This window comes from Mycobacterium sp. NGS11 (genome assembly GCF_059813315.1).
The window spans coordinates 54239-110430 of the sequence record NZ_JCALEJ010000009.1; the positions used below are offsets into that span (position 1 = coordinate 54239).

Below are 56192 nucleotides of genomic sequence, written 5' to 3' on the forward strand. Positions count from 1 at the left end.
ACCTCGACGTCCGGGCAGTCGTCGGCGGAGGCTTTCGGCGCTGCGGCGGGCGTCGCGACCAGGCCGGCAGCGATAACCAGGGCAGAAACGCCCAGGCCGATCAGAGGGCCCGCTGACCGCGCGGTAACCGCCCGACGGGTACGTACACGGTGAGTTTGCACCGGGCAATTTTATCCGACTCGTGATGCGCCCGAACCCGAATGACCTGTGGATAACCGCTCTGGCACCCCGAAGCGGCGGCCTACCGTGGCGGTCAGCGCAACCATCGAGTCAGGAGATCACGTGCCGCGTCAGCCGGCCATGTGGCTGCAGGTCAGCGCGTACCGGTATTTGCTGCGGCGCACCGAAAGCGCGCTGCTGGGGCAGCATGCCGGGTTTCGCTCGCGCCCGCGGCCGGTGGCGTTTGGGTGCGTGATCACCGCTGTTGCCGTAGCCGGCTGCGCGCTGCTGGCCGTGCTGCGGCCTCATGTGGCGCTGGATCGCGCGCAGATCGTGGTGAGCCCGGCGTCGGGCGCTTTATTCGTACGAGTGGGCGACGTCTGGCATCCGGTGCTCAACCTGGCGTCCGCCCGGCTCATCGCCGCGACGGCCGCCAACCCGCAGGCGGTCACCGAGTCCGACCTCAACGCCACCAAACGCGGCCCGCTGCTGGGCATTCCGGGCGCACCGCAGTTTCTCGGCAGGTCGTTGCCGCCCGGGGAGGTGGATTGGTTGATATGCGCTAGCAGCGGCACTAGCACCACGACCGTCATCATCGGCCGCCGCTCCGAGGCACCAGCGGTGCACCGCGTTCTCACCGGGCAAGCGATCCTGGTGGGTACGGCTTCCGGCTCACCTGCCTACCTGCTCTACGACGGGCACCGGGCGCTGGTGGACCTCGGCGACGCTGCAGTGGTGCGCGCGCTGCGCCTCGAGGGCAGATCGCCGCTCCTCGTTTCGCAGGCATTGCTGAATGCGGTGCCGGAAGCGCCGCCGATCGCGCCGCCACGCATCCACGGTCGGGGTACCACGACGCCGCGATTGCCCGGATTCGCGGTCGGCAGTGTGCTTCGCGTCACACGCTCCGACGGCGACGACCACTACGTGGTGTTAGCCGCCGGGGTGCAGCGCATCGGGCAGGTGGCCGCCGACCTCCTGCGGTTCGACAACCCGCAGGAGACGACCCACCCGGTGACCGTCGCGCCCGACGCGATCCGGGCCGCGCCCGTCGTCGCCGAGCTGCCGGTTGGCCTCTTTCCCGACCGGGCGCCAACGCTGACCGAGCCGGCCGGCGCGTTGTGCGCCGGCTGGGAGCGGGTGGGATCCGGCCACAGCGACGTCGTGTTCCTGGCCGAGAGCCGGCTACCGATCCCGTCGGGCCGGGCGCCAGTGGCCTTGGCGCAAGCCGACGGCCCCGGCCCCGCGCTGGACGCCGTATACGTGCCGCCCGGCGCAAGCGCGTACGTGCGGGCGGGTGACAACGCCGGTACGCGTTACCTGATCACCGACACCGGCGTCCGGTTCGCCATTCACGACGACGACGCCGCGCACGCCCTCGGGGTCGACGAAGCGGGCCCGGCACCGTGGCCGCTTCTCACGCTGTTGCCCGCCGGACCCGAGTTGAGCCGACAGAACGCATCAATCGCACGCGATGTGGTCCCGGGCTCGCCGTAGGCGACCCCTGATCGCCCCGGTGGCCAGGGCGAGGGTCAGCGCAACCACGCAGATCGCGGCCCCGCGCAGCGCGGTGTCCCGCGCGCGAGAATCGCGCGGTTGCGCCCGCGGCGGCGCGGTGAGCGGCACGGCTGCCTTCGAAGGGACGGGACCGTCGCCGGGAGGGCCCGTGCCCGTGCTGACCGCCGCGAGCGGGTCGATGGTGCCGTTGCCGACGAGGGGATCCCATCCGGCGGGTGGATGATGCGCCGTCGTCTCGATGCGCTGCATCACCTGGCGGGCGGTCAAAGCCGGGAACCGGGCCCGGATCAGCGCGGCCAGTCCGCTGACCAGCGGGGCGGCATAGCTCGTGCCGGACACCGGCTCCGGCGCGAGTGACGTCACCGCCTCACCCGGCGCCGCGACGTCCACCCAGGGGCCGGCAAGGGTGAACGCCGACGGCGCCCCGCCGCCATTCACCGAGCCGACGGTCAGCACATAGTCGTCGTACCACGCCGGACTCACGGCCACCGTGATGGTCTGCCAGGTTGCATCGGCACGCTGAGCGGGACATTGCCCCGCGCCGGCATTGCCCGCCGCGGCCACGACGACGGCGTTCTTGACGTCCACGGCGTAGGCCAGTGCCGCGCCGAGCGCGCGGTCGTCGAGCGCCGAAGCCACCGGTGCGCACGCAACCGACGAAATGTTGATCACCGAGGCGCCCAGATCGGCCGCCGTCCGAACGGCTTTCGCCAGTGTGTCGACGTCACCGACTCCGGTGCGGGACCGGTCGCCGGTCGGGGCGAATTTCGCGCTGGACTGACGGATGCTGATCAATGTGGCTTCCGGTGCCATCCCGCTGAAGCCGTCGGCCTTGGAATCGGCTGCGGCCGCGATGATTCCAGCCACCAGCGTGCCGTGCGCGTCGCAATCCTGGGTGCCGTCGCCGGTGGACACGTAGTCGCCGCCCGGCACCACATCGGGCAGCCGGAGGTGTCGCGAAACCCCGGTGTCGATGACCGCGACCCGCTGTCCGGCCCCGCGGCCGAATTGCCAGACCGCCGCCAGGTCCCCCAGGCCCGTCGGCGGATTGCGGCCCGGTCCCGCCTCGACCGTCATCGTCGCGCAAATCTCGCGTTGCACGGTCGGCCACGGGGGGGCCGGCAAGGCGGGCTTCGGCAGCCGGCTCTCATCGATGTCCGGCGGCGAAACCGCTTGCGCCATTGGCATTTCCAATGTGGCTGCCAGCGTCAGCGCCGACACCGCCAGCAGGCGGCCGGTAGCGCGCGGACCCATCACGTGACGTTCAATCCCCGGGCGGCGCCGTACAGGCCACCGATCCAGCAAGTCAACGGAACCATCGCGACAAGCGCCACCAGCTCCAGTAGCCCGAGGCTCCGGCGCAGGACGGCCGAGGCCGGCCGTGCCGCGAAGCCCAAGTACACCGCCATCGCGACCGCCAGTATCGTCGCCGTCACGATCCATGGAGCGGGCACCGGGGCGCGCGATGCCGCAACGCCGAAGGTTGTTGCGGTAACGATGATCCCGCAGATCGCGAACACCAGCATCTTTCCCGTGTCGGTGGACCGCGAGCGCAGCAGCAGTAGCGCACCGGTGAGGGTGCCGAAGGCGGTGCAGGCCAAATTTGGCGCGCCGGCAAGCACGGTAACCACCGCGCCCAGGGTCGCCGATAACGACAAGCCGGCAAGCAGGCTTGTCAACCACATGTCGGCGCGGACCGCTTGAGAACGCAGCGTCGCGTCGCTCGGTTGACTCTCCGGTACCCCCAGCCGGGGCGACAACCCGGCCACAGCGATCGATGCGCGCGCCGCCACGGAGAGCAGGCCGACGGACACCAGCGCAGCCGCAGAAGCGACGATGCGCAGTGGCGCCGCGCTGACCACGCCCACCAGCCCCGCCATCGCCATGACCACGGCACAGGTCGCCACGGCGGTCGAAGTGACCACACCGCAGCCCGATACGCGCATCGCGACAACCGCGGTGACACCGGCGGCCGCCGCGGCCAGCAGCGCATTGGGCATGCCTGGCGCGCCGGGCACCGCCACAAAGCCGGCGGCCGCGGCGAACACCGTAGCGACAAGGCCCAACGTCAATCCGGCGGTCGGGTCCTGATAGCCGCGGTGCGCGACGGCGGCCAGCACGACGGCGAGGCCGCCGGCCGCCACCAACGCGGCGACCGTCGTGGCCACATCTCGGTTATCGTTGAGGCGCAACGCGTTACGCACAATCGTCAGGCCACCTGCGGCGGACCAGACGATCGCAGCCGCCGCCCCGACGAGTCGGACAGCGCGCGCGTGTGAAGCGCCGCCGCGCGGCTCGGTCCCCGCGTCGAGGGTGGCCGACACGACCTCCGCCACGTCGAGGTAGCGGACGTCGGGCAACGGCGCGGTGCTCCGGCTCAGCACCAGGGTTGCGCCGTCCTCGATGCCGTGCTGCGCCAGCGTCATCGACGGATCCAACCCGGATGCGCCGGGCAGCGACAAGCGGTAGCGCCAGGCCTCGTTGCCGTGATGGGCAGCCCCGAGGATGTCGACGACCGAGGGAATCAGCACGGCGATAGAGATTTTCGCGGGCAGCGTGACATCGGCGACCGCAGCGTCCCAATACACCGAGACGCGCCGCAGTCCGGTATCGGATGCAGGCAACAGCGAACCCTTCCGTCGGATTGCGAAGAAACATAGCCAGGCCGGTACGACCCGGTATCCGGTTGTGCACAGGTGACTTGCCGCCGGCGTCGGCGCTACTTAGCGTCGTCGCACGGGAAGGGGATGAGGTGACCGAGGCTGCCGCGGACATCATTGTCGAGGCGCCCCCGGACCTGCCGTCACCTACAGCGCCGGGCACACTCGCGCGGTTGCTGCCGGTTGCGCTGTCTCTGGTGGGACTGGGCGCCATGGCCGCGATGTTCACCGCTGGGACTGGTGCGGCCCGTAGCCCCGTGTTTCTGGCATTCCCGGCCACCATGCTGGTTTCGACCGTGGTGACGGGGCTGGCCGGTCGTGCCCGCAGGCAGGGCGGTAGCGTCGATGCCGACCGCGATCGATATTTGAGCTACCTCAGCGAGCTGGACCGGTCCGTGTCCGAAATCGCTGTGGCACAATACCGTTCATCGATCGGTCGGCATCCGGATCCCGACACGCTGTGGACGCTGATCGGCGGCTCGCGGATGTGGGAGCGGCGGCCAACCGACACGGACTTCGGCCTCGTGCGTGTGGGCATGGGGACACAGCCGCTCGCCCGCCGCTTGGTGGCGCCGCGGCTTCCGTCGGAAGAACTCCGCGACCCGGTCACCGCCACCGCGCTCGAACGTTTCCTGCATGTGCGCTCGACGGTCCGCGCTCCCGTCGCGATCGGCCTGCATGCGGGGACACGCGTGACGATCGACGGCGATCGGGACGAGGTGCGCGGGCTGCTCCGCGCGATTCTCTGCCAAATCGCCGTGCTGCACGCGCCCGACCAGATGCTGATCGTCGCGGTTGTCGACGACGAGAATCGCGGTCACTGGGATTGGCTGAAATGGCTTCCGCACAATCAACACCCGGTCGACATTGATGAGGCGGGCCCGGTGCGGATGATCTACCCGAGCACGACGGAAGCTCAGCGCGCGCTCGCCGCGATCCGAGGACCCGAAGCGGTGGTGGTCACGGACCTGGCCCCGGGCATCGACCCGATCGCCGACGTCACCACGATCGGGATAGGCACCAGCTGCGACGGCGCCCCGCTGACGATCCGGACGCCCGCCGGTCCGGCACCTGGATGGTGTCCGGACCGGATGGCGCCCTTGGATGCGCTGATATGTGCGCGCCGGCTGGCCCGGCATCACCCGCGCCCGGGCGGCGCTGAGCCGAATTGGCTGCAGTTGATGGGGCTTTCCGACTTGGACCGACTCGACCCGGTCGCGTGGTGGCGCCGCCGACGAGGCCGCGACCGACTTCGCGTACCGATCGGAACCACGGCCGGAGGCGCCCCGCTCGAGCTGGACATCAAGGAGCCGGCCGAAGACGGAATGGGCCCGCATGGGCTGTGCATCGGCGCGACCGGGTCCGGCAAGTCAGAGCTGTTGCGCACCATCGCGCTGGGCATGATGACGCACAACCCGCCGGACGCGCTCAACCTGCTGCTCATCGACTTCAAGGGCGGCGCAACCTTTCTCGACTACGCCCAGGCCCCACACGTCGCGGCGGTGATCACCAATCTGGCCGACGACGCGCCACTGGTGGCGCGGATGCGCGATGCCCTCTCCGGTGAGATGAACCGCCGCCAGCAGCTGCTGCGGACGGCGGGCTGCCCCAGCGTCGCGGCATACGAACGGGCACGCGGTGTCCGAAGGCTACCCCCACTGCCCACGCTGTTCGTCATCGTCGACGAGTTCTCCGAACTGCTCAGCCAGCATCCCGATTTCGCCGACACGTTCGCCGCGATCGGCCGCCTCGGCCGGTCGCTGGGCATGCATCTGCTGCTGGCGAGCCAGCGCCTCGACGAGGGCCGGCTGCGCGGATTGGAAGCCCACCTGTCGTATCGGATGTGCCTGAAGACACTGTCGGCCAACGAATCCCAGACCATATTGGATAGTCTCGACGCATACCGTCTGCCGAGCGCCCCCGGCGCCGGCTTCTTGCGCGTCGGCGGCGGCGAACCGATCCGCTTCCAGGCCGCGCTGGTTTCGGCGCCGCTGCCGACGAACAAGACGACCGGTGGGCACGCCGCGGCGGCGCGAACGGCGCGGGTGTTCGGCACCTGGGTGACCGGAGCGGTCAGCCGCGCCGCCGAGGTGAGCGAGGCGCCCGAACGAACCATCTCGAGTGCGGTCCTGGACCGCCTGACTGGCAAAGGACCGCCCGCGCATCGGGTTTGGCTGCCTCCGCTCGGGCCGGCGCCGGCGTTGCACGCCGTCCTGGCCGATACCACGTTCGCGCCGGGCGGCCTGGCCGTCCCCATCGGCATTGTCGACCGGCCCTTCGACCAATGCCGAACGCCGCTGGTGGTCGACATGTCCGGAGCCGCAGGAAATCTCGCGGTCATCGGTGCACCCCAATCCGGAAAATCGACGGCGCTACGCACGCTCATCACGGCCTTGGCGGCCACGCATAGCCCGCGCCAGGTGCAGTTTCACTGCCTGGATTTCGGCGGTGGGGCGCTGTCCGCGGTGCGCACGCTGCCGCATGTGGGGGCGGTCGCGGGCCGGGCGGAGCCGCGTCTGGTCGCCCGGATAGTCGCCGAGTGCGAGTCGGTCGTTCGTCGCCGTGAAGCCTTGTTCCGCGAGCATGGCATCGCGTCGATCGCCGAATACCGGCAGCGGCGTTCGGACATCGACGCGTCGCGTGATCCCTTCGGTGACGTGTTCCTCGTCATCGACGGCTGGGCGAGCGTGCGCCAGGACTTCGACACGCTGGAGGAGTCGGTCACCGCGCTGGCGGCTCAGGGGCTTTCGTACGGCGTGCACGTGGTGTTGTCCGCATCGCGGTGGTCGGAGCTGCGGCCGTCACTGAGGGATCAGATCGGCACGCGCATCGAGTTGCGGCTGGGTGATCCCGCCGACTCCGAAATCGACCGCAAGGCGGCCCAACATGTTCCGTATGCCAGCCCGGGGCGTGGTCTTTCTCGTGAGGGTCTGCACATGGTGATCGCCTTGCCCGTCGCCGAGGTGCCTGGCGGTGAATCGGTTGCTCCGGCGATACCGCTACTGCCGCAGCGCGTGGATCGCGAGGCGGTGGTGCGCCGGTGGGGTGCCGAGTTGCGGACGCGAATACTGCTCGGTCTGGGGGAGCGCGAACTGCAACCGGCCGCAGTCGATTTCGAACGCTGCTCGCATCTCCTCGTTCTCGGTGACAACGAGTGCGGGAAGACCGCGGCACTGCGGACCTTGTGCCGCGAGATCGTCCGGACGACGACGCCGGCCGAGGCCCAGCTGTTGATCGTCGACTTCCGGCGCACGCTGCTCGGTGTCGTCGAGTCGGAACATCTCGGCGGTTACGCCATGTCGCCCGCCGCCCTGGCGGTGTTGTTGCCCGGCCTGCTGGAGTCGCTGCAGGCGCGGATGCCGCCGGCTGACGCCACCCAGGCTCAGTTGCGCGGTGGCCGTTGGTGGTCTGGACCGGACCTCTACGTCGTCGTCGATGACTACGATCTGGTGGCCGGCCCGGCGGGCAATGGCCTGGCACCGATCGCCGAATTCCTGCCTTATGCAGCAGATCTGGGATTGCATCTGGTCCTCGCTCGGCGCAGCGGCGGACTCGAGCGCGCGATGTTCGAGCCGCTGTTGGCGAGTCTGCGTGACCTCGGTTGCGCGTCGCTGATGATGAGCGGATGTCCAGCGCGGGGTGCATCGTTGACTTCCACCGCGCCGATGCGATTGCCGCCGGGCCGCGGTGTACTCGCCGGTCGGGCCGGTGACGAGGAACTTGTCCAGGTCGCGTGGAGCCCACCGTGAGCGAGCACCCCGCGGTGGTCGAGGCCGGGCCCGGCACGATCCGGCGGTTATGCTGCGCCACAGGCGAAGTCGGCGACGAGGAGATGGCCGGCATTGTCCAAGCGGCACTGGATGCGATTGACGACGGGGTGGCGCTGGCAGGGGAGCGGCCGGCGGCCGTCGACGCACTGTGGGAAGCCGCGTTGCGATCGGCAAACCGCGGTCACCGCGACGGAATGGTCGTCGTGCATCCGTCGTGGTGGTGGGCGTCGCGCGTCGGTGTGGTGAGCGAGGCCGCCGCGGCCGTTTCAGGTCGGACGCGGACGCGAGCGTCGCTGCTGAGGCAGGCGTCGAGCGCCGCACCGGACGCGACCGTAGTGATCGAAATCGCCGAGCGGCTGGTGGCGATCACCGCGAGCCAGGTCGCAGCCGTACCGCGCACGGCCGAACCGCAGGCCGTCGCCCACAGCGTTGCGGGCATCGTCGCGGCGCTGGCGCCCGAAGCCGTGCTGATCGACACCCCGAGCACCGTCGCCGGTGCGCCGGTGCTGGCGGCGCTGATCGCCGACGCGGTACGCGATGGCGGACAAAACATTCCAGACATTCTGGAGATCAACGACTTTCGGTTGGCCCGGCTCGCGCGGTCGACGTACCCGGCAACACCCGAGCCGCCGGGGCCGGCCGCCACCGCGGGCGCCGCTCGCGCCCGCACGCGCAGCGGGCTCGTGGCGGCCGCGATCGTGGTCGCCACGGCGGCGCCGACCGCAATGACGATGGGCCGGCCCGATGTGGTGGCGCCGAGGCCGGTAGCGACCGCGCCGACAACGTTTCTGGTGGAAGGCCGGGTGGCGCTGTCGGTGCCGGCGACGTGGTCGGTCCAGCGCGTGGTGAGCGGACCCGGCTCGGCCCGGGTACAGGTCACCTCGCAGACAAATCCCGACGTGGCCTTGCACATCACCCAATCCCCGGTCGCCGGCGAGACGCTCAGTGGTACCGCCGAGCGGTTGAAGCACGCGATCGATGCCGAGACCCCGGGGGTGTTCGTCGACTTCAACCCTGCCGGAACCAGCGCCGGCCGCCCGGCGGTGACGTACCGCGAAGTGCGCCCCGGTCATCACGTGCGCTGGGCCGTGCTCCTGGACGGCCCGGTTCGGATCAGCATCGGTTGCCAGAGCCGGACCGGCGACGAAGACGCCGTCCGCGATGCCTGCGACCAGGCGGTGCGATCCGCTCACGCGATCGGCTGAAAATTTGTGGAACCGAAGGGCCGCGCCGGGGGTCGTATTTGGTATGGCTGCATCGAACACAGTGAGCACCGATCTCGACCTGATGCGGTCGGTGGCGGGCACCACCGACGCCCGCAATGAGGAGATCCGGGCGCTGCTGCAGGCGTTCGTCGGCCGCATGAACGGTGTGCCGCCGTCGGCATGGGGCGGGCCCGCGGCCGCTCGCTTCAAAGACGTGATGGATCGCTGGAACGCGGAGTCGGTGCGGCTCTATCACGCCCTGCACTCCATCGCCGACACCATTCGGCACAACGCGGCGGCCCTACAGGAGGCCGGCCAAAACCACGCACACCACATCGCCGCCGCCGGCGGGGATGTGTGACGAGAGAGGATTCCGGTGGACTCGGTCCTGTCCTATAACTTCGGCGAAATCGAACACACGGTGCGTCAGGAAATTCACTCCACGTCCGAACGCTTCAATGCGGCGCTGGAGGAGCTGCGATCGCAGATCGCACCGCTGCAGCAGCTCTGGACCAGCGAAGCGGCCGCCGCATACCAGGCTGAGCAGCTCAAATGGCACCAGTCGGCGACGGCCCTCAACGAAATTCTGACTGCCCTGGGACACGCCGTGCGCGACGGTGCGCAAGAGGTGGCCAACGCCGACCGCCGGGCCGCCGGCGTCTGGGCGCGGTAGCGACCGAATAGACCACTGCGCGGAGGTAGCCGCGCCGTGAGACTGTGTGGTCCTGGCGGGGGAGAGCCGCTGGGACCACACAGTCATTTTGACCTGCGGGGATGGCGGTCGGTAAGCTGCTCCGTTGGCGTGCGGTACGCCGGGCCTCGGGTCAATGTCGGTCGCCGAGACGAAGCCCTGCCGCGAACGCCTGACCGGCGCCCGGGTCACACCGGGATCCACCTCGAGCCAAGAGGCTCGCAAAAAGAAAGTGGTAAGCGCTGTGCCTACGTACACGCCAAAGGCGGGTGACACCACGAGGTCGTGGCACGTCATCGACGCCACGGACGTGGTGCTTGGCCGCCTTGCCGTCGCGGCGGCCACCCTGCTGCGCGGCAAGCACAAGCCGACGTTCACCCCCAATGTCGACGGCGGTGACTTCGTCATCGTCATCAACGCCGAGAAGGTGTCCTTCAGCGGCCAGAAGCTGGACAAGAAGCTGGCTTACCGCCACTCGGGGTATCCCGGCGGCCTGAGCAGCCGCACCATCCGCGAGCTGATGGAGAAGCACCCCGACCGCGTGGTAGAGGACGCGATCGTCGGCATGCTGCCCAAGAACAAGCTCGCCCGTCAGGTCGCGCGCAAGCTGCACGTCTACGCCGGTCCGACGCATCCCCACGCCGCACAACAGCCCGTTCCGTACGAGATCAAGCAGGTGGCCCAGTGACCGAAACGCCCGAGGCCGTGGAAAACCCCGAGAACCCTGAGAGCCCGGAAACCCCAGAAGCCGTCGAGGCCGTCGCCGAGGTGACCGAGGCGCCGGCAGAGGCCGCCGAAGGCCCCGCGGCCGCCGAAGCCGCCGCGCCCGCCGCGTCCTTCGTGTTCGACCGGCCCATCCAGACGGTCGGCCGCCGCAAGGAGGCCGTGGTGCGGGTGCGCCTGGTGCCCGGCACCGGCAAGTTCAACCTGAACGGCCGCACCCTGGAAGGCTACTTCCCCAACAAGGTGCACCAGCAGCTGATCAAGGCCCCGCTGGTCACCGTCGATCGGGTGGAGAGCTTCGACATCTACGCGCTGCTGCACGGCGGCGGCCCCTCGGGGCAGGCCGGCGCGCTGCGATTGGGCATCGCGCGGGCGCTGATCCTGGCCCAGCCCGAGGACCGGCCGCCGCTGAAGAAGGCCGGCTTCCTCACCCGTGACCCGCGTGCCACCGAGCGCAAGAAGTACGGCCTGAAGAAGGCCCGCAAGGCGCCTCAGTACAGCAAGCGCTGATCAGCAGTCGCTATCCGGCCACAACTTGGCATCGTGGTGCACAAGTTGTGGCCGGTTGCGGCGTGTCTGCGCCCCTGCGCGGCCGGTTTCGTCCACAAAGGAACGGGCACGTTAGGTGCTAGCCCGACAACTGTGAGAGGTTTGGTCGCATGGGTCGACTATTCGGCACCGACGGTGTCCGTGGGGTCGCCAATCGCGAGTTGACCGCCGAGCTGGCGCTCGCGCTGGGTGCCGCGGCGGCGCGGCACCTGGCGAGCGCGCGGGCACCGGGCCGGCGGGTTGCGGTGATCGGCCGCGATCCGCGGGCCAGCGGCGAAATGCTGGAGGCCGCGGTGATCGCCGGGCTGACCAGTCAGGGCGTCGACGCGCTGCGGGTCGGGGTCCTGCCCACGCCCGCGGTGGCCTACCTGACCGGCGCCTACGACGCCGACTTCGGGGTGATGATCTCCGCGTCGCACAACCCGATGCCCGACAACGGCATCAAGATCTTCGGCCCCGGCGGCCACAAGCTCGACGACGGCACCGAGGACCGCATCGAGGCCCTGCTCGAGGTCGATCCTGGGTTGCGCCCGGTCGGCGCCGGGATCGGCCGGGTCATCGATGCCGAGGACGCGGACGACCGCTACCTGCGCCACCTGAGCAAGGCGAGCACGCTGCGCCTCGACGGCTTGACCGTGGTGGTGGACTGCGCCCACGGCGCGGCCTCTGCGGTGGCCCCGCGCGCCTACCGCGCCGCCGGCGCCCGCGTGATCGCGATCAACGCCGACCCCAACGGGCTCAACATCAACGACGACTGCGGCTCCACGCACCTGGATTCGCTGCGGGCGGCCGTCGTCGCGCACCGCGCCGACCTGGGCCTGGCCCACGACGGGGACGCCGACCGTTGCCTGGCCATCGACGCCGACGGAAACCTAGTCGACGGCGACCACATCATGGTGGTGCTCGCGCTCGCGATGCACGAGGCCGACGAACTGGCGTCCAAGACACTGGTGACCACCGTGATGAGCAATCTGGGGTTGCACCTGGCTATGCGCTCGGCGGGAATCACGGTGCGCACCACCGGCGTTGGCGACCGCTACGTCGTGGAGGAGTTGCGGGCGGGCGACTACAGCCTGGGTGGCGAGCAGTCCGGGCACATCGTGATGCCCGCGCTGGGCTCGACCGGCGACGGCATCGTCACCGGCCTACGGCTGATGACCCGCATGGTGCAGACCGGCTCGTCGCTGGCCGAGCTGGCCTCGGCGATGAAGACGTTGCCGCAGGTGCTGATCAACGTGACGGTCGCCGACAAAGACAGCGCCGCCAGCGCGCCCGCGGTGCGAAGCGCCGTCGGAGAGGCCGAGGCCGAACTGGGCGACACCGGCCGAATCCTGTTGCGCCCCTCAGGAACCGAACCGATGATCCGGGTCATGGTGGAAGCGCCGGAGAAGGACCTAGCTCAGCGTGTCGCCACCCGGGTCGCCGAAGCGGTCAGCGACGCACGGTAGATCTCCCCGGAACCCCGCCGCGCCCGCAGGCGTCGGATAAGGCATGAAATCCGTTGGGGGAACACGTCCCGTACCCATCGCCCGAACGCAGCTCGACGTGTCGTCGGCGCGGCGGGTCGCTAACCGATTCGCGACCGCGGCCGAATTCATCGACCGCGCGGTATCCGACCATTTGTCCAGGCTCGCTTTCGGCGGCGCCGGCGCCGGCCGCACGCACACGACGCGTGGCGAGGCACTGCGCGCCGAATTGGAGCGGCTGGTGGCACAGGTATCGCAGTGGTCGCGCGCGTCGGCCGAGATCGCCGCGGCGCTGCGGTCGAGCGCCGAATGCTACGCCGATGCCGAACTGTATGCCGCGGCGCGGATCGCCTGACTCGTGGCCGACCGATTGGATGTGGCCGCGCGCCTCGCCGAGGGCCGGGCCGCCGTCGAGCACACCCAGACCTACGTGCAGGCCTGCCATGCGCTGGGCTACCAAAACCCCGACCTGACAACGCATCCCGCGCAGGTTCGCGAGCGGTATGCGGGCGAGGACGGCCTGGACCTGCACGCGCTGGACCGCGACTGCGCGGAGTTGCGGGCGGCGAGCGTGGTGGCGGCCGAAGCGCTGCGGATGCAGCGCGCCCAGGTGGCCGAGCTGGCCGCGGCGTGGATCGGTCCGGGCGGGGACGCCGCCGTGCAGCTGTTGCAACGGCATTGCGACACCGGCGACGCCGTCGTCACCGAACTGCGCGCGGCGGCCCAGCGATGTGAGTCGCTGCGCGACAACCTGTGGTATCTGGTCGATTCGGAGGTGTCGAACGTCATCGCCGTCGACGACCGGGTGCGCGCTCAGCGGCCGGCCTGGCTGGCCGCCGCCGCCGCGGTCCTGGCGGGCGACCGGGACGGTGCCGCCGACGTCGTGCGCCAGCAGGTGATGCCCTACGTGGACAACGACATTCGCAACGACTGGGTGAGGGCGATGCGGTCCGCCTCGGATGGCGTCGAGACGTCCTACGCCATGGTCATCGACAAGATGACCGCCGTCCCGACGGCGCGCTTCGAATTCCCCGGCGATCTCGGGGCGGGAATTGCGCCGGCGCAGTTCGCTCCGCCCGTGGACACCGGCCCCGTCCCGGCGGTGGGTCCCGCGCCGACGTTGACGTCCGCCGTGCCCGATCCCGTCAGTGCCGCACCGGCTTCGGCGGCCCCGGCACCGCCGCCGGTCGCTGCCGCGGGCATGCCGATGGGCGATCCGGGTGGGCTGGGCGATGGCGACCTCGGTGGCGGATTTGGCGGTGGCGGACTCGGCGGCGGGCTTGGCAGTGGTGGCGGCCTTCTCGGGCTGGCCGGCCGGATCGTCGATGCGGTGGGCGGGCTGATCGGATCGGCCGGTGACGGGTTGGGCGGCTCGGACGTAATGAGCGACGGCGAGGATCCGTTCGACGAAAGGCCTTTCGACGCAGACGATCCCGAGCGCACAGGGGACGCCGCCGACGACGTCACCGACGATCAGGCCGTTGCCGACAAGACCCCCGATCGTCCAGACGATCCCGCCGAAACCAACCAACCCGTCGACGAACCTGAGCCCGGGCCCGACGACGCAGCGGTCGAGGCCCCGCCACCGGCCGGTACACCGCCACCGGACCCGCCGCCCGCACCACCCGCCGCACCTGTCGCCGAACCGTCGCCCGCGGCCGGCCAGGGCTCGACGCCGTGCGAGATTGCCGCCGACCAGCTTCCGCAGGCGGGGCAGTGACGGCTCAGGGCCGCAGCTTCAGAGCTTCCTCGACAAACCGCATGGATTCGGCGCGATCGGCGGCCAGCGGGTTCACCAACAGCGTCGTCACACCCGCCTCGGCGAAGGCGACCATGCGCTCGGCGACGTATCCGGGTGGGCCGATCAGCGACATGCCGCGCACCAGCTCGTCGGGCACCGCGTCGGTGGCCTCCTGTTTGCGACCGGACAGATACAGCTCCTGGATCCGGTCGGCGACATCTCCGAACCCATACCGCGTCGCCAGATTGTGGTAGAAATTGCGGCCTTTGGCGCCCATCCCGCCGATGTAGAGGCCCAGCTGCGGCTTGACCCACGCGAGCCGATCGTCGACGTTGTCCCCGATGGCCAGCGACGCGTGCACCATCACATCGAGCGGGCCCAGTGCGGGATCGCGCTTGGCGGCGCCGGCCGCCAGCGACTCGCCCCAGATCGACGCGGCCTTGTCAGGCAGGTAGAAGACGGGCTGCCAGCCCTCGGCGATCTCGGCGGTGAGCTCGACATTCTTGGGGCCCAACGCTGCGATGCTGACCGGAATGCGTTCGCGCACCGGGTGATTGATGAGCTGCAGCGACTTGCCCAGACCCGTCCCGCGATCGGCGGGCAACGGCAGCTGGTAATGCTTGCCGTCGTATTGCACGCGTTCGCGGCGCCACACCTTGCGGCAGATCTCCACGATCTCGCGGGTGCGGCCGATCGGGGCGTCGAACGGGACGCCGTGGAATCCCTCGATCACCTGCGGCCCGGAGGTGCCGATGCCGAGGCGGAATCGCCCGTCGGACACGTAGTCCAGCCCCGCGGCGGTCATCGCCAGCAGCGACGGCGTGCGGATGTAGATGGGCAGCACCCCGGACGCCAGCTCGACGGTGTTCGTCTTGGCGGCCAGATAGCCCAGTTGGCTGATGGCGTCGAAGGCATACGCCTCGGCCACCACTACCACTTTGATGCCGGACTTTTCGAGTTCGACCACGCGGTCCACGGCCTCGTGAAACCCACCCGAGTAATTGAGGGCGACCCCGATTCGCATCAATGACACTTACCACGCTGTCGCGCGGGCCGGGACCCTCAGCCGGCCGAGGTGCCCGAAGTCGTCGGTGACGATCTCCGCAGCGATGGGCCGCCCTTCCACAATTCGACGATCCAGCGGTCATAGAGCGCTTGCACAGTCGGCATAAAGGGTCAAGTGCCCCTGCCTCACTTGAGCAGCGCGACGATCTTCTCTTCCAGCGGAATCGCTTCGGCCTCGGGGTCGATCGCATCCGTACCCGGCAGGTGCGCCTGCGGATCGGCGAAATCGCGATACTTCTTGTCGCCGCCCAGGGCGTAGAGCAGGTAACCGGTCAACAGCGCGCGAACGGACCGCTGGGTGCGGCGGTGCGCGCCGGCCAGCCCCAGCACCTTGGTCAGCCGACGGCCCTCGACCAGCCCACCGGGCTGGGCCTTGCTGACGATGCGCAGCGTCGCCGCGTCCCACGCGTCGGCCAGCGCCAATGCGTTGGAGTTCAGCGTCTTGGGATCACCGGACGCGGTGAAGATCACCCCGGGAACCTTCAGCGTCGCGGCCGGCTGCTGAGCCGGCGGGCTGGTGACGCTGGGGAAAATCGCGGCAACTGCGGCGGGCTTGGCCGGCATCCCGGCCGCGGCGAACACCGCCGCCGAGCCGCCGAAACCGTGACCGACGACGCCGAGCTTGGCCGGATGGACGCTGATCTTGCCGGGACCCAGGCGCACCCCGGACACGATGTCCAGGGCGGTGCCGAGATCGAAGGCGAAGTTCAGCACCGACGGAGCCAGGCCGCGCTGGGTGTCGGGAGCGCCGGCCACGATGCCCCAGGACGCCAAATGCTCGAGCAAGTTCGAATACCGGTCCGCGCCGGTGAGCCAGTCGTGGCCGAACGCCACGCCGGGCAGATTCAGCCCCGCCTCGGGGGTGTACACCACTCCCGGCAGGCCGGCAAAGGCCAGGTCACCACGCAAAACCCGATGAGGGCCACGGCGGCTGAGAGCTGCGACGAGCTTGCGGATGCGGGCCACGCGTTGACGTTAGCGCATCGCAATCGGGCGCCGGGGGAGAAGGAACGCCGCCTCGCTGGCCCGGCCGGTGCGCGAGGCTCTGTTAGCCCGTGACCTCGATGACACCCGCCCGCCACAGCGCCGCGTAGAGCTGGCGCAGCGGGACGGAGAACACTTTGGTGGTCAAGTCCATCAACGGGTGGCCGGAACTGGTCGACGCCTGCGCGCACGGTTTGGGTGCCTGCCGTAGCGTCGGCACCATGACGGCCGGCGCCAGATCGTCGTCGCGAACCGCGGTCATGATTGCCTCCTCATGGCGCCCGTCGGGCTGAATTCACGGCGCGGCACAATGCGTGGTCCCAGGTAGCCAGAATATCCGACTCGTGCCTGACAAAAGCCTGACTGCAAATCGATGGCCCCGGTTCTGCCGCAGTCACGCTGCGTAATCGTGATCGGACGGGCTTGAAAGGCAGCTCGTCTTTCGGAGCCTTGAGGTTTTTCCGGTCTTTGCTGGCGTTTCAGATATTACCGCGGGATATCCCATTGGGTGTTGGTCGGAACGAAAACGTCGCAAATACATCAAGTGAATACGAATCCGCGTTTATGACGAGTGAGTGAATGGGCTCGGCGGATGGGTCCACGGCGTCCAGTTGGCGCTGTCCCAGTATCGGATCGCGGTCCAATTGGAGATCAGCGCGGCCCAGTTCATTGGCGGTAGGGATAGGTCACAGCGGGCCTTTCGCGCAGGTGGGCGGCCTAACCCTAACCGCGGAGTGCGGGGTTGGTGGTCCGCCTGCACTACCCTGTTCAGAATGTGCGGAATTGTCGGCTATGTCGGGCAGCAGCCCGCCTGTGAGGTCGTCATGTCCGCGCTGCGCCGGATGGAGTACCGCGGCTACGACTCGTCGGGCGTCGCCTTGGTCAACGGCGGCGGCCCGTCGGCGGGCACGCTGACGGTCAGCCGTCGTGCCGGCCGGCTGGCCAACCTGGAGGAGGCGATCGCCGAAATGCCGGCGTCGTCGCTGACCGGAACCACCGGCCTGGGCCACACCCGGTGGGCCACCCACGGACGACCCACCGACCGCAACGCCCACCCGCACCGCGACGCCGCCGGCAAGATCGCGGTGGTCCACAACGGCATCATCGAGAACTACGCCAACCTGCGCCACGAGCTGGAGGCCGAGGGCGTGGAGTTCGCCAGCGACACCGATACCGAGGTGGCGGTGCATCTGGTGTCGCAGGCCTACCGGCACGGCCCCACCGCGGGCGATTTCGCCGCCTCGGTGCTCGCGGTGCTGCGCCGCCTGGACGGCCACTTCACGTTGGTGTTCGCCAACGCTGACGACCCCGGCACCATCGTCGCCGCCCGCCGCTCCACCCCGCTGGTGATCGGCATCGGCGACGGCGAGATGTTCGTCGGCTCCGACGTGGCGGCCTTCATCCCGCACACCCGCAACGCCATCGAACTCGGGCAGGACCAGGCCGTGGTGATCACCGCCGACGGTTACCGGATCACCGACTTCGACGGCAACGACGACCTGGGACTCGGGGCATACCGCGAGTTCCACATCGACTGGGACCTGGCCGCCGCCGAAAAGGGTGGCTACGAGTACTTCATGCTCAAGGAGATCGCCGAGCAGCCGACCGCCGTGGCCGACACCCTGCTGGGGCACTTCGTCGACGGCCGGATCGTGCTCGACGAGCAGCGGCTGTCCGACCAGGAGCTCCGCGAGATCGACAAGGTGTTCGTGGTGGCCTGCGGCACCGCATATCACTCCGGCTTGCTGGCGAAGTACGCGATCGAGCACTGGACACGACTGCCGGTCGAGGTCGAGCTCGCCAGCGAATTCCGGTACCGCGACCCGGTTCTGGACCGCAGCACCCTGGTGGTCGCCATCTCGCAGTCCGGCGAGACCGCGGACACCCTCGAAGCGGTCCGGCACGCCAAGGAGCAGAAGGCCAAGGTCTTGGCGATCTGCAACACCAACGGCTCGCAGATACCCCGCGAGTGCGACGCCGTGCTCTACACCCGCGCCGGCCCGGAGATCGGGGTGGCCTCGACCAAGACGTTCCTGGCCCAGATCACCGCGAACTATCTGGTCGGTCTGGCGCTGGCGCAGGCCCGCGGCACCAAGTACCCCGACGAGGTGCAGCGCGAATACCACGAGCTGGAAGCGATGCCGGACCTCGTCGCGCGGGTCATCGCGACGATCAAGCCGGTGGCCGCCCTGGCGTATCAGTTCGCCCAGGCCCCGACGGTGCTGTTCCTGGGCCGCCACGTCGGATACCCGGTGGCGCTGGAGGGCGCGCTGAAACTCAAGGAATTGGCGTACATGCACGCCGAGGGATTTGCCGCCGGCGAGCTCAAGCACGGCCCCATCGCGCTGATTGAAGACGATCTGCCGGTCATCGTCATCATGCCGTCCCCCAAGGGCTCGGCCGTGCTGCACGCCAAGTTGTTGTCCAACATCCGCGAGATCCAGGCCCGCGGCGCGATCACCATTGTCATCGCCGAGGAAGGCGATGACACCGTGCGCCCCTACGCCGACCACCTGATCGAAATCCCTTCGGTGTCAACGCTTTTGCAGCCGCTGCTGTCGACGATCCCGCTGCAGGTGTTCGCCGCGTCGGTGGCCCAGGCCCGTGGCTACGACGTCGACAAGCCGCGAAACCTGGCCAAGTCCGTCACCGTCGAATAGGCGCGCCCAGCTCGCGTCGATACTTCGCCCGTATCACCGGCGGACACCCAGCCGATCCATTACATTGCCCTGGGGCAGCATTTGCGGCAGGCGGGTTGGGGTGAAGTCCGTACGGGAGGAAGTATGCGATCGGCCGGCACGAAATACGGCGTCGTGGGCCTTGTCGTTCTGATCCTCGCGGCATACGCGGTAGCGGTCGGGATGTATGCGCAAAGCGGTACCGGCCGGCGCCTGGATGTTGCCACGCCGACTGGCGACGGCGACAAGCCGTCGGCGACCATCAATGTCGAAGACATTCAGTCCAACAACAGCGTGCTCGCCGTCAATCTGGCGTTCAATCCCGGATCGGCGTTGCTGGACCCGAAAACCCACCACCTCAAGGACGATCTGAGCCTGCGCGTCAGGTCCGCCGCGATGCCTTCTCGGCACACCTGGACCAAGGGCATGCTGCCGGGCCTGATGGCCGTCCCGCTGACCATCGCCGGCCAGATCGAGCGGTGGCCCTTCGATCAATACCGCTCGGGGCCGATCGAAGTCGAGATCTTCTACGGCCCTGACACCGACCGGCAACCCGACCATGTGCCGGTCACCTTCGTCGATCACCTTTCGGGGTGGCGGCTATCCGCCACCAGGGCGCAGGCGGACGGCCCCTACCGACTGAACGTGCGGCGGTCGCTCAGTACCGCGGCGTTCGCCATCGTCATCCTCGGCGTGCTCATCACGATCGCCAGTCTTGCTCTGGTGGTAGCGGTTCAGACGGCCCGCGACCGGCGGCCGTTTCAGCCACCGATGACGACGTGGTACGCGGCCATGCTGTTCGCCGTGGTGCCCCTGCGCAACGCGCTACCCGGCTCGCCGCCATTCGGCAGCTGGGTCGACATCACCGTCGTCATCTGGGTGCTGGTCGCGTTGGCGGTCTCGATGATTCTCTACATCGGGTGCTGGTGGCGGCATTTGAAGCCGGTGCCCACCCCGGCGCCGGCGAGTCCGGCCCCGGCGCCGGACCCGGCGGATCCGGCTCCCGCGCCTGCGAAGTAGCCGATCGCGGGCGGCGTGTTGCCGCCGAAGTCGTCCGGCGCCCCGCCCCTCGTGCGAAGGTTGATGTCGTGGCGGCTCCATCGGTTCGCAGTCGAGTGCGCAGCATGACGCTGGTGGTCTGGCATTTCGTCATCACCGCGCCGCTGACCTACTGCTGGCTGCTGGTGCTGATGATCACGACGTTCATCCAGACCCATCTCACCGGCCGCGAGCTGCACTCCGTACTGCTGCACCGCTCCACCAACATTCACGAGTTGGGCAGCGACCCGCTCGGCGTCCTGTTCGCCAGCCTGCTGTGGATCGACGGCAAACACTTCGAGCCGTACCTGCTGCTGTTCACGCTGTTTCTCGCGCCGGCCGAACACTGGCTCGGCCAGCTCCGCTGGCTCACTGTGGGATTGAGCTCGCACATCCTTGCCACCTACATCAGCGAAGGCATCCTCTACTTTGCGATCGAGGACCACGACGCCCCGCAACGCCTGGTGCACGCCCGCGACATCGGGGTCAGCTATTTCCTTGTCGGCGTGATGGCCGTGCTGAGTTACCACATCGTCCGGCCTTGGCGCTGGGGATATCTCGGGGTGTTGTTCGTCATCTTCGGTTTCCCGCTGATCACCATGGGCAGCGAATTGAATTTCACCGCGATCGGGCACTTCACCTCGATCTTCATCGGCTTGTGCTTCTACCCGATGACTCGCACACGCTCGAAACGCAGCGGCCCGTTGAGTCCCGCGCGCCTGCGGGCCATGGCGCGCCGCAATGTGCCGCCGGAGACTTCGGCCTAATGCCGGCACCTGCCGGAACCCGAAAGACTGTGGGCGCCAGATTATTTCGAGATAGCGCCGGCCGCCGTCGGCGCCCGCGAACCGAGCGCGGCCGTCCACCGCGACCGCGACACGTAATCTGACTCTGATGCGCCATTACTACTCCGTAGACGCGATCCGGCAGGCCGAGGCGCCATTGCTGGCCAGCCTGCCCGACGGTGTGCTGATGCGGCGCGCGGCGTATGGGCTGGCCACCGAGATCATCGGCGAGTTGGCCGCCCGCACCGGCGGCGTCACCGGCCGACGGGTGTGTGCGGTCGTCGGCTCCGGAGACAACGGCGGTGACGCGTTGTGGGCGGCCACCTTTCTGCGCCGTCGCGGCGCGGCCGCCGACGCGATTCTGCTCAACCCCGAGCGCACCCACCGCAAAGGCCTGGCGGCGTTCCTGCGGGCCGGCGGCCGCATCGTCGAAAGCGTCTCGCCGACAACCGATCTCGTCATCGACGGCGTGGTGGGCATCTCCGGCTCCGGAGCGCTGCGACCCGCCGCGGCCGAGGTGTTCGCCGCCTTGGACAGGCCGGGCGACGCGAAAATCCCGGTGATCGCCGTCGACATCCCCAGCGGCATCGACGCCACGACCGGGGCGATCAGCGGTCCCGCGGTGCACGCCTGCCTGACCGTCACCTTCGGTGGGCTCAAACCCGTGCACGCACTCGCCGACTGCGGCCGCGTGGCACTGATCGACATCGGGCTGAGGCTGCCCGGTCCACCGAACGTCGCAGCGCTGGGGTTCGAGGCCGCCGACGTGGCCGCCCGCTGGCCGGTGCCCGGACCCCACGACGACAAATACACCCAGGGCGTCACCGGCGTGATGGCCGGCTCGTCGACCTATCCGGGCGCCGCCGTGCTGTGCACCGGCGCCGCCGTCGCGGCGACCTCCGGCATGGTCCGCTACGCCGGCAGCGCGCACCGCGAGGTGCTCGCGCACTGGCCCGAGGTCATCGCGTCGCCCACCCCCGCGTCGGCCGGACGGGTGCAGTCCTGGGTCGTCGGGCCGGGATTGGGCACCGACGACGTCGGCGCCGCGGCGCTGTGGTTCGCCCTCGAAACCGACCTGCCGGTGATCGTGGACGCCGACGGGCTGACCATCCTGGCGGCCCATCCCGAGCTGGTGGCCAACCGCACCGCGCCGACGGTGCTGACCCCGCACGCGGGTGAATTCGCCCGGCTGGCGGGTAACCCACCCGGTGATGACCGGGTGGGTGCGTGCCGCAAGCTGGCCGACGCGTTCGGCGCCACGGTATTGCTCAAGGGCAACGTCACGGTCATCGCCGATCCGGGCGGCCCGGTCTACCTCAATCCGGCCGGGCAGTCGTGGGCGTCCACCGCCGGCTCCGGTGACGTGTTGTCCGGCATGATCGGCGCGCTGCTGGCGTCAGGGTTGCCGCCGGCCGAGGCGGCCGCGGCCGCCGCCTTCGTGCACGCGCGGGCCGCGGCGCTGTCGGCCGCCGACCCGGGGCCCGGCGAGGCGCCCACCTCGGCATCGCGCATGGTTCCGCACATCCGAGCCGCCCTGGCCGCCCTGTAGGAGAGACCTTCAGAAAGGAATTCGTTGTGCCCCAACACCCTTCCATGCCCGCGCATTCCATCGCCCCGGCGTATACGGGCCGCCTGTTCACCGCGCCGGTACCGGCGCTGCGGATGCCGGACGAGTCGATGGACCCGGAGGCCGCGTACCGCTTCATCCACGACGAGCTGATGCTCGACGGCAGCTCGCGCCTGAACCTGGCCACGTTCGTCACCACCTGGATGGATCCGCAGGCCGGGCGGCTGATGGCCGAGACGTTCGACAAGAACATGATCGACAAGGACGAGTACCCGGCCACCGCGGCCATCGAGCAGCGCTGCGTGTGCATGGTGGCCGACCTGTTCCACGCCGACGGCCTGCGCGACGACGACCCGTCCAGCGCCTGCGGGGTGTCCACGATCGGCTCGAGCGAGGCGGTGATGCTGGGCGGGCTGGCGATGAAGTGGCGCTGGCGCGAGAAGGTCGGCAAGGACTGGAAGACGCGCACCCCGAACCTGGTGATGGGCTCCAACGTGCAGGTGGTCTGGGAGAAGTTCTGTCGCTACTTCGACGTCGAACCGCGCTACCTGCCGATGGAGGAGGGGCGCTACGTCATCACGCCCGAGCAGGTCACCGACGCTGTCGACGAGGACACCATCGGGGTGGTGGCGATCCTGGGCACCACCTACACCGGCGAGCTGGAGCCCATCGCCGAGATCTGCGCGGCCCTGGACAAGCTGGCCGCCGGCGGCGGGGTGGACGTCCCGGTTCACGTCGACGCCGCCAGCGGCGGGTTCGTGGTGCCCTTCCTGCACCCCGACCTGAAGTGGGACTTCCGGCTGCCCCGGGTGGTGTCGATCAACGTCAGCGGCCATAAGTACGGGCTGACCTATCCGGGCGTCGGCTTCGTGGTGTGGCGCAGCAAGGAGTACTTGCCCGAGGACCTGGTGTTCCACGTGAACTATCTGGGTGGCGACATGCCGACGTTCACGCTGAACTTCTCCCGGCCCGGCAATCAGGTGGTCGGCCAGTACTACAACTTCCTGCGGCTGGGCCGCGAGGGTTACACGCAGGTCATGCAGACGCTGTCGTCGACCGCGCGCTGGCTGGGTGAGCAGCTGCGCGTCGGCGAACACTGCGAGCTGATCTCCGACGGCTCGGCGATCCCGGTGGTCGCCTTCCGGCTGGCCCGCGGCCTCGGCTACACCGAGTTCGACGTCTCCCACGAGCTGCGCGGCTATGGCTGGCAGGTGCCGGCCTACACCATGCCGGACAACGCCACCGACATTTCGGTGTTGCGCATCGTGGTGCGCGAGGGGCTCTCCGCCGACCTGGCCCGGGCCCTGCACGACGACGCCCGCACCGCGCTGGCGTCGCTGGACAAGCTCAAGCCGGGTGGGCACTACAGCGCCGAGCACTTCGCGCACTAGGTTCTGCGCCGAACGTCGAGTTGTCGGGCCCGATTGCGGGGTCTGGGACAATGGCGGCCGTGTCCGCTACGACGACATCCCTGACACCGGGCGTCCTCGCTGAGGCCCTGGTCGACCTGGGGGCGATTGAGCACAACGTGCGGCTGCTGTGCGAACACGCGGGCGACGCGCAGGTGATGGCCGTGGTCAAGGCCGACGGCTACGGCCACGGAGCCCCCCAGACGGCGCGCGCAGCGCTGGCCGCGGGGGCCACCGAGTTGGGTGTCGCCACCGTCGCCGAGGGCCTGGCGCTGCGTGCGGCCGGAATCACCGCGCCGGTGCTGGCCTGGCTGCACCCGCCCGGCATCGACTTCGGGCCCGCGCTGCTGGCCGACATACAGGTCGCCGTGTCGTCGGAGCGCCAACTCGACGAGCTGCTGGACGCGGCGCGCCGCACCGGCCGGACCGCGACCGTGACCGTCAAGGTCGACACCGGGCTGAACCGCAATGGGGTGCCCCCGGGGCAGTACCCCTCGGTGCTGACCGCGCTGCGCAGGGCCGTCGCCGAGGAGGCCATCGTGCTGCGGGGGCTGATGTCCCACATGGTGTATGCCGACCAGCCCGCCAATCCGGTGAACAACCTTCAGGCCCAACGATTCAGCGACATGCTGGCCCAGGCGCGCGAGCAGGGTGTGCGGTTCGAGGTGGCGCACCTGTCGAACTCGTCGGCCACGATGTCTCGCCCCGACCTGGCGTTCGACATGGTGCGCCCCGGCATCGCGATATACGGGCTGAGCCCGGTGCCCGAGCGCGGTGACCTGGGTCTGGTGCCGGCGATGACGGTGAAATGCACTGTGGCCCTGGTGAAGTCGATCACCGCGGGGGAGAGCGTGTCGTATGGCCACACCTGGACCGCGCAGCGCGACACCAACCTCGCGCTGATTCCGGTCGGCTACGCCGACGGCGTCTTCCGGTCCCTGGGCGGTCGGCTGGAGGTGTTGATCAACGGCAAGCGGCGGCCGGGCGTCGGGCGGATTTGCATGGACCAGTTCGTCGTCGACCTCGGGCCGGGACGCGCCGACGTGGCCGAAGGCGACGAGGCGATCCTGTTCGGGCCGGGCGTCAAAGGTGAACCCACCGCGCAGGACTGGGCCGACCTGCTCGGCACCATCCACTACGAAGTGGTGACCAGCCCCCGCGGCCGGATCACCAGAACCTACCGCGAGGCGCGAACCGTTGAGTCCTGAAAAACCCCGCAGGCGCCGCAAGGGCAGGGCCTGGCTTGCGGGAGGTGCGGGGGTGACGGCCGTCGCCACCATCATAGGAGCCTCGGCCCGCCGGTCGATGACCCAGCGTGCCACCGTCGAAGACCCGTACGCCCATGAGGATTTCAACCGGCTCGAAGACGACACCAGCCTGGTGGTGACCACTCCCGACGGGGTACCGCTGGCGGTCCGCGAAGCCGGTCCGGCCGACGCACCGCTGACCCTGGTGTTCGTCCACGGATTCTGTTTGCAGATGGGCGCCTTTCACTTTCAGCGCACGCGGCTGCCCGATCAGTTGGGTCCCGACGTGCGGATGGTCTTCTACGATCAGCGCGGGCACGGCAGATCCGGCGAGGCCGATCCCGAGACCTACACGCTGACCCAACTCGGCAGGGACCTGCAAACCGTGCTGAACGTGGTGGCGCCGCGTGGAATGATCGTGCTGGTGGGCCACTCGATGGGCGGCATGACGGTGTTGTCGCATGCCCGCCAGTTCCCCGAGCAGTACGGGCGCCGAATCGTGGGCGCCGCGATAATTTCCTCGGCGGCAGAAGGCGTTTCGAGGTCACCACTCGGTGAGATACTCAAAAACCCTGCGCTGGAAGCGGTCCGCGTTGCCGCGCGGTCCGCACCGAAGCTGATGCACCGGGGCCGCAACGTGTCCCGGTCGTTGATCGGCCCGGTGCTGCGGGCCGCCTCCTACAGCGACCTGCAGGTCAGCCGGAGCCTGGACGCGTTCTCCCAGCGCATGATGAACAGCACCCCGATCCCCACCATGGTGGGCTTCCTGGACGCCTTGGAAAAGCATGACGAGACCGCCGGGCTGTGGACGCTGCTGCGCATCCCGACCCTCATCGCATGCGGCGACCACGACCTGCTCACCCCGGACGAGTATTCACGAAAAATGGCCGCCAGCCTGCCGCAGTCCGAGCTGGTCATCGTCGCCGGGGCCAGCCATCTGGCGCTGCTGGACAAGCCCGAAGCCATCAATGGCGGGCTGGTCCGATTGGTCAGGCGGGCCACCCCGGGCAAGGCGGTGCTGCGGATGCGACGGATGCGGGAAAGGTTGCGGCGCCGTGGCTGAAATCGACCGCGAGGGCGCCGCAACCCTGGAGCGCGTCGAGGACACCATGGCGCTGGGCTCACGACTCGGGCAACAGCTGCGGGCGGGCGACGTGGTGGTGCTCTCCGGTCCGCTCGGTGCGGGAAAGACCGTGCTGGCCAAGGGGATTGCCGCGGCACTGGATGTCGACGGGCCGGTCACCTCGCCGTCCTACGTGCTGGCGCGGGTGCATCCGCCGCGGCGCCGCGGCACCCCGACCATGATCCACGTCGACATGTACCGGTTGCTCGACCACACCGGCCCTGAGGGCGCCGGCCTGCTCGGCGAACTCGATTCACTGGACCTGGACAGCGATCTCGACGACGCCGTCGTCGTCGTGGAATGGGGTGAGGGCCTGGTCGAGCGGCTGGCCGAACGCCACCTCGACATCCGGCTCGAGCGCGTCACCCGATCCGATGTGCGGATCGCGACCTGGCGGTGGGCCGACAACGCCGACGATGACGGTGGATCATGAGCATCGTCCTCGCCCTCGACACCGCCACGCCGGCCGTGACGGCCGGCCTCGTGCGCCGTGAGGACCTGTGCGTGCTCGCCGAGCGCGTCACCGTCGACCCCCGGGCCCACGCGGAACGGCTCACCCCGAATGTCGTTGCGGCCCTGGACGATGCGGGACTGACGATGGCGGACCTGGATGCCGTCGTGGTGGGTTGTGGGCCGGGGCCTTTCACCGGTCTGCGGGCCGGGATGGCCACCGCCGCCGCCTACGGGCACGCGCTGAACATTCCGGTGCACGGTGTGTGCAGCCTGGACGCCATCGGCGTGCGTACCGCCGGGGACACGCTGGTGGTCACCGACGCCCGGCGGCGCGAGGTGTACTGGGCCCGCTATCGCGACGGTGTACGAACCCACGGACCCGCGGTCGATGCGGCGGCCGACGTCGACCCGGGTACCGCTGCGGCCGTCGCCGGCTCACCCGAACACGCCGGCCTGTTCGCTTTGCCGGTGTGCGAGCCGAGCTGCCCGACACCGGCCGGACTGGTTGCGGCGGTGGCCGATTGGTCCGTCGACCCGGAGCCGCTGGTGGCCCTGTATCTGCGTCGGCCCGACGCCAGACCGCTGGCGACGGGCCGATGACCGCCCACAGCGAAGCCGTGACCTTCGGCGGCCTGACCCGAGCCGACGCGCGGCGCTGCGCGGAGCTGGAGGCCCAGCTCTTCGACGGCGACGACCCCTGGCCCGCGGCGGCTTTCCACCGCGAATTGGCCAGTGCCCACAACCATTACGTGGCCGCACGGATCGGTGAGACGCTGATCGGTTATGCCGGCATCTCGCGGCTGGGCCGTACCCCTCCGTATGAGTACGAGGTGCACACCATCGGTGTGGATCCCGCATACCAAGGCCGGGGGATTGGTCGCCGGCTGCTCGAGGAGCTGCTGACCTTCGCCGACGGCGGCGCCGTTTACCTGGAAGTGCGCACCGACAACGAGGCGGCCATCGGGCTCTACACCAGCGTCGGGTTCGAGCAGATCGGCCTGCGCCGCCGCTACTACCGGGTCAGCGGCGCCGACGCGTACACGATGCGCAGGGAGGCCACATGACAACTATCCTCGCAATCGAAACCTCGTGCGACGAAACGGGAGTCGGCATCGCGCGGTTGGACGCCGACGGCACGGTGACGCTACTGGCCGACGAGGTGGCTTCCAGCGTCGACGAACACGTCCGCTTCGGCGGCGTGGTCCCCGAGATCGCCTCACGCGCGCACCTGGAGGCGCTGGGGCCCGCGATGCGCCGCGCGCTGTCGACCGCCGGCCTGGACAAGCCGGACGTCGTTGCGGCCACCATCGGGCCCGGACTGGCCGGCGCCCTACTGGTGGGAGTCGCTGCGGCCAAAGCGTATTCGGCTGCGTGGGGCGTGCCGTTCTACGCGGTGAATCACCTGGGTGGCCATCTGGCGGCCGACGTGTACGAGCACGGGCCGCTGCCCGAGTGTGTGGCGCTGCTGGTCTCCGGCGGCCACACCCATCTGTTGCATGTGCGTTCGCTCGGCGACCCGATCATCGAGCTGGGCAGCACCGTCGATGACGCCGCCGGCGAGGCCTACGACAAGGTGGCGCGGCTGCTCGGGCTGGGCTATCCGGGCGGCAGGGTCCTCGACGAGTTGGCGCGCGCCGGTGATCGCGACGCCATCGCCTTCCCGCGCGGCATGACCGGGCCCCGCGACGACCCGTACGCGTTCAGCTTCTCCGGGCTCAAGACGGCCGTGGCGCGCTACCTGGACAGCCACCCGGACGCGGTGAACGCCGACATCGCCGCCGGGTTCCAGGAGGCCGTCGCGGACGTGCTGACCAAAAAGGCGGTGCGCGCGGCCACGGATCTCGGCGTCAAGACCCTGCTGATCGCCGGTGGGGTGGCCGCGAATTCGCGATTGCGCGAGCTGGCTGAGCAGCGCAGCGCGGCGGCCGGGCTGACCTTGCGGATCCCCAGGCCCAGGTTGTGCACCGACAACGGCGCGATGATCGCGTCCTTCGCCGCGCACCTGGTCGCCGCCGGGGCGCCGCAGTCACCGCTGGACGTGCCCAGTGATCCCGGTCTGCCGGTGGTAAAAGCGCAGGTGGCCTAGGCGACGATGAGCAGGTTGTTGCTCGTCGCCCAGGCCCGGGTGAAGGTGGCCAGGGGAATCAGCTCGTCGCGGCCGTTGGGTGTGCCGCTGTCGTTGAGGTGAACGACGTTGTTGCGGGTGTCGACGCCGGTGACGACGACGGCGTGGTCGGCGTTGGTCCGCTGTCCCTTTCCCTGCGGATAGTTCCAGATGGTTTCGGCGTTGATCGCCGCGATCACCTTGCGGCCGGCGGCCAGGTCCTGCTCCATTCCTTGCAAGGTGTTGCCCGTCGTCAGCTGGGATTGGACACCGTACTTGCTCAGCAGCAGCACCATGTCTTGCGGAGAGGTGCCGTCGAAGAAGTAGACGCCGCCGTGGTGGGCTTCGCTTCTGGTGAACACCCCGCGTAGCTCGATGCCGACCTGGCTGGGTTCTTTACCGGTGACCTGCCCGACCACGTCGGCAACGGCCATCAGGCCGCAGTCCTCGCCGATCTGATAGCGCCAGTAGGGCGCGGCGGCTTGCGGATTGCCGTACATCTGGCCGTTTGGGTCGGCGTGCGCCGCCCCGGTCAGCCCGGTACAGATAGACGAGAACGCCATGATGTTCGCTATTGCGATGGCGGCGCCGTTGGCACGCCGGATGCGCGAGTCCACGAATTGATTATTCACTTTGGTCCACGTGCGCAAGGTGACTCGCCGCGACTCTCACGGGAAGCAGCAGGGCGCCCTTGAGTGCTAGCACTCTCGTGTATAGAGTGCTAGGTGGCAATCGGCCAAACCCTGTGTCGGCACCCGCGACGACGGCGCTCGGGCACGGACGAATGCCGAACACCTGATAATTCGGCAGGGGCGGGTTCAACCCGTACCGGCCGTCAACTCCGGTCCGGGGACTCCCGGACCCGACCCAAACAGTGGAGGGCTCCAATCGTGGCGAAGGTGAATATCAAGCCACTCGAGGACAAGATTCTCGTGCAGGCCAACGAGGCCGAGACCACGACCGCGTCTGGTCTGGTCATTCCTGACACCGCCAAGGAGAAGCCGCAGGAAGGCACCGTCGTCGCAGTCGGCCCCGGCCGGTGGGACGACGACGGCGCAAAGCGCATCCCGCTGGACGTCTCGGAAGGCGACACCGTCATCTACAGCAAGTACGGCGGCACCGAGATCAAGTACGGCGGCGAGGAGTACCTGATCCTGTCGGCACGCGACGTGCTGGCTGTCGTCTCCAAGTAAGAACCGTGTTCCGCCCCGGCGATCCCCGCGTCCTGCGCGGGTGATTTCCGGGGCGGCATGCGTTTGGGGCTAGTGGCGATCGCAAGCGCGGCGAAGCCGGGCGAAGCGGGTCGCCACCATTCAAACAAGGAGCCTGATGAGCAAGATCATTGAGTACGACGAGACAGCGCGTCGCGCGATCGAGGCGGGCGTGAACACGCTCGCCGACGCGGTGCGGGTGACCCTCGGGCCGCGGGGCCGGCATGTGGTGCTGGCCAAGGCATTCGGCGGCCCGGCCGTCACCAACGACGGTGTGACCGTCGCGCGTGAGATCGACCTGGAGGACCCGTTCGAGAACCTGGGCGCCCAGCTGGTGAAGTCGGTGGCCACCAAGACGAACGACGTCGCCGGCGACGGCACCACGACCGCGACCGTGCTGGCCCAGGCGCTGGTCAAGGGCGGCTTGCGGCTGGTTGCGGCCGGCGCCAACCCCATCGAACTGGGCGTGGGAATCAGCAAGGCCGCGGACGCGGTGTCCGAGGCGCTGCTGGCGTCGGCCACCCCGGTCTCCGGCAAGGACGCCATCGCGCAGGTGGCGACCGTGTCGTCGCGCGACCAGCTGCTGGGTGAGCTGGTCGGCGAGGCGATGACCAAGGTCGGCGCGGACGGCGTGGTCAGCGTCGAAGAATCCTCGACGCTGAGCACCGAGCTCGAGTTCACCGAGGGTGTCGGCTTCGACAAGGGCTTCCTGTCGGCGTATTTCGTCACCGATTTCGACGCCCAGCAGGCCGTCCTGGACGACCCGTTGATCCTGTTGCACCAGGACAAGATCAGCTCGCTGCCCGACCTGCTGCCGATGCTGGAGAAGGTCGCCGAATCGGGCAAGCCGCTGCTGATCATCGCCGAGGACATCGAGGGCGAGGCGCTGGCGACGCTGGTCGTCAACTCGATCCGCAAGACTCTCAAGGCCGTCGCGGTCAAAGCGCCGTTCTTCGGCGACCGCCGCAAGGCGTTCCTGGAGGATCTGGCGGTGGTGACCGGCGGCCAGGTGATCAACCCCGACGCGGGCCTGCTGCTGCGTGAGGTCGGCACCGATGTGCTGGGCTCGGCCCGCCGCGTGGTGGTCAGCAAGGACGACACCGTCATCGTCGACGGCGGTGGCCCCAAGGATGCGGTGGCCAACCGCATCAAGCAGCTGCGCGCCGAGATCGAGGCGAGCGACTCCGACTGGGACCGCGAGAAGCTGCAGGAGCGGCTGGCCAAGCTGGCCGGCGGCGTGGCCGTCATCCAGGTGGGGGCCGCGACCGAAACCGCGCTCAAGGAGCGCAAGGAAAGCGTCGAGGATGCCGTCGCGGCCGCGAAAGCGGCTGTCGAGGAAGGCATTGTCGCCGGCGGTGGCTCGGCGCTGCTGCAGACCCGCAAGGCGCTGGAAGAGCTCCGCAAGTCGCTGAGCGGCGATCAGGCGCTGGGCGTCGACGTCTTCACCGAGGCGTTGGCGGCACCCCTGTACTGGATTGCCACCAACGCCGGGCTCGACGGCGCGGTCGCGGTGCACAAGGTGACCGAGCTGCCCAACGGGCACGGGCTGAACGCGGACAAGCTGACCTACGGCGACCTGATCGCCGATGGCGTCATCGACCCGGTGAAGGTCACCCGCTCGGCGGTGCTCAACGCGGCGTCGGTGGCCCGGATGGTCCTCACCACCGAAACGGTGGTCGTCGACAAGCCGGCCGAGGAGGCCGACCACGGCCACGGTCACCATCACCACCACTGAGTGAAAAGACAAGCGCTCCCGGCTCAAAAGGCCGGGGGCGCTTGTTTGTTCGCTGACTCCGCCCACGGGCCGCGGTTCAGCGTCTACGGTCGCCGCATGGACCGCATCTGGCAGTGGGCGTGGGATCGTTGCAAGGCGGGATACTCGTGGGCGGTCTACGCCGTCGGGGTCCCTTTGATGCTATGGACCTACCTGTTCTGGCTGTTGTTGATTGTTGCCGTGCAGGGATCCGATCGGTACGTCGAAGCGGCTGTTCTCGCCCTCATCGCCGCACCCGTGTCGTGGTATGTGGCCGTGCTTCCCGGCGTGGGGAGCGGGCGCCTCGTGGAGCGGTGGGCGACGGGACGCGATGTCGATCGGGCGACCGCATTGGACGCCACCTACGCCTGGGCCCGGGGGACGGTCGTTCGGGCTGTGGGGTTCAACGCTATGTGGACCGGGCTGTTATCCGTCGTTGTCGCCACCATTGCCGGGGCGACGAGGTCGCAATGCGTCCAATACGGGGTCCTGGGCGCTTTGATGGGGACGGCCGTTGTGATGAGTGGAGTGCACGGCACGGCCGAAGCAGCGGCTCGGCCGGTCAGAATGGCGATCGCCGGTGACACGGCGGTTGGTGACAACCTGCCGCGCTCTCGTCCGACTTTCGCCTTCTGGTCAAGCGTGGCCCTACTGGCGAGTTCGTTCCTGTTCGCCGTCGACGGCACCATGCTGCTGGCTGCAATCGGTTGGGCGCGTGAGCAACCGGTGCTCTTTGCGATCATCGGGTGCGCGTTGGTGATCGGCTTCGGGATGCCGATGACCGTCGGTGCCGCGCTCGCGCCATCGCTGCGGCCGATTCGCGACCTCGCCGAAGGGACGGAACGGGTGGCGGCCGGCGATTACGGTCGGCGTTTGCCGGTGGTTCAGGATGACGATTTGGGCGCCCTTGCCGCGTCGTTCAATCGGATGCAGGCGGGTTTGGCTGAGCGGCAACGGCTTCAGAGCGCGTTCGGGACGTATGTCGATCCGGCGTTGGCAGCGCGGCTGCTGCAGCAGGGCGACGACGTGTTCACCGGGGAGCGGCGGGAGGTGACGGTGATGTTCGTCGACATCCGCGACTTCACCCCGTTCGCTGAGGCGAATACCGCCGAGGACACGGTCGCGCGGCTTAATGCGTTGTTCGAGATTGTGGTGCCCGCTGTCGTCGACGCCGGTGGGCACGTGAACAAGTTTCTCGGCGACGGTGCGCTGGCCGTCTTCGGCGCCCCGAACGATCTCGCCGGTCATGCCGATGCGGCGGTGGGCGCTGCCGTCGGTATTCAGGGCTTGGTGGCCCAGCGTTTCGACGGTGCGCTTCGGATCGGCATCGGCATCAACACCGGCAAGGTGATTGCGGGAACCATCGGCGGCGGAAGCAAGCTGGAGTTCACCTTGATCGGTGACACCGTCAACGTCGCGGCCCGCGTGGAGCAGCTCACCAAGACCACCGGTGACACGATCCAGCTGACCCAACAGACCGTCGATGCTTTGGCTTATCGACCGGACGGACTCGTCGACCGGGGGGCACATGAACTGAAAGGCAAGTCCGCCGCTGTCCAGATCTTCGGACTCGATTCAGTGGTTACCCCGGCCCATGATCTCGGTTGATCTGCCAAACGCGAGCCAGCCTCTGGTCGCGACGAAGCGCCCGGTCATTCGGCAGGGCCGTTTCAGTCGTTCAGATACGTTGCGCGTTCTAATCTCGCGGCATGGACCGGATTTGGCAATGGGCATGGGATCGGTACGCAGCGAGGTACTCGTGGGCCTTCTTCGCGATGGCATGCGTCCTCATGCTGTCTGGTTATCTGTTTTGGTCGTTGGCCGTCGTCGCTTTTGAGAGATCCGATCAGTACGTGGCGGCGGCTGCCATGACCGTCGTCGCTGTATTGGCGATGACATACCTGATGGTTCTTCCTGGGCGAGGTTGGATCCTTCCTGCCGAGAAGTGGGCAGCGGGCCTCGAAGTCGATCGGGTGACGGCGCTGGCCGCCACCTACACGTGGGCCCGCAGCGCGGTTGCACGAGCGATCGCGGTCAACGCGGTGGGCGCCACCTTCCTTATGCTCACGGTCGCTGTGATCGCCCACGCGAGTGCATGGCGGCTAGTCCAATACGGGGTGATGGGCGCTGTTCTCGGAATCGCGTTCCAGCTCATGGCAATTCATGGTTTCCTGGAATCGGCGCTGCGACCTGTCAGAGTCGCTCTCGCTGGTGACACCGGCGCAGGCGACGCTATGCCCCGCGCTCACCCGTCCTTTACAGTATGGTCGAACGTCTCGGTGCTCGCGTCTACCTTTGCATTTGCCGCCGGAGCCACGATGCTCGCCGCTGTATTCCACTGGGCCAACGAATTTCCCGTACTGTCCGTGGTGACCGCAGGTGCGTTGACGCTTGCGTATGCGGTGCCGATCACTATCGGTGCCACCCTATTGCCATCGTTGTCGCCTATCCGTGACCTCGCCCATGCAACTGAACGCGTTGCGGCGGGGGACTACAGTCAGCGCTTGCCGGTGGTTCAGGACGATGACCTTGGTGCGTTGGCGGCGTCGTTCAATCGGATGCAGGAGGGTCTGGCCGAGCGACAGCGACTTCAGGCGGCGTTTGGAACCTATGTCGACCCGGCCTTGGCTGCGCGGCTGCTTCAGCAGGGCGACGACGTGTTCATCGGGGAGCGGCGGGAGGTGACGGTGATGTTCGTCGACATCCGCGACTTCACCCCGTTCGCTGAGGCGAATACCGCCGAGGACACGGTCGCGCGGCTTAATGCGTTGTTCGAGATTGTGGTGCCCGCTGTCGTCGACGCCGGTGGGCACGTGAACAAGTTTCTCGGCGACGGTGCGCTGGCCGTCTTCGGCGCCCCGAACGATCTCGCCGGTCATGCCGATGCGGCGGTGGGCGCTGCCGTCGGTATTCAGGGCTTGGTGGCCCAGCGTTTCGACGGTGCGCTTCGGATCGGCATCGGCATCAACACCGGCAAGGTGATCGCCGGAACCATCGGCGGCGCAAGCAAGCTGGAGTTCACATTGATCGGTGACACGGTCAACGTCGCGGCGCGCGTCGAGCAACTCACCAAGACCACCGGTGACACGATCCTGCTGACCCAACAGACCGTCGATGCTTTGGCTTATCGACCGCACGGACTCGTCGACCGGGGGGCACATGAACTGAAAGGCAAGTCCGCCGCTGTCCAGATCTTCGGACTCGATTCAACGGTTCATTACTCGCCCTGAACTACTTCACCGAGATTCCGCCGTCGACCGGCAGCGTGACTCCGGTGATGTAGCGGCCCGAGCGTCCACAAAGGTAAACCATCGCCTCGCTCACATCCGCGGCTTCGATGAGCTCGACGGGCAACGGCGCCTGCAACGCGGAAGCACCTTCGGGGTGCTCGGCCATCAATTGGGCAAAGGGTTCGTTGACGATCATCGGTGTTGCGACTCCGGTCGGATGCACCGTGTTGACCCGAATGTTCTTCTCCGCCAAAGAGGTTGCGTAATATCTCATCAGGCCGACCACACCATGTTTGGCGGCCTGGTAGCCGGCCAAGCCGTGGCTCCGGCCGCTGAACGTCGGGCAAAGGCTGTTCAACCCAGCAGTCGAGCTCGTGATCACAATGGCCCCGCCCTCGCCGTGGTCGAGCATCGCGGGCAGGGCGGCCTCGATCGTGTAGTACACGCCGTTGAGCAACACGTTCACCGAATCGACGTAGGCGGCAATGTCGTAGCGCTGTTCGCCGACCGCCGGGAGGATCCCGGCGTTGGCGAGTATGAAGTCGACTCTGCCCAACTCGGCCACGCCGTTGGCGACAGCGGACCTCAGGCTCCGGAAGTCCCGGACGTCGCCTTGCTCCGCGACGATTCGGCGACCGGTCTTTTCGACCAGGTTGATCGTCTCGTCGAGATCCTCGCGGGTCGTCATCGGGTAGGCGACGCTGTCGATCTGACCGCAGAGGTCGAACGCGATGATGTCCGCGCCCTCCTCTGCGAACCGAATCGCATGCGACCGTCCTTGTCCACGCGCGGCTCCGGTGATGAACGCGACCTTGCCATCGAATTGGTTCGACATGACGATCTCCCTCCGGGTGTGAACTGAGTATCCGCCGGAAGCCTGCTGTTCGGCTGGGTAGTCGACTACTCAACGCGGCCCGGGCGTTGGGCTCCACCTATAGGTGGGCTCGTCGCACCATTCCCCGAGCGGTGGTGGGCACCGCTGCCTGGACCGCCATGTTGTTGGTCGTCGTCGGTTTCATCGCCGGGGCGACGGATTGGCGTTCACCCTGATCGGTGACACGGTCAACGTCGCGGCGCGCGTCGAGCAACTCACCAAGGCCACCGGGGACGCGATCCTGCTCACCCGGCGGTCAGTCCACGCGTTGGCTTGTCGACCGCCCGGACTCGTTGACCGGGGAGCACATGAAGTGAAAGGCAAGTCCGCCGCGGTCAAGATCTTCGGACTCGGTTCAGCGGTTACCCCGGCCGATGGCGGGTGAGTAGTCTGCTTTTGTATTCCACACTCCCACGAGGAATTTGAGAACCATGACGCAAGTGATGCGGACCCAGGTGTGCGTTGCCGGCGGCGGTCCCGCCGGCATGGTTCACGCCCTGCTGCTGGCGCGGGCCGGAATCCGGGTCGTCGTTCTGGAGAAGCACAACGACTTCCTGCGCGACTTCCGCGGCGACACCGTGCACCCGACAACCCTGCGGATCATGGACGAGCTGGGGTTCATCGACGAGTTCCTTCGGCTACCACACACCAAGATCGACCGCGTCGCCTTCGACACCGATGGCTCGATTCGCACCTTCGGCAACTTCAAAGTGCTCAAGCGGCTGGGATTCAGGCAGCCCTATATCGCCATGATGCCGCAGTGGGATTTCCTCGACTTCATCGCCGAAAAGGCCGCTGCCTACCCGGAATTCACCTTGGTCCGCAACGCAGAGGTCACCGACCTGGTATTCGACGGCGACCGGGTGGCCGGGGTGCGCACGCCCGACCTGGAGGTGTGGGCCGAGCTCGTCATCGCCGCGGACGGGCGCAAGTCCGCGGTGCGCGCGGTGGCGGGGTTGCAGACAGCCGCGGCGCACTCCCCGATGGACGTGCTGTGGTTCCGGCTGAAATGGCGCCCCGGCGACCCGGAGGAACTGTTCGCGGTGCTGCGTAAGGGCCTGATGATGGCCATGATCTACCGGGGCGATTACTGGCAGATCGCCTATCTGATGCCGAAGGGATCGAGCCCGCGCGATGGATCCCTGGAGGAGTTCAAGGAGCGGATCGTCACCGCGCAGCCGCGGCTGCGTGAGCACGTCAACGACCTGAGCTCGTGGGACGACACCAGCGAGCTCGACGTGCGGGTGGACCGGCTCGAGACGTGGTGGCGCACCGGGTTGCTGTGCATCGGCGATGCCGCGCACGCCATGTCGCCGGCCGGCGGCGTCGGCATCAACCTCGCCGTCGCCGATGCGGTCGCCGCGGCCAACATTTTGTGCGCCCCGCTTCGCGGTGGCCGGCTGACCGACAACGATCTCGCCAAGGTACAGCGGCGGCGCGAACTGCCCACCCGTATCGTTCAGGGCTTCCAGGTGCTGATGCAAGACAACGCGATCGCGCCGAATTTGAGCGGTGACCTTTCCCCGATCCGCATACCCAAGATCGTGGGTTTCGGCCCGCTGCAAGCTATCCCGCCGATCTTGGTCGGGCGCGGTTTCCGTCCCGAGCATGTCCGCACCCCGGACGTGCACGCGCGGTAACGCGTCGCGCCCCTTGGATTCCGGTGAAGCGCCGCCTGCGCCGCCGCCCGCGACGAAGATGGGCCACATGGATAGGCCGATATTCTCTGTCACTGCTGGCTATGGCGATCATCAGCTGCGGAACTTCCACTATTCACAGGCCGTTCGATACGGCGACCGGATAGAGACCGCCGGTCAAGGAGGTTGGGACGAGGGCTGGCACTACCCCGAGTCAGTTCGCGAGGAAGTCATTGCGGCCTTCGACAATGTCGAACGGACTTTGGCGACGGCCGGAGCCTCCTGGCGCGACGTGGTGCACGTGCACTCGTATCACGTGCCGGACGCAGACGGCCAGATTGGGCGCGAGCACTTGGATACCATGGTCGAACAGTTCCGTCGACGCATGGGCGACCGTGCGCCCCTGTGGACATGCATCGGTGTCGCCGCTTTGGCGGGTCCGCAGATGCGCGTCGAGATTCAAGTCACCGCCGTCGAGGCATCGCCCAAGTGACCGCGGCCGTCGAGACCGCCGCCGACTAGGCGGTTGCGAAACACCCCCGTTCCCTTGCGGATCGGGGGTGCCTCTTTCATGAGTGGCTTGAGTGTCAGCGCCCGGGCGGATAGTACTGCGGGGTCGTCACCGTCGTCGTCGGCGTGGACGTCGTGGTCGGGGTGCTGGTGACAGTGACGGTGCTGGTGCTGGTGCTGGTCGACGCCGGTGGCACGACGGTGGTGGTGGTGCTCGTCGTCACGCTGGTGGTCGACGTCGACGTCGACGTCGACGTCGTTGTCGTCGCGGACGGCGCCGCGATCACACCGCAGGCCAGGCGCTTGCCCGATTCGCCCGTGGGGGCGGTGGTGCCCAGATTGTCCGCAGTCTGGTGGATGATCAGCGCGGTGCCCGAGCCGTTCCTCAGGTCGGCGGAGGTGAACGCGTTACTGGTGGTGATAAGTTTCGCCGAGCCGTCGGATCGCACCTGCAACGCGGTCAGGTCGCCGCTGGCGGGATAACCCGTGTGATCGGCCGCCTGGTACACGCTTCCGGCGGAGTCGAAGTCGCCCGTCGAGCTCCCGTTGGGCGCAGCCGAATTGGCCTCGCACTTGCCCACCGCGTGGATTTGCAGGCCGTGGAAGCCGGGGCTGAGCACCTGGTTGGGGCCGGCTTCCACCGTCACCGTCGCGTAGCCGTTGGCAAATTCGAAGGTGGCGTTTGCGACCGGACTTCCGCCGGCGGTCTTCAGTTGGGTGGTCAGCCTCTCCGCGCCGGAAGTCGGACTGGTCAGCGGTGAGGTGTTGGGCTGACTGCCTTGCTGATTCGCGCATGCGGCTAACGGTGCGACGGTCGCGGTGAGCGCCGCGACCGCAAAACATGCGGCCTTGTTCATTTGCGGTGCCTACCCGCATTGGCCTGCCCCGAAACGGCGCAACCGGCTGGCGATGCCCTGCGGGATGCGAGCGTTGCTCAGGCGCTGCGGGGGATGGCGCGCCCGCGCCCGATGTCGCCCTTCAGCAACATGTCGCGTTCGGACTCCGACAGGCCACCCCAAACCCCGTAGGGCTCACCGACTTCGAGGGCGTGCGAGCGGCACGCCTGGATCACCGGGCACTGCCGACACATTTCCTTGGCGCGCTGCTCGCGTTGCATGCGGGCCCGGCCACGCTCTCCGTCGGGGTGGAAGAACATCGATGAGTCAACGCCGCGGCACACGCCCTGCAGTTGCCAATTCCAGATGTCGGCGTTGGGTCCAGGTAGCTGTTCCGGCTGTGGCATTGGTTCGTTCCCTCTCTGCACCGTCCGCTCGAGGTCAGGCTCGTGAAAGCGATTGATGCAACTTAAATTAAGTGGAGTGGGGTCACCGATGACTTCCCGTCATCCGTAGACGTTAGGGGCCGCGGTGAATTTCCGTCAATAGCCAGTTAGCCGGACAAAGTATGTGCCCGTTGGAGCAAAATTTACTTTGCGTTCATCTCCATTGAAAATGCGAAACGGGGGCCGTGCTACCAGGCAGTTGGCGGAAACGCGATTTCCCAGCTCAGCCCGCGGACGAGGGATAAGACAAATTTATCCATGGGCTATAGTGATTAACGGATCGGTAACATGAAGACCACAAACTGTTTACTACATCATTGTGATTGAAACTCGTCACACTTCCTTGATTGGGCGGCAGTTGGCCGACGCCGCCTTCGGCGACCGGCCCGATAGCTGGCCGCTGCCCTCGGCGACGACCCCGGCTCAGCTGTGGCTGCGCGCCGTCGCGGCCGGGGGGCAGGGACGGTACGGCGCTGCATTCCGCGACCTCGCGGCGCTGCGGCGCAGCGGACCGGCCGGGCGGCTGGCGTCGTTGGGCATGAGCACGCAGGGGTCGTTTTTGCGCCAACTCGGTTGGCACGCCCTGGCCCGCGGCTGGGACGGCCGCGCCCTCGCGCTGGCCGCCGGAGATCCCGAGGCGTGCGCCGACGCCCTCATCGGGCTGGCCGCAGACGCATTGGGCGTCGGGCGCTTCGCGGCCGCCGAGACGCTGCTGGCGCGCGCCGAGCCGCTGCTGGCATCGACCGACTCTGCGGTGCCCGACCGGCTGCCGGTGCGTCGACGATGGGTGGCCGCCGAGCTCGCGATGGCACGCGGCGACGGCGACGCCGCCGTCCGCCTTGCCGGCGAGGGGGTGAAGCTCGCGGCGGGCATGGCCGTCGCGTCGCCGCGGCACCGGGTGAAAAGCGATGTGGTGCTCGCCGCCGCGCTGTGCTGCGCGGGCGATCTCGAGCGCGCCCGCACGGTCGCCGACGCCGCGCTGCAGACCACCGAGCGGTTGGGGCTGCTGCCGCTTCGTTGGGCGCTGGCTTGCTTGCTGATCGATATCGAAAGTGTCACGTTTTCAACACATCAGCTGCACGAAATCCGCGATGTCTGCGCAGGCCAGGTGCGGCGCGCCGGAGGGACGTGGCGTTCCGCTTGAAACGGCTCCCCGCCCGTTATCGTCATTTCGTAAGTTAGCCCGGTTGGGCCGCGATGTGTCCGCTTCGTAACGTTGGAGAGATCACCGTCGATGACAATTCCAGCAGGGGAACGTCTCGACGCCGTGGTCGCCCAGGCCGTCACCGGAGACCACAACGCATTGAGGGAGGTGCTGGAGACCATCCGTCCGATCGTCGTCCGATATTGCCGAGCGCGTGTCGGCACGGTCGATCGGGGTGGGCTGTCAGCGGATGACGTGGCACAGGAGGTGTGCTTGGCGACTATCACGGCACTGCCGCGTTATCGCGATCGCGGACGCCCCTTCCTGGCCTTCCTCTATGGCATCGCGGCCCACAAGGTCGCCGATGCGCACCGGGCCGCCGGACGCGATCTGGCCTATCCCACCGACACGATTCCCGAGCGGTGGTCGAACGACGCGGGACCCGAACAGCTTGCGATCGAAGCCGATTCGGCGAGCCGGATGAGCGAAATGCTCGAGATCCTGCCCGCCAAGCAGCGCGAAATCCTGATCCTGCGTGTCGTCGTCGGGTTGTCCGCCGAGGAGACCGCCGCCGCGGTCGGCAGTACCACCGGGGCGGTCCGAGTTGCCCAGCACCGCGCTCTGTCGCGGTTGAAGTCCGAGATGATCGCGGCAGGTGACTGTGCCTGAATCCCTGGATGAATTCGCCCGCACCGACCTGCTGCTCGATGCGCTCGCGCAGCGCCGGCCGGTGGATGTCGAGGACCCCGACGTCGAGGTGCTGACCTCCTTGCTGGAGGACTGGCGCGACAACCTGAGGTGGCCGCCGGCCAGCGCGCTGGTGACGCCCGAAGAGGCGGTGAACGCGTTGCGGACCGGACTGGCCGAGCGCCCGCGGGGCCATCGTGGCCTGGCCGTCATCGGATCGGTCGCCGCGGCGCTGATAGTGCTCAGTGGGTTCGGCGCCATGGTGGTCGAGGCCCGCCCCGGCGGCACCCTGTACGGGTTGCACGCGATGTTCTTCGACGAACCCCAGGTACACGGAAGTCAAGAGATGCTCGCCGCCAAGGCCGACCTGGCGAAGGTCCAAGAATCGATCGACCGGGGGCAGTGGGAGCAGGCCAAGAATCAGCTGACCGAGGTGAGCAGCCTGGTGCAGTCGATCGACGACCCGGCCAGCAAACAAGACCTGACGAACCAGCTGAAGCTGTTGAACGCCAAGGTCGATGCGCGCGACCCGAACGCCACGCTGCCGGTCGCCTCGCCTCCCGCGGCGCCACCCGGGCCGGCCACCGCGATTCCGGCGGCGCCGCCCGCCGCCTCGGTCGCACCGACGAAAGTGGCCACGCCCGCGCCGCTCAGCCCGCCGAGCGTGCCGCCGAGTCCAAGCAAGCATCACCATCACGGGCAGACGCCACCCCCGGTGGCGCCGCTAAGCCCGAATCAGTGAGTGATCAGTGCCGGCGGTGGAAACCGTCGGCGTCGGACGTCGCCTCGTTGAGCGACGCGTCCGCGTAGCCCCGGCAGTAATCCCACGTGACGTAGGCATCCGGCTCGGGATCGTAGGCGGGCTCGTGCGGACGCACGGTCCCGTCGATCAGCAGCTGCAGCAGGTTCGCGCGCAGCATGTCCCAGTCGTGGTAGTGATCTTGCTGACATTCGTCGCAGCAGACCACGAGTCCGCGAATGCCCTTGTGCGCCAGCAGTGCCTCGTACACGGCCAGATCGGCGAGGTCGGCCTCGACGGCCATCCGCTCCTGTTGATCCAGGGGCTGGCCCGGCTCGACGGCTTCCAGCGCAGCCGACGGATCACAAGGGTCGTCGGCGAAGGGGTCGGGCGGCAAACCCGGTGGGAGGTGGTCGCGCACGCCCCTAGCCTACGCAGCCCGCCGGGGATAACGCCAGCAGGGAGCCCACGCGCCATTCCCTTCGTTTGGTGCGGGCGGCGCGCCCGAGCAAGCCGACTACCGCGGGAGGCGAGCCGATAGGATGGGCCTCTCACTCCGCATCGTTTGGAGGGCGCAGGAGATGACCCGTGGCACGTCCCACCTGGAAGACAGTTCCGACCTCGTCGGCAGTGCTTATGTGCGGGTAGGTGGCCTGGTCGATGACCCGGTGCCCACCGGAGGCGACAACCCGCACAAGATCGCCATGCTCGGGCTGACGTTCGACGACGTGCTCTTGCTGCCCGCGGCCTCCGACGTGGTCCCCGCGACCGCGGACACTTCCAGCCAGCTCACCAAGAAGATCAGGCTCAAGGTGCCGCTGGTGAGTTCGGCGATGGACACCGTCACCGAGTCGCGGATGGCGATCGCGATGGCCCGGGCCGGCGGCATGGGTGTTCTGCACCGCAACCTGCCGGTCGCCGAACAGGCCGGCCAGGTCGAGATGGTCAAACGTTCGGAGGCCGGCATGGTCACCGATCCCGTCACCTGCCGCCCCGACAACACCCTGGCCCAGGTCGACGCGATGTGCGCGCGGTTCCGGATCTCCGGGTTGCCGGTGGTCGACGAGTCTGGAGCGCTCGTCGGCATCATCACCAACCGCGACATGCGGTTCGAGGTCGACCAGACCAAGAAGGTCGCCGAGGTGATGACGAAGGCCCCGCTGATCACCGCGCAGGAGGGCGTGTCCGCCGACGCGGCCCTGGGCCTGTTGCGGCGCCACAAGATCGAGAAGCTGCCGATCGTCGACGGCCACGGCCGGCTGACCGGTCTGATCACCGTCAAGGATTTCGTCAAGACCGAGCAACACCCGCTGGCCACCAAGGACAGTGACGGCAGGCTGCTGGTGGGCGCCGCCGTCGGCGTCGGCGGCGACGCCTGGGTGCGCGCGATGATGCTGGTCGACGCCGGTGTCGACGTACTGATCGTGGACACCGCGCACGCGCACAACCGGCTGGTGCTCGACATGGTCGGCAAGCTCAAGGCCGAGGTGGGCGAGAAGGTCGAGGTGATCGGCGGCAACGTCGCGACCCGCTCGGCGGCCGCGGCCCTGGTCGCCGCCGGGGCCGACGCGGTGAAGGTGGGCGTCGGGCCGGGCTCGATCTGCACCACCCGGGTGGTGGCCGGCGTCGGCGCACCACAAATCACGGCGATTCTGGAGGCGGTCGCGGCCTGCGGCCCGGCGGGCGTGCCGGTGATCGCCGACGGCGGCCTGCAGTACTCGGGCGACATCGCCAAGGCACTGGCCGCCGGCGCGTCGACGGCCATGCTTGGCTCGCTGTTGGCGGGCACCGCCGAGGCCCCCGGCGAGCTGATCTTCGTCAACGGCAAGCAGTTCAAGAGCTATCGGGGGATGGGGTCGCTGGGCGCCATGGCCGGCCGCGGCTCGGGCACCGGAAAGTCGTACTCCAAGGACCGCTACTTCGCCGACGATGCGCTCTCCGAAGACAAGCTGGTGCCGGAGGGAATCGAGGGCCGGGTGCCCTTCCGCGGCCCGCTGTCCTCGGTGATCCACCAGCTGACCGGCGGGCTGCGCGCGGCGATGGGCTACACCGGCTCGGCGAGCATCGAGGCGCTGCAACAGGCGCAGTTCGTCCGGATCACGGCGGCGGGCTTGCGGGAAAGCCACCCGCACGACGTCGCCATGACCGTCGAAGCCCCCAACTACTACGCACGCTGAGGCCCACATGGTCGAGATCGGGATGGGCCGCGTCGCCCGTCGCAGTTATGAACTGAGCGAAATCAGCATCGTGGCGTCCCGGCGGACCCGCTCGTCGCAGGACGTGTCGACCGCCTGGCAGCTGGACGCCTACCGGTTCGAGATCCCGGTGTTGGCCCATCCGACCGACGCGCTGGTGTCGCCGGAGTTCGCGGTCGAGCTCGGCAAACTCGGCGGCCTGGGCGTGCTCAACGGCGAGGGACTGATCGGGCGGCACGCCGACGTCGAGGCCAAGATCGCGCAGCTGGTCGAGGCCGCCAGCAAGGAGCCTGAACCCTCGGCGGCGATCCGGCTGCTGCAGGAATTCCACTCCGCGCCAATCAACCCGGACCTGCTGGGCGCCGCGGTCGCCCGGATCCGGGAGGCGGGGGTCACCACCGCGGTGCGGGTCAGCCCGCAGAATGCGCAGGCGCTCACGCCGGTGCTGGTGCAGGCCGGCATCGACCTGCTGGTCATCCAGGGCACCATCGTCTCGGCCGAGAGGGTGGCCAGCGACGGCGAACCGCTGAACCTCAAGACCTTCATCTCCGAGCTCGACGTCCCGGTGGTCGCCGGCGGGGTGCAAGACCACCGCACCGCGCTGCACCTGATGCGCACCGGCGCCGCGGGCGTCATCGTCGGCTACGGCGCCACCAGGGGAGTGACCACCAGCGACGAGGTGCTGGGCATCAGCGTGCCGATGGCCACCGCGATCGCCGACGCCGCCGCCGCGCGGCGCGAGTACCTCGACGAGACCGGCGGCCGCTACGTGCACGTGCTGGCCGACGGCGACATCCACACCTCGGGCGAGCTGGCGAAGGCGATCGCCTGCGGGGCCGACGCGGTGGTGCTCGGCACGCCACTCGCCGAGTCGGCCGAGGCGCTGGGCGAGGGATGGTTCTGGCCGGCCGCCGCGGCGCACCCGTCGCTGCCGCGCGGGGCGCTGCTGCAGATCGCGGTCGGCGAGCGCCCGTCGCTGCGGCAGGTGCTCAACGGCCCCTCCGACGACCCGTTCGGCAGCCTCAACCTCGTCGGTGGGCTGCGCCGGTCGATGGCCAAGGCCGGCTATTGCGACCTCAAGGAGTTCCAGAAGGTCGGCCTGACCGTCGGTAGCTGACTGCGGGCGCTGGCTTGTTACCTGCGGGTAAGGCCATACTGGTGCGATGAAGCCGGATTACGACGTATTGATCATCGGTTCGGGTTTCGGGGGCAGCGTCAGCGCATTGCGGCTGACGGAGAAGGGCTACCGCGTTGGCGTACTCGAGGCCGGCCGCCGATTCGAGGACAAGGACTTCGCCGAGACGTCCTGGGATCTGCGCAAGTTCTTGTGGGCCCCGAAGCTGGGGTGCTACGGAATTCAGCGCATCCATCCGCTGAAGAACGTGTTGATCCTGGCCGGGGCCGGGGTAGGTGGCGGCTCGCTGAACTACGCCAACACCCTGTATGTGCCGCCGGAACCGTTCTTCAACGACCCGCAGTGGAAGCACATCACCGACTGGCGCGACGAGCTGATGCCGCACTACGAGCAGGCCAAGCGGATGCTCGGCGTGGTGGAGAACCCGACCTTCACCGACGCCGACCGGATCGTCAAACAGGTCGCGGACGAGATGGGCTGTGGCGACACGTTCGTGCCGACGCCGGTCGGCGTGTTCTTCGGACCCGACGGCACCAAGGCCCCGGGCAAGACCGTGCCGGACCCGTATTTCGGTGGCGCGGGGCCGGAGCGCACCGGGTGCCTGGAATGTGGTTGCTGCATGACCGGCTGCCGCTACGGCGCCAAGAACACCCTGCTGAAGAACTACCTCGCTCTCGCGGAATCGGCTGGGGCGCAAGTGATTCCGATGACCACGGTGAAGCGCTTCCGGCAGCGTCCCGACGGGCTGTGGGAGGTCCGCACCGTCCGCACCGGAAGTTGGCTGCGCCGCGACCGGCGCACCTACACGGCCAAGCATGTGGTCCTGGCCGCCGGAACCTGGGGCACCCAGCATCTGCTGTTCAACATGCGCGATCAGGGTCTGCTGCCGCGCCTCTCGAATCGGCTGGGCATGCTCACCCGCACCAATTCCGAATCCATCGTCGGCGCCGGGAAGCTCGAGGTCGACCCGGACCTCGACCTGACGCACGGGGTGGCGATCACGTCGTCGATCCACCCGACGTCGGACACCCACATCGAGCCGGTCCGCTACGGCAAGGGCTCCAACGCGATGGGGCTGCTGCAGACGCTGATGACCGACGGGACCGGCCCCGACGGTAGCGACGTGCCGCGCTGGAAGCAGCTGTGGGACCAGGCCCGCGACGATCCGCGCCGCATGATGCGGTTGCTCAACGTCAGTCAATGGAGCGAACGCACGCTGATCGCCCTGGTCATGCAGCACCTGGACAACTCGATCACCACCTACACCAAGCGCGGCAAGCTGGGCATCCGCTGGTACACCAGCAAGCAGGGACACGGCGAGCCGAACCCGACCTGGATTCCGGTCGGCAACCAGGTCACCCGCCGCATCGCCGACAAGATCGACGCCGTGGCCGGCGGCACCTGGGGAGAGCTGTTCAACATCCCGCTGACCGCGCATTTCCTGGGAGGCGCCGTGATCGGCGACAACGCCGAGCACGGGGTCATCGACCCGTATCACCGGGTTTACGGCTACCCGACGCTGTTCGTGGTGGACGGCGCGGCGATCTCGGCGAACCTGGGCGTCAACCCCTCGTTGTCAATTACCGCCCAGGCCGAGCGGGCCGCGTCGTTGTGGCCGAACGTCGGCGAGAACGACGAGCGCCCCGCGCAGGGCGAGCCGTATCGGCGGCTGGAGCCCATCCCGCCCCAGGCGCCCGTCGTCCCTGCCGAGGCGCCCGGCGCGCTGCGCTGGTTGCCGAGCAATCACATAAGCTCCACCGCCGACGCCAGCTAGCTTCGTGACGATCGCGAGCGCGGCGCAGCCGGGCGCTGCGGGTCGTCACCATCAGCTTGCGAGCGCGTCCAGCGGGGCGCCGCTGACAACCCGGCTGCGCTCACCGCGCACGTTGACCGGAACGTCGCCCATCAGGGTGACGCGGTGCATCAGCCGGGGCTGGTCGTCGTAGTCGTCGATCGCACGGTGCTGGGTCGCGCGGTTGTCCCACATGGCGACATCGCCGTGCGCCCAGTTCCAGCGAATCGTGTTCTCCGGCAAGGTGATCCGTCGCTGCAGCAGTTCCAGCAGGACACTGGATTCGTGACTGTCCAGGCCGACGAAGCCGCGCACGAAATCACCGGCCAGCAGGGTGCGTTCACCGGTCTCCGGATGCACCCGCACCACGGGATGCTCGGTGCGAAAGTCCGGCTTTTCGAACGCCTGCCGAAGCGCCCGCTGTGCGTCGCTCATCGACACGGCCGCTTCCGCGGTCACGTAGTCGTAGCGGTTGGTGTGCAGCGCCCAGAGATTTTCCGCCAGAGTTTTCAGCGGCTCGGGCAGGTGCTGATAAGCCGCCGCGGTCGACGCCCACAGCGTCGCACCGCCATAGCTCGGCAGCTTGACCGCGCGCAGGATCGACGCCGCGGGATAGTTGGCGGCGAACGTCACGTCGGTGTGCCAGCGGTTCGCCTTGCCGTACTCGGAGTCGATCGGGGTGATCACCGGGACGCCCCGGGCGGCCAGGGCGCCGGCGGCCGGGTGGCCCACGGGCGTGCCCAGCAACTCGGCGAACGCGAGCTGCCGGGAGTCGTCGAGGTGGTGCTGGTGACGGAAGAAGATCACCTTGTGGGCCAACAGCGCCCGGCGGATCTCCTCGACCGCGTCCTGGTCGAGATCGCCGCCCAGGCGAACCCCGTCCACCCGGGCGCCGATGCGGCTGCCCAGCTTGGTGACGGTTAACTGACCTGTCATTTTCGTCGTCCTTGAAATCAAAAGGGGTGTAGTCAGATGACTACATTTGGTAGTGTAGTCAGATGACTACAACTTCCGCAACGGGTCGCGGAAAAGCGCCCACCGGGCGCGCGGAAGTTGCCGCGGCGATCCTGGAGGCCGCCACCGATCTGTTCGCCGAGCGCGGTCCGGCCGCGACGTCCATCCGCGACATCGCCGCGCGATCCAACGTCAACCACGGATTGGTGTTTCGCCACTTCGGCACCAAGGAGCGACTGGTCGGTGCCGTGCTCGATCATCTGGGCGCCAACCTGAGCACCCTGCTGGAAACCGATGCGCCCGCGGGCGTGCTGGAGAGTTCCCTGGACCGGCAGATGCGGGTGATGGCCCGCACCGTCCTGGACGGCTATCCGGCGGGCCAGCTACAGAAACGTTTTCCCAACATCGCGACGCTGCTCGACGGAGTGCGGCCGCAGTACGACGACGAGGTCACGGCCCGGCTCGCGGTCGCCAATGCCCTTGCGCTGCAATTCGGTTGGCGGTTGTTCGCCCCAATCCTGCGCTCGGCCACCGGGATCGAAGACCTGACGGATGCCGAACTACGCCACGCGGTCGGCGCCGAGGTGCAACGGATTCTCGAGCCCGCCGACCCTCAGTGACGCCGCGAAAGCGCCCGCCGGTGCATGGGCTCGCGGCCGGGCGGCTGTTGGGGCGCCGGCAGCAGTGGCTTGCGGGGGCAGATCTCGACTGTCGTCGCGGATTCGGTGCTCAGCTCGAGCTCTTCGCCGGCGTGCCGGATGGTCAGCTCGCCGCCGGGGCCGTCGCGCAGCGTGTAGGTGACGTCGTCGTGGTTGACGTCGACGGTGACCCGGAAGTCGTGCCACCGCAGCCGGAACCGTAGCCGCGAAATGCCGTCGGGCAGTTGGGGATCCAGCGACAGGATGCCCTCGTCGTCGCGCAGGCCGCCGAAGCCGGCCACCAGCGCCGTCCAGGCACCGGCCAGCGAGGCCATGTGCAGGCCGTCGCGGGTGTTGTGGTGCAGGTCCCGCAGGTCGATCAGCGCGGCCTCGTACGCGTAGTCGTGCGCGAGGTCCAAATGCCCGACCTCGGCACACATCACCGCTTGGGTGCACGCCGACAGCGACGAGTCACGCACCATGCGCGGCTCGTAATAGTCGACGTTGCGGGCCTTCTGCTCGGGCGTGAAGGCGTGGCTCTGCCAATGCATCGCCAGCACCAGGTCGGCTTGCTTGATCACCTGCGCCGGATACAACCGCACGTATGCCTCGTGCAAGAGCAGCGGGTAGGTGGTGTTGCGTTCGAAGTCCCATTCGGCGAAGGTGGTGAAGCCCTCGCACTGCTGATGAACGCCCAGCCCGGAGTCGTAGGGAATGTTGGCGGCCTCGGCGGCATCGCGCCAGGACGCCGTCTCCTCGGTGGTGACTCCCAACGCCTTGGCCACATCGGGGTGGCGGTTGCAGGCCTCGGCGGCGACGCGCAGATTGTGCGCGGCCATCAGGTTGGTGAAGGCGTTGTCGCGCACGACCGCCGTGTACTCGTCGGGGCCCGTGACACCGTCGAGGTGCCAGACGCCGTGCCGGTCGTGGTGGCCGAGGGTCATCCAGAGCCGGGCGGTCTCGACCAGCACCTGCAGGCCGCACTCGGCCTCCAGATCGTGGTCCCCGGTGACGACGCGGTAGCGCTCGAAGGCCATGGCGATGTCGGCATTGATATGCCAGGCCGCCGTGCCGGCCGGCCAGTAGGCCGAGCACTCCTGCCCGCGGATGGTCCGCCACGGGAAGGCGGCGCCCTCCAGCCCCAGCTCGGCTGCCCGCTCATGGGCCAAGTCCAGGGTGGAGGCGCGCCAGCGCAGCGCATCGGCCACCGTGTGCGGCGCGGTGTAGGTGAGCACCGGCAGCACATAACCCTCGGTGTCCCAGAAGGCGTGGCCGTCATAACCGGTTCCGGTGAGCCCCTTGGCGGCGATCGCGCGCCGTTCGGCCCGGGCGCTGGCCTGTAGCAGGTGGAACAAGCCGAATCGCACGGCCTGCTGGGATTCGGAGTCGCCCTCGACCTCGACGTCGGCGCAATCCCAGAAATCGTCGAGATACTTGCGTTGCGCGTCCAGCAGCCCCTGCCAGCCGGTATAACGACCGCTGTGCAGCGCGGCGGCGACCTGGTCACGCAGTGCCGGACGCGAACGCATGCTCGACCAGCCGTACGCGATGTATTTGACGATGCGTAGCCTCTGTCCCTCGCGCAGACCACAGATGACGGTGGTTCGCGCCAGGTCGGCGCGCGCGTCGGTGCCGACCTCGACGCGGCCTTCGACGTCGACCTCGTGATCCATGCCGGCGGCCATCATCAGCGCGCTGGCGCGCGTGCGGTGCATGAGAACCGCTCCGGTGTCGGTGTTTTCGTGGGCGACCTCTTCGAGCGGGTTCTCCAGGATGGCGGAAACCCGGGGGTCACCGGATGTCTGCGGCTGGTCCTCGTTGGTGACCAGCTCGGATTGCACCGTCACCCGCACGAACTGGTCGACCGCCTCCACGCAGTACTCGATGGCGGCAAGGCCCCGCTGGGCCAGGGACACCAGCCGGGTCGATACCACCTTGACCTCTTTGCCCGCGGGTGAGCGCCAGTGCGCCGTGCGGGTCAGCGTTCCGGCACGCAGGTCCAGATCCCGCTCGTGGGACAGCAGTTCGCCGTAGCGGACGTCGAACGGCTCGTCCTCGACCAGCAGCCGAATGATCTTGCCGTTGGTGACGTCGACAAGCGTCTGCCCGGCTTCGGGGTAGCCGTATCCGGCCTCGGCGTAGGGCAGCGGCCGGATCTCGTAGAACGAGTTCAGGTAGGTGCCCGGCAGGCCGTACGGCTCACCCTCGTCGAGGTTGCCGCGCAGCCCGATGTGCCCGTTGGACAGGGTGAACAGGGATTCGGAATTCGCCAGCAGGTTGAGGTCGAGCTGGGTTTCGCGGACATGCCATGGGTCAACGGGAAACGATTCGTCGGTGATCATGATTGCAGCAACTCGGCGAGGTCGGTGACCACCACATCGGCGCCGTTGCGGCGTAAGTCCTCGGCCTGGCCCACCCGGTCGACACCTACCACGAACCCGAAGTTACCGGCCCGGCCGGCTTCCACCCCCGACAAGGCATCCTCGAACACCGCCGCGGCGCCGGCGGGGACGTCAAGCAGCTGCGCCCCCCGCAGGTAGGAGTCGGGGGCCGGCTTGCCGGCGATGTGTTCGTCGCGCAGGGTGACGCCGTCCACCCGCTGCTGCACGAACCGGTCCAGGCCGGTGATCTCGAGGACGTCGCGGGTGTTGGCGCTCGACGACACCACGGCGATCCCCAGCCCGGCGGCCGACACCGCCTCGAGGTAGCGGCGGGACCCGTCGAACACCTTGACGCCGTCCTCCTTCAGCACCTTCTGGAACATGTCGTTCTTGCGGTTGCCCAGGCCATAAATGGTCTCGGCGTCGTCGGGATCGTCGGGGCTGCCGTCGGGCAGGTGGATGTCGCGGCTTTCCAGGAATGAGCGGACGCCGTCCTCGCGCTTCTTGCCGTCGACGTATTCGCGGTAGTCGGCGGCCTCGTCGAAGGGAACGAACTCGTCGCCGGTGCGCTCGGCCCGGTCGGACAGGTAGGCGTCGAACATGGCCTTCCAGGCCTTGGTGTGCACACTGGCCGTGTCGGTGAGCACGCCGTCGAGGTCGAACAGGCAGGCACGCACCTTCTCCGGCAGACCCAGCGCTGAACTCACCGGCGGTCCTCGCTTCCTGGTCTTGGTGACTGGTTTAACCGATACCCACTTCACCATGCCCGCTATGCGTGTCGCCAGATCTAGGTTCCGATTGCCGTGGCGACGCCCTGGATCGCGCGAAGCCTCCCGTCGGCCAGCGCCGCGGTGAGGTTACGGGCTTTGCGATCGAAGTCGGTGACGAACGCGTGCAGGCCCAGTGGTTGGGGAGGCTGAGCCAGCAGCGCCTGCATGAGCGAGCTCGCGGTGGCGGTGAGGTCGTTCCAGTGCTCGACCGCGAATCCGGCCGAGGTGATCACGGTGCGCAGCTCGTCGGGGGTGACGAGGTGGCTGTTGGCGGTAGCGTCGGCCCAGGGTAACGGGAAGTCGAGCGCGCGGCGATCGCCAATCGTCAAATCCCACAGGGCAAGCCGGCCTCCGGGCGCGAGCACCCGGCGGGCCTCGCTGTACAGGAGCGCCTTATCGGCCACGTTCATCTGAACGTGCTGGCTGACGACGACGTCGAAGGAGCCGTCGGGAAACGGCAATGCGGTGACGTCGCCCTGCGCAACGGTGATCGAATCATCCAGCCCGACAAGTCGATTCAGCCAGCGGTGGGTGTCGCAATATTCGGCGGTGAGATCCACCGCGGTGACAGCGCAGCCGAAGCTGCCGACGAGGTAGCGCGCGGTGCCGCCGATCCCGCTGCCCGCGTCGAGAACCCGGTTCGGCGCAGCGATTCCCGACACCTCCACCAACTGGGCGGTGGCGAAGCGGCCCATCGTGTGAAAGTCCTCCAGCGGCGCCAGGTCCGCGGGCGTGAGACGATCGAGATCCTTGCCGGCGTCGATCAAAGCCCGCTCGATGCAGCGCCGCGAAAGTCCGGTCGAGTACTGGTTTTCGATGATGCCCGTCATTTCGGCACCTGCGCCCATGCGGTGATCATCGGGGCCATCGTGATCAGGGCGTCGGCCTCAAGCGCCAGCTGACGGAATTGCTCGACGAAAGTGTCGATGTCGGTATCGACGGAGAAACCGCGCTGCTCGGCGACGGGGGACACCAGGCGCCAGACTTCGGCGGCGTACGCCAACACATCGGTGTCGGCGGCCGTGCCGGTCGGCGCGCCCTGGATGAGGTGCGGGGCGCCCAGGCCCGCGTCGGCGAAGACGCGGTGCAGTGTGGTACCGAACGCGGCGCTGAGCCCCATGGCCTCGAAGGCGCGAACAATCGCCGCCACGACCTGCCCGAACAGCGGGATGTCCGGGGTGGTGTGCGTGGCCGTGATGTCGTTCTCCGAGAACGCGACGATCCCACCGGGGCGCACGAAGGAACTGAGACGCCGCGGCGTCGCGGCCGGGTTGGGCAGATGCATCAAGATCAACCGGCCGATCACCGCGTCCACCGGTTCGTCCACCGATACCTCGTCGACCGCGTCCAGGATGAAGTGCACTGTGGGCAAAGACTTTTCGTCTGCACGGGCGCGGGCGAGCTCGACCATCGCCGGCGCGGCGTCCACGCCAAGAACGGTCCCCGTCGGACCGACCAGCCGCGCGGCGACAAACGACACGTCGCCAGGCCCGGACCCGATATCGAGCACCCGCATGCCCGGCCGCAGCCCGGCGAGGCGCAGCGCATGCTTCGTGTAATGGTCGTACAGCCGTCCTTGCAGGAGGAGCCGCTGCACCTCCGCGTCGGCGTGGCCCAAGACGTAGGTGCTGCCTTGTGGTGCGGTGCTCATCGCGTTCCCGTCCTTTCCTGTTGACGCGCCGGTTCCCTGGCCGGGAGAAGCCAGCCGACGACGATTGCCGCGCCCAGCGCGATGCCCGCGCACACCAGCGAGCTCACCCGCATCCCGTCCAGAAACGCGCGATCGACGGCGACGCGCACCTGGGCGGCCTGCTGCACGGGGAGGCGCTGAATCACCGTGTGCGCCAGAGCCATCGAGTGGCGCATAGCATCGGCGGGCAATCCCGTCAGCGCGGAAGCGCCGAGGTGTCCCGAGTACACCGATGCGAAGATGCTGCCCGCGACGGCGACGCCGAGGGTGCCGCCCAGTTCGCGTGTCGTGTCGTTGACTGCCGAACCCACGCCGGCCTTGTCCACCGGCAGCGATCCCATGATGGCCTCCGTGGCCGGCGAGAAGGTCAGGCCGAGGCCGCCACCGAGTAGCAACATCTGTGTGGCGATCTGGATGTACGGTGTGGCGGCGTCTGCGGTCGACGCCCAGGCCAGGCCGGCGGCGAACACGGCGAGACCGGCGGCGACGACGGCGGTGGTGCCGACGAGTTCGACCAGCCGGGGCCCCAGGATGCTGGCCAGCGCGATCGAGGCGGCGACCGGAAGCAGGCGCACGCCGGCCTGAAACGCGGTGTAGTCCTTGATGAATTGGAAGTACTGCGTGATGACGAAGATGAAGCCGAACAGGGTGAGAAATCCGGCGGTCACCGCCAGGCTGCCGCCGGAGAACCTGCGGTTGAAGAAGACCGAGACGTCGAGCATCGGATGGGTGCTGCGCCGTTCCCAGCGCGCGAACGCCGCGAGAAGTGTTGCTGCGAGGGCGAATCCGGCACCGGTGCGCCCGTCGGTCCATCCCCAGGTGGGTGCCTCGATGACCGTGTAGACCAGCGTCGTGACTCCGGTCGCGGACAGGATGAGGCCGGGGACGTCGACACGGGGCGCCGCGGGGTCGCGCGAGGTGGGAACGAACAGCCTGGCGCCGATGATGGCCAGAGCCGCGATCGGGATGTTCACCATGAATATCGAGCCCCACCAGAAGTGTTCGAGCAGCCATCCGCCGCTGATCGGCCCGACGGCGACTCCGACGCCGACCATGGCCGCCCACACGCCGATCGCCTTGGCGCGTGGTATCGGATCGGTGAAGATGTTGGTGATCAGGCCCAGCGTGGTCGGGAAGATCACCGCTGCGCCCACGCCCATGGCCGCGCGCGCAGCGATCAACGCGTCCGCCGAATTCATTTGTGCGGCAACCGCAGAAGTGGCAGCGAACAGTGCGAGCCCGGTGTTCAGCCAGCCTCGCCTGCCGTAGCGGTCGGACAGGCTGCCCACTGAGAGCAGCAGCCCGGACATCACCAGGGTGTACGCGTCGACGATCCATTGCAGTTGCGCGGTGTCGGCGCCGAGTTCACGCGACAACGTGGGCAGTGCGACGTTGACGATGGTGGCGTCGACGCTGATGACGAAGACGCCGAGGCAGATGAAGGCGAGCGCGGCAATGGGGTGCTCGCGGAACGTGGGGTCGGAACGCATGGACAAGACAGTAAATCCGATAGACAAATAAATCAAGTAACAAGTTGAAAAAGATGTCTAACTCCAGGTAAAGTGGCCTTGTGGCGTCCCGCAGGAACTACAACCAGAACTGCCCGATCGCGCGCGGCCTCGATGTGCTGGGCGAGCGGTGGACGCTGCTGATCCTGCGCGAGCTGGTCGGCGGAGCCCGTCGCTACGGCGACCTACGGGCCGAACTGCCCGGTATCGCAACGAATCTGCTTGCCGAGCGACTCAAGGAGCTGCAGGATGCCGGGCTCGTCGAGCGGGCCGACCTGCCGGCGCCGATCGGTCGCACGGTCTACACGCTCAGCGACCTGGGTTGGCAGCGGGTGCTGCCGATCCTGCAGGGCCTCGCGTGGTTCGGGGTGGACCACCTGGATCCGATCGGCGGTGCGCCGGTATCACCGCTCAACGGGTTTCTGGCCGGAATACTGCTCGGCTTCAACCCCGATGGCGCAGCGGGCCTGGAGTCGACGTACCGCGTCGAGATCGACGGCCGCCGTTTCGAATTCGCCGTCACGCAGGGTCGCCTCGGTGCCGGCCGCGGCGAACCCGCGGTAACCGTGACGGCCGCGGCGGCGGATCTCGTCACCGCCCGGCTCGGGGCCGACGCCGGCGAACGAAACGCCGCCCTGCGGCGAATCGAGTACGACGGCGACGCGGCTGCCGTCCGCGCGCTGCGCACCGCGTTTGCGCTCTAGCCGAACGCCGGCACCGGCGCGTTGCTCAGGCTGAGGCTGCGCTGCTCTGGCGTCGCGCCCACCGCTGGGCCCACTTGCCCAGAGGCTCGTAGGCCTGCAACAAACTGCGGCCTTCCTCGGAGAGCTGATAGCCGCCCGGCCCATTGCCGAGGATGCCTGCCTCGCGTAGCTCACGCAGCCTGCTGTTGAGTGCGCTGGCCGATACCCCGTTGCAGCGCTGCTGCAATTGCCGAAATGTCAGTTCCTCCGAACGCAACTCCCAAATGACACGCATCGCCCAACGGCGTCCGAGCAAGTCCAGCAGAGCCATGATCGGTTCTTTCGAGCTTTCGGGCACAGCAGCAGCCTAACCGTTGCAGATCCCTTGCGCTCTGATTTTCGCAGCGGTATCGTCATGCTTCGATAATCAGAGCATGCGGAGGTGGG

The 56192-nt window shown here is 68.3% G+C and carries 54 protein-coding genes and 1 pseudogene (2 of these 55 running past the window's edge); 37 read left to right on the top strand and 18 right to left on the bottom strand.

Annotation, left to right across the window (positions count from 1 at the left end; all coding sequences use genetic code 11):
- On the bottom strand, positions 1-101 hold the 5' end (the start) of the coding sequence (locus AC5Y4T_RS13270) for a cutinase family protein (RefSeq protein ID WP_499920776.1). Its footprint begins 727 nt before the window's first position; 101 of the gene's 828 nt are visible here — the first part of the coding sequence; its start codon is at positions 99-101; its stop codon lies beyond the left edge, outside the window.
- 181 nt (positions 102-282) lie between these two features.
- Here AC5Y4T_RS13270 and eccB point away from each other — a divergent pair, with 181 nt between their 5' ends.
- A complete protein-coding gene (gene eccB, locus AC5Y4T_RS13275; RefSeq protein ID WP_499920625.1) occupies positions 283-1653 on the top strand; it encodes a type VII secretion protein EccB in 1371 nt (456 codons plus the stop codon).
- Here the strand turns inward: eccB and mycP are convergent.
- Positions 1618-2928, bottom strand: a complete 1311-nt coding sequence (mycP, locus tag AC5Y4T_RS13280) for a type VII secretion-associated serine protease mycosin (protein ID WP_499920623.1) — start codon at positions 2926-2928, stop codon at positions 1618-1620. The two genes, eccB and mycP, sit on opposite strands and share 36 nt — an antisense overlap.
- Positions 2928-4298, bottom strand: a complete 1371-nt coding sequence (gene eccD, locus AC5Y4T_RS13285) for a type VII secretion integral membrane protein EccD (protein WP_499920622.1) — start codon at positions 4296-4298, stop codon at positions 2928-2930. Before eccD ends, mycP begins: the two co-directional genes overlap by 1 nt.
- 128 nt (positions 4299-4426) lie before the next feature.
- Between eccD and eccCb the strand changes: the two genes are divergently transcribed.
- The 9 genes from eccCb (at position 4427) to AC5Y4T_RS13330 (ending at position 14458) form a co-directional block, all read left to right on the top strand.
- Entirely contained in the window at positions 4427-8083 is a 3657-nt protein-coding gene (gene eccCb, locus AC5Y4T_RS13290) for a type VII secretion protein EccCb (protein WP_499953590.1), read from the top strand.
- Complete coding sequence (locus AC5Y4T_RS13295) at positions 8080-9309, top strand: type VII secretion-associated protein (RefSeq protein WP_499920618.1); 1230 nt, start codon at positions 8080-8082, stop codon at positions 9307-9309. Before eccCb ends, AC5Y4T_RS13295 begins: the two co-directional genes overlap by 4 nt.
- Before the next feature lie 43 nt (positions 9310-9352).
- On the top strand, positions 9353-9670 hold the full coding sequence (locus tag AC5Y4T_RS13300; protein ID WP_499920616.1) for a WXG100 family type VII secretion target: 318 nt from the start codon (positions 9353-9355) through the stop codon (positions 9668-9670).
- A gap of 9 nt (positions 9671-9679) precedes the next feature.
- Positions 9680-9982, top strand: coding sequence for a WXG100 family type VII secretion target (locus AC5Y4T_RS13305; RefSeq protein ID WP_499920774.1), 303 nt, complete (start codon positions 9680-9682; stop codon positions 9980-9982).
- Positions 9983-10244: 262 nt separating this feature from the next.
- Positions 10245-10688, top strand: a complete 444-nt coding sequence (gene rplM, locus AC5Y4T_RS13310) for a 50S ribosomal protein L13 (protein ID WP_499920614.1) — start codon at positions 10245-10247, stop codon at positions 10686-10688.
- A 17-nt stretch (positions 10689-10705) separates the two neighbouring features.
- The gene (gene rpsI / locus AC5Y4T_RS13315) at positions 10706-11233 is read left to right on the top strand and encodes a 30S ribosomal protein S9 (protein ID WP_499920772.1); all 528 of its coding nucleotides are present in this window, start codon (positions 10706-10708) and stop codon (positions 11231-11233) included.
- A 149-nt stretch (positions 11234-11382) separates the two neighbouring features.
- Entirely contained in the window at positions 11383-12720 is a 1338-nt protein-coding gene (glmM, locus tag AC5Y4T_RS13320; RefSeq protein ID WP_499920612.1) for a phosphoglucosamine mutase, read from the top strand.
- A gap of 43 nt (positions 12721-12763) precedes the next feature.
- The gene (locus AC5Y4T_RS13325; protein ID WP_499920610.1) at positions 12764-13093 is read left to right on the top strand and encodes a hypothetical protein; all 330 of its coding nucleotides are present in this window, start codon (positions 12764-12766) and stop codon (positions 13091-13093) included.
- A 3-nt stretch (positions 13094-13096) separates the two neighbouring features.
- Positions 13097-14458, top strand: a complete 1362-nt coding sequence (locus tag AC5Y4T_RS13330) for a hypothetical protein (RefSeq protein WP_499920608.1) — start codon at positions 13097-13099, stop codon at positions 14456-14458.
- Positions 14459-14462: 4 nt separating this feature from the next.
- Here AC5Y4T_RS13330 and AC5Y4T_RS13335 read toward each other — a convergent pair whose 3' ends face one another.
- From AC5Y4T_RS13335 to AC5Y4T_RS13345, 3 genes are all read right to left on the bottom strand, one after another.
- A complete protein-coding gene (locus AC5Y4T_RS13335; RefSeq protein WP_499920607.1) occupies positions 14463-15503 on the bottom strand; it encodes an LLM class F420-dependent oxidoreductase in 1041 nt (346 codons plus the stop codon).
- A 167-nt stretch (positions 15504-15670) separates the two neighbouring features.
- Positions 15671-16510, bottom strand: a complete 840-nt coding sequence (locus tag AC5Y4T_RS13340) for a dienelactone hydrolase family protein (protein WP_499920605.1) — start codon at positions 16508-16510, stop codon at positions 15671-15673.
- Positions 16511-16592: 82 nt separating this feature from the next.
- Complete coding sequence (locus tag AC5Y4T_RS13345; RefSeq protein WP_499920604.1) at positions 16593-16790, bottom strand: Rv1535 family protein; 198 nt, start codon at positions 16788-16790, stop codon at positions 16593-16595.
- Positions 16791-17301: 511 nt separating this feature from the next.
- Here AC5Y4T_RS13345 and glmS point away from each other — a divergent pair.
- The 11 genes from glmS (at position 17302) to tsaD (ending at position 28914) form a co-directional block, all read left to right on the top strand.
- A complete protein-coding gene (glmS, locus tag AC5Y4T_RS13350) occupies positions 17302-19188 on the top strand; it encodes a glutamine--fructose-6-phosphate transaminase (isomerizing) (RefSeq protein WP_499920602.1) in 1887 nt (628 codons plus the stop codon).
- 123 nt (positions 19189-19311) lie between these two features.
- Positions 19312-20226 carry a DUF4436 domain-containing protein gene (locus tag AC5Y4T_RS13355; protein WP_499920600.1) on the top strand — a complete coding sequence of 305 codons (915 nt, stop codon included), beginning with the start codon at positions 19312-19314 and terminating at the stop codon, positions 20224-20226.
- Positions 20227-20330: 104 nt separating this feature from the next.
- Positions 20331-21011, top strand: a complete 681-nt coding sequence (locus AC5Y4T_RS13360; RefSeq protein ID WP_499920770.1) for a rhomboid-like protein — start codon at positions 20331-20333, stop codon at positions 21009-21011.
- A 127-nt stretch (positions 21012-21138) separates the two neighbouring features.
- Positions 21139-22578, top strand: coding sequence for an NAD(P)H-hydrate dehydratase (locus tag AC5Y4T_RS13365; protein WP_499920599.1), 1440 nt, complete (start codon positions 21139-21141; stop codon positions 22576-22578).
- 44 nt (positions 22579-22622) lie between these two features.
- A complete protein-coding gene (gene gad, locus AC5Y4T_RS13370) occupies positions 22623-23987 on the top strand; it encodes a glutamate decarboxylase (RefSeq protein WP_499948302.1) in 1365 nt (454 codons plus the stop codon).
- A 50-nt stretch (positions 23988-24037) separates the two neighbouring features.
- Positions 24038-25213 carry an alanine racemase gene (gene alr, locus AC5Y4T_RS13375; protein ID WP_499947741.1) on the top strand — a complete coding sequence of 392 codons (1176 nt, stop codon included), beginning with the start codon at positions 24038-24040 and terminating at the stop codon, positions 25211-25213.
- A gap of 52 nt (positions 25214-25265) precedes the next feature.
- Entirely contained in the window at positions 25266-26315 is a 1050-nt protein-coding gene (locus AC5Y4T_RS13380; RefSeq protein WP_499920596.1) for an alpha/beta fold hydrolase, read from the top strand.
- A gap of 46 nt (positions 26316-26361) precedes the next feature.
- A complete protein-coding gene (gene tsaE, locus AC5Y4T_RS13385) occupies positions 26362-26808 on the top strand; it encodes a tRNA (adenosine(37)-N6)-threonylcarbamoyltransferase complex ATPase subunit type 1 TsaE (protein ID WP_499920766.1) in 447 nt (148 codons plus the stop codon).
- Complete coding sequence (gene tsaB / locus AC5Y4T_RS13390) at positions 26805-27428, top strand: tRNA (adenosine(37)-N6)-threonylcarbamoyltransferase complex dimerization subunit type 1 TsaB (RefSeq protein WP_499920594.1); 624 nt, start codon at positions 26805-26807, stop codon at positions 27426-27428. The genes tsaE and tsaB overlap by 4 nt, the downstream gene beginning before the upstream one ends.
- A complete protein-coding gene (gene rimI / locus AC5Y4T_RS13395) occupies positions 27425-27892 on the top strand; it encodes a ribosomal protein S18-alanine N-acetyltransferase (RefSeq protein WP_499920592.1) in 468 nt (155 codons plus the stop codon). Before tsaB ends, rimI begins: the two co-directional genes overlap by 4 nt.
- The gene (tsaD, locus tag AC5Y4T_RS13400; RefSeq protein WP_499953594.1) at positions 27889-28914 is read left to right on the top strand and encodes a tRNA (adenosine(37)-N6)-threonylcarbamoyltransferase complex transferase subunit TsaD; all 1026 of its coding nucleotides are present in this window, start codon (positions 27889-27891) and stop codon (positions 28912-28914) included. The genes rimI and tsaD overlap by 4 nt, the downstream gene beginning before the upstream one ends.
- Here the strand turns inward: tsaD and AC5Y4T_RS13405 are convergent.
- Positions 28911-29549 carry a C39 family peptidase gene (locus tag AC5Y4T_RS13405; RefSeq protein WP_499920588.1) on the bottom strand — a complete coding sequence of 213 codons (639 nt, stop codon included), beginning with the start codon at positions 29547-29549 and terminating at the stop codon, positions 28911-28913. The two genes, tsaD and AC5Y4T_RS13405, sit on opposite strands and share 4 nt — an antisense overlap.
- Before the next feature lie 273 nt (positions 29550-29822).
- On the opposite strand from AC5Y4T_RS13405, the gene groES reads away from it, so the two are divergent.
- From groES to AC5Y4T_RS13425, 4 genes are all read left to right on the top strand, one after another.
- Positions 29823-30125 carry a co-chaperone GroES gene (gene groES / locus AC5Y4T_RS13410; protein WP_067129444.1) on the top strand — a complete coding sequence of 101 codons (303 nt, stop codon included), beginning with the start codon at positions 29823-29825 and terminating at the stop codon, positions 30123-30125.
- Positions 30126-30261: 136 nt separating this feature from the next.
- On the top strand, positions 30262-31878 hold the full coding sequence (groL, locus tag AC5Y4T_RS13415; protein WP_499920586.1) for a chaperonin GroEL: 1617 nt from the start codon (positions 30262-30264) through the stop codon (positions 31876-31878).
- A gap of 96 nt (positions 31879-31974) precedes the next feature.
- Positions 31975-33504, top strand: a complete 1530-nt coding sequence (locus AC5Y4T_RS13420; RefSeq protein ID WP_499953598.1) for an adenylate/guanylate cyclase domain-containing protein — start codon at positions 31975-31977, stop codon at positions 33502-33504.
- A gap of 101 nt (positions 33505-33605) precedes the next feature.
- Positions 33606-35126, top strand: a complete 1521-nt coding sequence (locus tag AC5Y4T_RS13425) for an adenylate/guanylate cyclase domain-containing protein (protein ID WP_499953603.1) — start codon at positions 33606-33608, stop codon at positions 35124-35126.
- Position 35127: 1 nt separating this feature from the next.
- Here AC5Y4T_RS13425 and AC5Y4T_RS13430 read toward each other — a convergent pair whose 3' ends face one another.
- Entirely contained in the window at positions 35128-35961 is an 834-nt protein-coding gene (locus tag AC5Y4T_RS13430; protein WP_499947733.1) for a mycofactocin-coupled SDR family oxidoreductase, read from the bottom strand.
- Positions 35962-36151: 190 nt separating this feature from the next.
- On the opposite strand from AC5Y4T_RS13430, the pseudogene AC5Y4T_RS13435 reads away from it, so the two are divergent.
- The 3 genes and pseudogenes from AC5Y4T_RS13435 to AC5Y4T_RS13445 form a co-directional block, all read left to right on the top strand.
- Positions 36152-36385, top strand: a pseudogene (locus tag AC5Y4T_RS13435) (nucleotidyl cyclase domain-containing protein); the annotation flags it as partial.
- A gap of 46 nt (positions 36386-36431) precedes the next feature.
- Positions 36432-37640, top strand: coding sequence for an FAD-dependent oxidoreductase (locus AC5Y4T_RS13440; RefSeq protein ID WP_499953606.1), 1209 nt, complete (start codon positions 36432-36434; stop codon positions 37638-37640).
- 13 nt (positions 37641-37653) lie between these two features.
- Positions 37654-38130, top strand: a complete 477-nt coding sequence (locus AC5Y4T_RS13445; protein ID WP_499953608.1) for a Rid family hydrolase — start codon at positions 37654-37656, stop codon at positions 38128-38130.
- Between the two features lie 94 nt (positions 38131-38224).
- On the opposite strand, the gene AC5Y4T_RS13450 is transcribed toward AC5Y4T_RS13445, so the two are convergent.
- On the bottom strand, positions 38225-39004 hold the full coding sequence (locus AC5Y4T_RS13450) for a superoxide dismutase family protein (protein WP_499953613.1): 780 nt from the start codon (positions 39002-39004) through the stop codon (positions 38225-38227).
- A 77-nt stretch (positions 39005-39081) separates the two neighbouring features.
- Positions 39082-39390, bottom strand: a complete 309-nt coding sequence (locus AC5Y4T_RS13455; protein ID WP_499947725.1) for a WhiB family transcriptional regulator — start codon at positions 39388-39390, stop codon at positions 39082-39084.
- 358 nt (positions 39391-39748) lie between these two features.
- Here AC5Y4T_RS13455 and AC5Y4T_RS13460 point away from each other — a divergent pair, with 358 nt between their 5' ends.
- From AC5Y4T_RS13460 to AC5Y4T_RS13470, 3 genes are all read left to right on the top strand, one after another.
- Positions 39749-40573 carry a hypothetical protein gene (locus AC5Y4T_RS13460; RefSeq protein WP_499947724.1) on the top strand — a complete coding sequence of 275 codons (825 nt, stop codon included), beginning with the start codon at positions 39749-39751 and terminating at the stop codon, positions 40571-40573.
- Between the two features lie 90 nt (positions 40574-40663).
- Positions 40664-41242 (top strand): sigma-70 family RNA polymerase sigma factor, encoded by a 579-nt coding sequence (locus AC5Y4T_RS13465; protein WP_067353183.1) that lies wholly within the window; start codon positions 40664-40666, stop codon positions 41240-41242.
- Positions 41229-42002: an anti-sigma-D factor RsdA gene (locus tag AC5Y4T_RS13470; protein WP_499920570.1), complete on the top strand. Its 774-nt coding sequence runs from the start codon at positions 41229-41231 to the stop codon at positions 42000-42002. Before AC5Y4T_RS13465 ends, AC5Y4T_RS13470 begins: the two co-directional genes overlap by 14 nt.
- A gap of 4 nt (positions 42003-42006) precedes the next feature.
- Here the strand turns inward: AC5Y4T_RS13470 and AC5Y4T_RS13475 are convergent, their stop codons facing one another.
- Positions 42007-42420 (bottom strand): DUF5319 domain-containing protein, encoded by a 414-nt coding sequence (locus AC5Y4T_RS13475; protein ID WP_007773416.1) that lies wholly within the window; start codon positions 42418-42420, stop codon positions 42007-42009.
- Between the two features lie 160 nt (positions 42421-42580).
- Here AC5Y4T_RS13475 and guaB point away from each other — a divergent pair, with 160 nt between their 5' ends.
- Genes guaB through AC5Y4T_RS13490 form a run of 3 tightly spaced genes read left to right on the top strand, consistent with a single transcriptional unit; the run spans position 42581 to position 47103 of the window.
- On the top strand, positions 42581-44176 hold the full coding sequence (guaB, locus tag AC5Y4T_RS13480) for an IMP dehydrogenase (protein ID WP_499920568.1): 1596 nt from the start codon (positions 42581-42583) through the stop codon (positions 44174-44176).
- 7 nt (positions 44177-44183) lie between these two features.
- A complete protein-coding gene (locus AC5Y4T_RS13485; protein WP_499953616.1) occupies positions 44184-45311 on the top strand; it encodes a GuaB3 family IMP dehydrogenase-related protein in 1128 nt (375 codons plus the stop codon).
- A 46-nt stretch (positions 45312-45357) separates the two neighbouring features.
- Positions 45358-47103 carry a GMC family oxidoreductase N-terminal domain-containing protein gene (locus AC5Y4T_RS13490; protein WP_499953619.1) on the top strand — a complete coding sequence of 582 codons (1746 nt, stop codon included), beginning with the start codon at positions 45358-45360 and terminating at the stop codon, positions 47101-47103.
- 51 nt (positions 47104-47154) lie between these two features.
- Here AC5Y4T_RS13490 and AC5Y4T_RS13495 read toward each other — a convergent pair whose 3' ends face one another.
- Entirely contained in the window at positions 47155-48057 is a 903-nt protein-coding gene (locus AC5Y4T_RS13495) for a TauD/TfdA dioxygenase family protein (protein WP_499953624.1), read from the bottom strand.
- 62 nt (positions 48058-48119) lie between these two features.
- On the opposite strand from AC5Y4T_RS13495, the gene AC5Y4T_RS13500 reads away from it, so the two are divergent.
- Positions 48120-48695, top strand: a complete 576-nt coding sequence (locus tag AC5Y4T_RS13500; RefSeq protein WP_499947715.1) for a TetR/AcrR family transcriptional regulator — start codon at positions 48120-48122, stop codon at positions 48693-48695.
- On the opposite strand, the gene AC5Y4T_RS13505 is transcribed toward AC5Y4T_RS13500, so the two are convergent.
- From AC5Y4T_RS13505 to AC5Y4T_RS13525, 5 genes are read right to left on the bottom strand one after another with little or no spacing between them, the layout of a single operon-like run.
- Positions 48689-51055, bottom strand: a complete 2367-nt coding sequence (locus AC5Y4T_RS13505; protein WP_499953627.1) for a glycoside hydrolase family 65 protein — start codon at positions 51053-51055, stop codon at positions 48689-48691. The two genes, AC5Y4T_RS13500 and AC5Y4T_RS13505, sit on opposite strands and share 7 nt — an antisense overlap.
- Positions 51052-51858: a beta-phosphoglucomutase family hydrolase gene (locus tag AC5Y4T_RS13510; RefSeq protein ID WP_499947712.1), complete on the bottom strand. Its 807-nt coding sequence runs from the start codon at positions 51856-51858 to the stop codon at positions 51052-51054. Before AC5Y4T_RS13510 ends, AC5Y4T_RS13505 begins: the two co-directional genes overlap by 4 nt.
- Positions 51859-51881: 23 nt before the next feature.
- The gene (locus AC5Y4T_RS13515; RefSeq protein ID WP_499953630.1) at positions 51882-52694 is read right to left on the bottom strand and encodes a class I SAM-dependent methyltransferase; all 813 of its coding nucleotides are present in this window, start codon (positions 52692-52694) and stop codon (positions 51882-51884) included.
- Entirely contained in the window at positions 52691-53515 is an 825-nt protein-coding gene (locus AC5Y4T_RS13520; RefSeq protein ID WP_499953633.1) for a methyltransferase domain-containing protein, read from the bottom strand. The genes AC5Y4T_RS13515 and AC5Y4T_RS13520 overlap by 4 nt, the downstream gene beginning before the upstream one ends.
- Complete coding sequence (locus AC5Y4T_RS13525; RefSeq protein WP_499953636.1) at positions 53512-55044, bottom strand: MFS transporter; 1533 nt, start codon at positions 55042-55044, stop codon at positions 53512-53514. The genes AC5Y4T_RS13520 and AC5Y4T_RS13525 overlap by 4 nt, the downstream gene beginning before the upstream one ends.
- 80 nt (positions 55045-55124) lie before the next feature.
- Here AC5Y4T_RS13525 and AC5Y4T_RS13530 point away from each other — a divergent pair, with 80 nt between their 5' ends.
- Entirely contained in the window at positions 55125-55766 is a 642-nt protein-coding gene (locus tag AC5Y4T_RS13530) for a winged helix-turn-helix transcriptional regulator (protein WP_499920548.1), read from the top strand.
- Between the two features lie 25 nt (positions 55767-55791).
- Here AC5Y4T_RS13530 and AC5Y4T_RS13535 read toward each other — a convergent pair whose 3' ends face one another.
- On the bottom strand, positions 55792-56103 hold the full coding sequence (locus AC5Y4T_RS13535) for a winged helix-turn-helix transcriptional regulator (protein ID WP_499953639.1): 312 nt from the start codon (positions 56101-56103) through the stop codon (positions 55792-55794).
- 76 nt (positions 56104-56179) lie between these two features.
- On the opposite strand from AC5Y4T_RS13535, the gene AC5Y4T_RS13540 reads away from it, so the two are divergent.
- On the top strand, positions 56180-56192 hold the start of the coding sequence (locus tag AC5Y4T_RS13540) for a carboxymuconolactone decarboxylase family protein (protein WP_499953642.1). Its footprint extends 566 nt past the window's final position; 13 of the gene's 579 nt are visible here — the first part of the coding sequence; the start codon lies at positions 56180-56182; its stop codon lies beyond the right edge, outside the window.

Excerpts from the sequence above, each read along its gene's own strand:
- mycP (WP_499920623.1), bottom strand. The coding sequence starts at position 2,928 with ATGGGTCCGCGCGCTACCGGCCGCCTGCTGGCGGTGTCGGCGCTGACG.
- AC5Y4T_RS13300 (WP_499920616.1), top strand. The coding sequence starts at position 9,353 with ATGGCTGCATCGAACACAGTGAGCACCGATCTCGACCTGATGCGGTCG.
- glmM (WP_499920612.1), top strand. The coding sequence starts at position 11,383 with ATGGGTCGACTATTCGGCACCGACGGTGTCCGTGGGGTCGCCAATCGC.
- AC5Y4T_RS13325 (WP_499920610.1), top strand. The coding sequence starts at position 12,764 with ATGAAATCCGTTGGGGGAACACGTCCCGTACCCATCGCCCGAACGCAG.
- AC5Y4T_RS13335 (WP_499920607.1), bottom strand. The coding sequence starts at position 15,503 with ATGCGAATCGGGGTCGCCCTCAATTACTCGGGTGGGTTTCACGAGGCC.
- AC5Y4T_RS13345 (WP_499920604.1), bottom strand. The coding sequence starts at position 16,790 with ATGACCGCGGTTCGCGACGACGATCTGGCGCCGGCCGTCATGGTGCCG.
- glmS (WP_499920602.1), top strand. The coding sequence starts at position 17,302 with ATGTGCGGAATTGTCGGCTATGTCGGGCAGCAGCCCGCCTGTGAGGTC.
- AC5Y4T_RS13355 (WP_499920600.1), top strand. The coding sequence starts at position 19,312 with ATGCGATCGGCCGGCACGAAATACGGCGTCGTGGGCCTTGTCGTTCTG.
- AC5Y4T_RS13360 (WP_499920770.1), top strand. The coding sequence starts at position 20,331 with ATGACGCTGGTGGTCTGGCATTTCGTCATCACCGCGCCGCTGACCTAC.
- AC5Y4T_RS13365 (WP_499920599.1), top strand. The coding sequence starts at position 21,139 with ATGCGCCATTACTACTCCGTAGACGCGATCCGGCAGGCCGAGGCGCCA.
- gad (WP_499948302.1), top strand. The coding sequence starts at position 22,623 with ATGCCCGCGCATTCCATCGCCCCGGCGTATACGGGCCGCCTGTTCACC.
- alr (WP_499947741.1), top strand. The coding sequence starts at position 24,038 with ATGGCGGCCGTGTCCGCTACGACGACATCCCTGACACCGGGCGTCCTC.
- tsaE (WP_499920766.1), top strand. The coding sequence starts at position 26,362 with ATGGCGCTGGGCTCACGACTCGGGCAACAGCTGCGGGCGGGCGACGTG.
- tsaB (WP_499920594.1), top strand. The coding sequence starts at position 26,805 with ATGAGCATCGTCCTCGCCCTCGACACCGCCACGCCGGCCGTGACGGCC.
- rimI (WP_499920592.1), top strand. The coding sequence starts at position 27,425 with ATGACCGCCCACAGCGAAGCCGTGACCTTCGGCGGCCTGACCCGAGCC.
- tsaD (WP_499953594.1), top strand. The coding sequence starts at position 27,889 with ATGACAACTATCCTCGCAATCGAAACCTCGTGCGACGAAACGGGAGTC.
- groL (WP_499920586.1), top strand. The coding sequence starts at position 30,262 with ATGAGCAAGATCATTGAGTACGACGAGACAGCGCGTCGCGCGATCGAG.
- AC5Y4T_RS13420 (WP_499953598.1), top strand. The coding sequence starts at position 31,975 with ATGGACCGCATCTGGCAGTGGGCGTGGGATCGTTGCAAGGCGGGATAC.
- AC5Y4T_RS13425 (WP_499953603.1), top strand. The coding sequence starts at position 33,606 with ATGGACCGGATTTGGCAATGGGCATGGGATCGGTACGCAGCGAGGTAC.
- AC5Y4T_RS13430 (WP_499947733.1), bottom strand. The coding sequence starts at position 35,961 with ATGTCGAACCAATTCGATGGCAAGGTCGCGTTCATCACCGGAGCCGCG.
- AC5Y4T_RS13440 (WP_499953606.1), top strand. The coding sequence starts at position 36,432 with ATGACGCAAGTGATGCGGACCCAGGTGTGCGTTGCCGGCGGCGGTCCC.
- AC5Y4T_RS13450 (WP_499953613.1), bottom strand. The coding sequence starts at position 39,004 with ATGAACAAGGCCGCATGTTTTGCGGTCGCGGCGCTCACCGCGACCGTC.
- AC5Y4T_RS13455 (WP_499947725.1), bottom strand. The coding sequence starts at position 39,390 with ATGCCACAGCCGGAACAGCTACCTGGACCCAACGCCGACATCTGGAAT.
- AC5Y4T_RS13465 (WP_067353183.1), top strand. The coding sequence starts at position 40,664 with ATGACAATTCCAGCAGGGGAACGTCTCGACGCCGTGGTCGCCCAGGCC.
- guaB (WP_499920568.1), top strand. The coding sequence starts at position 42,581 with ATGACCCGTGGCACGTCCCACCTGGAAGACAGTTCCGACCTCGTCGGC.
- AC5Y4T_RS13485 (WP_499953616.1), top strand. The coding sequence starts at position 44,184 with ATGGTCGAGATCGGGATGGGCCGCGTCGCCCGTCGCAGTTATGAACTG.
- AC5Y4T_RS13490 (WP_499953619.1), top strand. The coding sequence starts at position 45,358 with ATGAAGCCGGATTACGACGTATTGATCATCGGTTCGGGTTTCGGGGGC.
- AC5Y4T_RS13495 (WP_499953624.1), bottom strand. The coding sequence starts at position 48,057 with ATGACAGGTCAGTTAACCGTCACCAAGCTGGGCAGCCGCATCGGCGCC.
- AC5Y4T_RS13500 (WP_499947715.1), top strand. The coding sequence starts at position 48,120 with ATGACTACAACTTCCGCAACGGGTCGCGGAAAAGCGCCCACCGGGCGC.
- AC5Y4T_RS13505 (WP_499953627.1), bottom strand. The coding sequence starts at position 51,055 with ATGATCACCGACGAATCGTTTCCCGTTGACCCATGGCATGTCCGCGAA.
- AC5Y4T_RS13510 (WP_499947712.1), bottom strand. The coding sequence starts at position 51,858 with ATGGTGAAGTGGGTATCGGTTAAACCAGTCACCAAGACCAGGAAGCGA.
- AC5Y4T_RS13515 (WP_499953630.1), bottom strand. The coding sequence starts at position 52,694 with ATGACGGGCATCATCGAAAACCAGTACTCGACCGGACTTTCGCGGCGC.
- AC5Y4T_RS13520 (WP_499953633.1), bottom strand. The coding sequence starts at position 53,515 with ATGAGCACCGCACCACAAGGCAGCACCTACGTCTTGGGCCACGCCGAC.
- AC5Y4T_RS13525 (WP_499953636.1), bottom strand. The coding sequence starts at position 55,044 with ATGCGTTCCGACCCCACGTTCCGCGAGCACCCCATTGCCGCGCTCGCC.